Genomic DNA, 57,671 nt, shown 5'->3' with positions numbered 1-57,671 from the left:
CAAAGGTTGCAATCACAAAGACACAGAGTAAATTGAGCCAAATACCTGCTTTCACCATTTCGCTCTGTTTCACTTGCCCTGTACCAAACACAATGGCATTTGGTGGGGTGGCAACTGGCAACATAAAGGCACAAGAAGCCCCTAAGCCGACGATTAACGCTAATCCAACAGGTGGGGCATTCAAGGCTTGGGCGATTGAGATGAAAATCGGCACAAGTAATGCGGCACTTGCGGTATTTGAGGTAAATTCCGTGAGGAAAATAATAAATGCGGCAACAATTAAGCCGATGAGATAGAAATGTCCGCCTTGGATCATAAAGACGATACCATCAGCCATCACTTTGCTTGCTCCTGTTTTACCAAGTACTGCACTTAGGGTTAAGCCGCCACCGAAGAGCATTAACACGCCCCATTCGGTATTTTTTTGGATTTGATCCCAGCTCACCACGCGAGTAGCACAAAGCAAGACGGCCGCAGTTAATGCCACGATACTGTCGAAGCTAGCGATATTTTTAATGCCAAGTAAGCCTGATAATGCCGGGTTGATGTATTTGCTGAAAATCCAGCACAGAGCAATCACCACAAAGATCACTAGTGTGGTAATACGGCTTTTGGTCATCTCAATTTTTTCAAAATCAAAATCGAAATGGCGATTTAAATTCGGTTTAAACACCACATAAAGCACACCAACCATCAATGGTAATAATAAAATCATCACTGGCAAGCCGTAGCCTAACCAATCCGCAAAGGTTAAGTTAAGGTTTGATGCCACGATGTTATTAGGTGGACTACCAACAAGAGTCCCCATTCCCCCGATACTTGCACTGTAGGCAATCCCCAACAAAACGAAAACATAAGTATTGTGTTCACGTTCTTTGTCAAGTTTGCTAAGTACGCCCATGGCAAGCGGTAACATCATCGCTGCCGTTGCGGTATTACTAATCCACATTGAAAGAAATGCAGTAACACCAAACAAATAAAGTACCGCAAGGGAAAGTTTGCCACGAGCAAGGGTCATGATGTTGTTGGCGATCATTCGGTCAAGCTGCTGAATATGTAATGCTGCGGCTAATGCAAAGCCTCCGAAGAAGAGGAAAATGGTTGGATCAGCAAAAGTGGCTAAGGCCTCTTTAGAAGTGACTAAGCCTAACCCAATCGCCAAAATCGGGACAAGCAATGCGGTAATTGTCACATGTAGGGCTTCGGTTAGCCAAAGCACCGCAACAAAAGCCAATAACGCCAAGCCTTTATTTGCTTGAGGCTCATAAGGTAGATATGCCAATAAGGCGAAGAATAAAATAGCATCTAGCAATAAAATAATGCCATTTCTCATCGTTTTGTTATCAGTTTGGTTTTCCATAGTGCCTCCCAACCTTTGTGTCATCCATTGCAATATAACAAAAACCCGTTTAGCAAAAACGGGAAAACGATAGAAGTGTGAGAAAGCTCACAAATTTTCCGTAAAAACTTCAGTAAAGTTTGATCTAGATCTTATCTACTATTGAGATTGCGATTTTTTAACCTGAGACTCTCGGGCAAGTTCTTTGCTAGCCAAGTTCAACGTTTGGCGGATTTCTCGCTTACTTTGCCAGATCAAAATGCCACAGACTAAAAAAGTGATACCGTAAGAAAGCCAAACGAAAAAACCGTAGCCGCCCATTGCGAAAAAATCGCTGATTGATTCAAATTGAAAGGTCATTTTGCTCTCCTACTTTGCTTGTTTCGCCAACTCACGCACCCAAGGTCGTTTACGTTCGTCGTGTAATAATGCCGCACGATAGCGTAGTACGCTGAGCCAAATCATGAATAACATCGTGCCAAAGATCGACAACAACAACGGAATGAGCATTTCCACCGCCATTGATGGTTTGTCGAATTTGGTAATCGTCGCCCCTTGGTGCAAGGTGTTCCACCACTCAACCGAAAAGTGAATAATCGGTAAGTTGATTACGCCCACGATAGATAAAATGCCTGCGGCTTTTGCCCCAACATTACGATCTTGGAACGCAGAATAGAGTGCCATCACACCGAGATATAAGAAAAAAAGTACAAGAGCGGAAGTTAAGCGGGCATCCCACACCCACCACGTTCCCCACATTGGCTTGCCCCAAATGGCTCCCGTTACCAGCGAAAGAAAGGCAAGCACCGCCCCGATGGGTGCCATTGAGATCATCGCAAGGCTGGCCTGACGAATTTGCCACACCAATGCGACCAATGCTGCCACCGCCATTGAGCCATACACGCCCATCGACCAAATTGCCGCAGGAACGTGGATAAAAATAATCCGGTAGCTATCGCCCTGTTGATAATCCTTTGGGGCAAACGCTAGGCCCCATACAAATGCGACTGACAATGTTAAAAAGGTCAGCACCGCCAACCATGGTTGAATTTTCCCCAACAAACGGTATTGGGTTTCCGATTTTGCATAAGGATGTAACCATTTCCACATAAAATGCTCCAAATGAATAAGTTATAAAAAATTGAATTTGCAAAAAATTTTGCTGATCTGACCGCTTGTTCGGGCTGACATATAGATCAGCCCCTGCCACAACTCCGATTACTGCAAACTTACTCTTAATGCTCCTGCAATGGCATAAGGGGCGAAGGTTAGGCATAGCACAAGCATGGCACCTAAAATCGCCAATTGTCCTGTGTAGCCGAGGTTTAAAGTGGCCGCCTCTAATACTGAAGCCGCAAAAATCAGCACGGGCAAAAAGAGCGGTAAAATCAATAGGCTCAATAGCGTGCCACCTTTACGTAGCCCAACGGTTAATGCCACGCCAATTGCCCCTAAACAACTCAAAATCGGCGTGCCAAGTAACAGCGTTAGCACTAACGCCCACCATACGTTGATTTCAAGGGAAAGCAATACCGCCGTAATCGGCGAAAGCAAAATCAGTGGCAAGCCCGTTAGCAGCCAGTGAGCGATCACTTTTGCGAGTGCTACTTGAGCTAAGCCCGTTGGCAGTAGCACTAATTGCTCAAGTGAGCCATCTAAATAATCGTCCCGAAATAGTCGTTCAAACGAAAGCAAAGCCGACAACACCGCCGCCACCCATGCGGTTCCCGAGGCGATTTTACCAAGCAATTCGGGGTTTGGGCCCATTAGCAGGGGAAACATCGTGATAATAATCAGAAAAAACCACAGCGGATTTAAAATTTCTGCTGGCTTGCGTAACGCAATGGTCAGTTCTCGTTGAATAATCGTCAATAAAATCATTAAGTTACCTTAAAAGGATCGAGCGAAAATAGTTGTACTTTATCGCTTTCTGCCGTTTGGTGGCTAGTGAAAATCGCCATGCCACCCTGCTCGCAATGTTGTTCAATATGAGCAATCAATTCTGCCACGCCTTTTTTATCAATTGCCGTGAAAGGTTCGTCTAAAATCCATAACGTTGCTTGGGTTAACCACAATTTTGCTAACGCCACTCGCCGCTGCTGCCCTGCAGATAAATGCGAGCAAGGCAAATCTTCCCGCCCAATCAGCGACACCTTATCCAAGGCATTCCACAGGTCTTCATCGTTTAATGGCAAATGATGGATTTTTTGGAAAAATCGCAAGTTTTCCCATGCGGTCAGCTCAGGTTTGATCCCCGCATAATGCCCTAAATAAAATAGATCTGCATAATACTCGTCTCGCTGTTTTTGGATCGGTATGCCATTCCATAGCACTTGTCCTTCCGCAGCGACTGCCAACCCCGCCAAAATGCGTAGTAAACTGGTTTTGCCTATGCCATTATGCCCTTCAATCTGCCACCATTGGCCGCTTTTAATGATCAAAGTGCAGCCTTCAAACAGCCGAGTTTCGCCCCGCTCGCACGCAACATTCTCTAGCACTAACTGGTTGTTTTCATTCATTTTACAGTCCTAAAATCTCTTTCACGAACGGAATGGTTAATTTACGTTGCGCTTGCAATGATGCCCGATCTAATAATTCCAATTTTGCCAAGAGTAAATGTAAATCCCGATCGACTCGCTTGAGCAGGAAATTAACCACGTCATCGGATAATTCCAAACCTTTACGATGAGCATTTTGCTGCAAAATATCGCGTTTTTGATCGTCATTCAGATCGTCTAATTTATACACCTCACCCCAAGTTAGCCGAGATCGCAGGTCAGCCAAGTCGATCGCTAATTGGTTTGGCGGACGATCGGCAGTGACCAACAATAATGTCTTTTTGCCTTGGCTGAACAAACCTTGCTGTTCACGAATTTGGTTAAACAAATCAAAAATCGCCAATTCCCACTCTTCGTTCCCAACAATAGTTTGTATATCATCCAAGCAAATCACATCAAGCTGATCGGCATTATCCAACACATTGGGGGAGAAATAATTTGATTTGGTTAAAGGAATGTAGCTTGCAGAACGCTCATTGAGCAAATAGTGATTATTTACCGCTTTGAGCAAGTGGCTTTTGCCACAACTTTTCCCGCCCCAGATGTAAAAAAATGGCTGGCGGACATCGGAAAAATTTTGGGTAAGCGAATTTAACAGCAGTTGGCTGTTTTCGGTGTAGAAATTCTCAAAGGTTTCATCATCAATTTGATGAATGGGTAAAGGTAGTTGCAAGGCTGATTGGTCACTGAAAAAAATTGCAGTAAGAATAACGGAAAAAGGAAGAGTTGAGAAGATCCAGCACAAACTCTCAACCGAACAAGCGGTCAGATCCACGTAATTTTTTGCAACTTTTCCAATGAATCTAACCGCTTGTAATCCAAAGTAAAATTAAGCTGCGGCTTTCTGCAATTTCGTCCAGTTATAGTAGCCATAAATGGAGTTGAGCAAATAGGCGGTATACATAATATACATTGACGGGTTGTCTGCCCAAAGAATGATAGAAAGAATGTTCAGCACAATCCATAGCAACCACTGCTCACGATAACGTAATAGCATTAAGGCTTGTGCAGTGACCACGATGATCGTGGTTAAACCGTCCAACCCCGTTGAGCTACCACCCGCCGCATTTAACGCTTGCACGAACAACAAAGTTCCCACACTCATTAACGCCAGCACAATTGCCCAACCTTTAACGCTCAACGCTTTAGCAATCACCGCATCAGAACCTTCTGCATGTTGCATATTCTGTTTCCACAAGAAATAGCCGATAAATTGAGCAGGAATGTAAACGTAAAGGGTGGTATTCATCTCGCCTAAATAGTTTGCCCCCCATGCCACATAAAAGTAGCTATAGGCAAAAATCAAGCCGAAGAAATAGTTACTGATTTTTCCTTTACTGACGAAAACGTTACAAATCACCCCCGAAATACCCGCTATCATTGCTAATGCAGAATCGGGATAATAGATGTAAGTCACCACTTGGGCTGTGATAAACAGAAAAAGCCAAGCGACTTCAAACGGCTTCCAGCCACTCAAAAATTCGTGTTTAAGTTGTTCCGCAAGTTGATTGAAATTCATAAATGCTCCAAAAGTATTTATTACAAAATGGCGTATTTTATCGCACCTCACACTAAAAATGTCAAATATAAATACCATTTATGTGAGTTAGTTCACAAAAGTCATCCTTTTTGCTTTACTCTTCAATTGTATTTTATGCTTTAAAAGACAAATTTGTCATTCACCCACTCTGTAATGTATCAAAAATCACTTCGGCTAAAGCTTTGGAAATACCCGGGACGGATTGGATTTCTTCGAGAGTAGCTGATTTGAGGCCTTGCATACCACCCAGGTATTTGAGTAACGCTTGGCGGCGTTTGGCTCCGACGCCTGCGATTGATTCTAACCCACTTTCAGTGAAGGCTTTTTGGCGTTTCTTACGATGCCCACGGATGGCGTGATTGTGAGATTCATCTCGGATATGTTGGATTAAGTGCAATGCCAAGCTGTCGGGCGGAAGATGAATGTCGTTATCCGCTCTGCTGATGAGCAATGTTTCCAAGCCCGCTTTGCGTTCCGTTCCTTTTGCCACACCGATCAACAGTGGTTTGGATTTGTCCCACTCCACTTTTAAATTAGCGAAAGTCTCTAACGCTCGGTTGAGCTGTCCTTTTCCGCCATCAATGAAAATAATGTCGGGAATTTTTTCAGAGGGAAGTGGTTTATCATAGCGTTTCAACAAGGCTTGTTCCATTGCCGCATAATCATCGCCGCCCGTAATGCCTTCTATGTTGAAGCGGCGATAGTCCGATTTCAATGGTCCGTTTTCATCAAACACCACACAAGAAGCGACCGTTTGCTCGCCCATCGTATGGCTGATGTCGAAACATTCCATTCGTTTTATCTCCGCCAACCCCAGCAACTCTTGCAAAGCTTGATAGCGAGCGTGAATGCGGGAATCTTGCTGTAATTGTAATGCTAACGCCGCCTGAGCATTGGTTTTCGCTAAGGCAAGATAACGCCCTTTTTCGCCCCGAACTTTGTCTTGAATCATGACTTTATGCCCTGCTTGTTCACTGAGCACCGCTTCCAACGCCGCCGATTCGCTAACAGGGTGGTCGATCACAATTTGGTGGGGAATGGTGCGATGTTGGTTCATCTGCAAGTAAAATTGCCCAATAAACGTATCGCTGAGCTCCGCCAGCTCCGTATGGTTCGGTACTTTCGGGAAATAGCTACGGTTGCCCAAAATTTTGCCTTGCCGTACAAACAGAATATGCACACAGGCAATGCCATGCTGATAGGCGATAGAGATAATGTCGAGATCGTCCAAACGTTCGTTCGACACAAACTGCTTTTCCGTCACAGCTCGTACCTGTTGAATTTGATCACGAAAGCGAGCGGCTGCTTCAAAATCGAGCTTTTCCGCTGCGTTTTCCATTTTGGCTATTAAATGCTCAATCACCTGCTGATCTTTTCCTTGCAAAAAGAGCCGCACATATTGCACTTGTTGATCGTACTCTTGTTGCGAATACAATCCTTCTACACAAGGTGCAAGACAACGCCCAATTTGATATTGCAAGCAAGGACGAGAACGATTTTTGTAGTAAGAATCTTCACACTGGCGAATTGGGAACAGCTTTTGCAGTAAATTCAAGGTTTCCCTTACCGCCCCCGCGTTTGGGTAAGGCCCAAAATATTCGCCTGCCATTTTTTTGCTACCACGAAAACTCGCAAGGCGGGGATGTTGGTGCTTGGTCAGTAAAATATAGGGGTAAGATTTATCGTCCCGCAACAACACGTTATAACGAGGCTGGTTTTCCTTGATGTAGTTATGTTCCAACAACAAGGCTTCGGTTTCGGAATGGGTGATGGTAGTTTCGATGTGAGCAATTTGCGACACCAATGCCTCGGTTTTGCGGCTAGATAAATTGGCTCGAAAATAGCTCGACAGCCGTTTTTTCAAATCTTTGGCTTTGCCGACATAGATAATCGTACCTTTATCGTCATACATTCGATAAACGCCCGATTGGTGAGAAACTTGTGCAAGGAATTGTTTAGAATCGAATTTAGGCATCGGATTGGTAAAATTTTGGCAGAAACTGACCGCTTGCAAGCGGTCAGTTTATTGACATTTTTTGCAATTAAGATTTCATAAAGCTCTGTTTAGAGGCTTTGAGATATTGCAGCATCGACCAAATAGTCAGCCCCACGGCGATGTAAAGCAAAATAAAGGCTAAAATTTCCATTGTTGGACTTTGCCGCCACAATAGGCCACCAAGGGCAAGCATCTGTGCCGTGGTTTTCACTTTCCCCCAAATCGATACTGCCACATTCGCTCGCTCACCAATTTCCGCCATCCATTCACGCAACGCTGAAATAATAATTTCACGGGCAATCATAATGCCGGCGGGAATACTGATCCACCAAACGTGGTAATGTTCCACAACGGAAACCAAGGCAATCGCCACCAGGACTTTGTCTGCAACGGGATCTAAAAATGCCCCGAAACGAGTGATTTGATTCCAACGGCGAGCTAAATAGCCATCTAATAGATCTGTCATACTGGCGATAAAGAAAATCAGTGTGGTAATTTCAGGGGAATATGGAATCGGCAAATAAAATGCAAGGATAAATAACGGAATTAAAACAACGCGAAAGATGGTTAAATAGGTTGGGATGTTGAGTTTCATTATTATTGTGTCCGCCTGTTGAGAATTTGCAATATTTTAGTGGAAGCGTTCTAAATATAAAAGAACAAGCGGTGAAGTATTGCAAAAAATTCGTACAATCTTACCGCTTGTTATTCATTCAATTACTTTTTCTTTTTGGCTTTTTCCGCTTTTTGATCCGCTTCGACTTGCTCTACACATAAATGCAAGACGTCTTCTGCGCCTTTTTTGATATAAGCATCATCACGTACCGTGTTCTTTTGCAAGTCTAACATCGCATCGTGAATGCCCTGTGAAAGGCTTGGTGGCTGAACAATGTCCCAACATTTTGGACTTAAACGAATCGCATTTTGTTGTAGCTCGGCAGCGTACAGCACCCCACTATAATAAGCGTACACATCATGATCGAGCATTCGGTTCAGTAAACTTGCTCGAATTTGTTCAATTGGTAAGGCGACTTTTTTCGTGTACCAATCGTCAACACCATGCATAAAGGAGTCAATGTCATAACTTTCATTGACACGATCTAAATAGGTCTGAGCAGTTGCACTGTAAGCGATCGCATACGATTTTTGATCAACTTCGTTCGCTGCAAGACGTTTCCAACCACTCGTTTTTCCAGAACCACAAGCCGTTAAGACTGCGAATACCGTAATAAGGGTCAAAGACTTTAATACTGATTTCATATATACTCCTTAAATCAACGAAAGGTAGAATCATTCTACCCAATTACGAATGGAAAGACTATATGAAACAGTATTTAGATTTATGCCAACGCATTGTTGATGAAGGCAAATGGGTAGACAACGAACGCACTGGCAAACGTTGTCTCACCGTAATCAACGTCGATTTAACCTACAATGTCGCCAAGGGAGAATTTCCGTTAGTGACAACTCGTCGGAGCTTTTGGAAAGCGGCAATTGCCGAATTACTTGGATACATTCGAGGCTACGATAATGCTGCTGATTTCCGTGCATTAGGCACAAAATCATGGGATGCGAATGCGAACGAAAATGCTGCGTGGCTTGCTAATCCACATCGCAAAGGCGAAGACGATATGGGCTGGGTGTATGGTGCAGTAGGTCGAAATTTCCCGAAAGGCGATGGCTCAGGCAATATTGATTTACTCCGCCAAATCGTTGATGATTTGAAAAACGGTATCGACAATCGTGGCGAAATTTATACTTTCTACCACCCTGGCGTATTCCATATGGGCTGCTTGCGTCCGTGCTTACATAGCCACCATTTTTCCTTGCTCGATGGCACGCTCTATCTCAACAGCACCCAACGTTCCGCCGATGTACCACTTGGATTGAACTGGAATATGATCCAGTGCTACACTTTTTTAGCGTTGATGGCTCAAATCACTGGGCATAAAGCTGGACAAGCGTTCCATAAAATCGTCAATGCTCATATTTATGAAGATCAGCTGGAACTGATGCGAGATGTGCAACTAAAACGTAAACCGCTTGCGGCACCAAAACTGATCATCAACCCAGATATCCAAAGTTTAGAAGATCTTGAAACATGGGTTACCCTTGACGATTTCAACGTTGAAGGCTACGAATATCACCCAAGTATTCAGTATCCGTTTTCTGTCTAAAAACGGTTGGGAAAGGCTACGCTTTTCCAACCGACTTTTTATAAATATGCTGTGCATACATCACAGCACCAATTTTTTCAGCATTTTCTTTGGTTTCGACAAATTCAAAGCCGCATCGTTTGGCGACATTATTACTGGCTTCATTATGCACAGCACAACGTAAAATATAATCAGAAAACAGTTCGTTAGTCGCTTCAATCACCGCATTCACACTTTGAGTCATAATGCCAACACCTTGTGCCTCAGGCGAAAGCCAGTAACCGAGATAAACCGTGCTATTTTGCCAATCAATTGGTTTATTAAAACTGATTGTCCCCATGGCATAATCATTGACACAAATTGCCCAAACAACGCTTTCGCCTTTATCTGCGTCCTCTTCACATTGTTTGACAAAATGTTGAGAATCTTCCAACTTGGTATTAAAGCGAGTCCAATCAACATAATTCGCCAAATAATCCCGATGACGATCAATCTGTTCAAACATGGATGCACAATGACGCAACGCTATCTTTTCTAAACAGACTTCAGGGCTTACTTCAATAAATTCAGGTAATTGATTCATTTTTCGCTCTCTTGTTGTTTGGGGAATTCAAGGAATTTACGCTCAAAATTCCAGCGTTGCAAGCAACAAGCGGTCAGATCCGAGAAAAACTTTGCAAATTTTTCCACGTTGCCCTTGAAATCACAAATCTAGCCACTAGATAACTCGCCGTTGTGTCGCTTTCAGGCACAAATCCTTTCAATCAATTTAGGAGTAATCTCAATGAACATTCGTCCTTTACACGATAAAGTGATTTTAAAACGTGAAGAAGTTGAAACCAAATCGGCGGGAGGCATTGTGCTAACTGGTTCGGCAGCACAAAAATCGACCCGTGGTAAAGTATTGGCAGTAGGCCATGGCCGCATTTTAGAGAACGGCACCCTTCACCCAATGCACGTTAGCGTTGGCGATGTGGTAATTTTCAACGAATTTGGGGCAAAAGTAGAAAAAATCGACGGCGAAGAGGTGTTGATTTTGTCGGAAGATAATATTTTAGCGATCGTAGAATAATTCATAAGGAAGAGAGAAAATGGCAGCAAAAGACGTAAAATTTGGTAACGAAGCACGCGTAAAAATGTTAAACGGCGTGAATGTATTAGCGGACGCCGTAAAAGTGACTTTAGGTCCGAAAGGTCGTAACGTGGTATTAGACAAAGCCTTTGGTGCACCAACAATCACAAAAGATGGTGTATCTGTGGCTCGTGAAATCGAATTAGAAGATAAATTCGAAAATATGGGTGCCCAAATGGTGAAAGAAGTGGCATCAAAAGCAAACGATGCGGCTGGTGATGGCACCACAACCGCAACCGTGCTTGCTCAAGCAATCGTTAATGAAGGCTTAAAAGCGGTTGCGGCGGGTATGAACCCAATGGATTTAAAACGTGGTATTGATAAAGCGGTGACTGCGGTCGTTGAAGAGTTAAAAACCTTATCTAAACCGTGTGAAACAGCGAAAGAAATTGAACAAGTTGGTACAATTTCTGCAAACTCGGATGAAACTGTCGGTAAATTAATTGCACAAGCGATGGAAAAAGTCGGCAAAGAAGGCGTGATTACCGTCGAAGACGGCACAGGTTTAGACGATGCCTTAGATGTAGTTGAAGGTATGCAGTTTGATCGTGGCTACTTATCGCCATATTTCATCAACAAACCAGAAGCAGGCACTGTTGAATTAGATAATCCATATATCTTATTAGTCGATAAAAAAATCTCTAACATTCGTGAAATTTTACCTGTGTTAGAAGCAGTAGCAAAAGCAGGCAAACCGCTATTAATTATTGCTGAAGATATTGAAGGTGAAGCCTTAGCAACTTTAGTCGTGAACACTATGCGTGGTATCGTGAAAGTGGCTGCGGTAAAAGCCCCTGGCTTTGGTGACCGTCGTAAAGCGATGTTACAAGATATTGCAATTTTAACCGCAGGTACCGTGATTTCAGAAGAAATCGGTATGGAATTAGAAAAAGCGACTTTAGAAGAGCTTGGTCAAGCAAAACGTGTCGTGATTTCTAAAGATAATACCACCATCATTGACGGTATCGGTGATGAAGCACAAATTAAAGGTCGTGTCGCACAAATTCGTCAGCAAATTGAAGATTCAACGTCTGATTACGATAAAGAAAAACTTCAAGAGCGTGTTGCAAAACTTGCTGGCGGTGTCGCAGTAATCAAAGTGGGGGCAGCGACTGAAGTTGCAATGAAAGAGAAAAAAGATCGTGTTGATGATGCTTTACACGCAACTCGTGCAGCGGTGGAAGAAGGTATCGTTGCAGGCGGCGGCGTGGCATTAGTGCGTGCCGCAAGCAAAGTCGCTGGTATATTAAAAGGCGATAATGAAGAACAAAACGTGGGTATCCGCTTGGCACTTCGTGCGATGGAAGCACCACTTCGTCAAATCGTCACCAACGCAGGTGAAGAAGCCTCCGTCGTGGCTCGCAACGTGAAAGATGGCAACGGTAACTATGGTTACAATGCTTCAACAGAACAATACGGCGATATGCTCGAAATGGGTATTTTAGATCCAACTAAAGTCACTCGTTCAGCATTACAATTCGCAGCATCTATCGCAGGGTTAATGATCACCACCGAATGTATGATCACAGACCTTCCAAAAGATGAAAAAGCCGACCTAGGCGCTGGCATGGGCGGTATGGGTGGAATGGGCGGTATGATGTAACCCCCTTCATCCAAACAAAAGGCTCTGTTTTTACAGAGCCTTTTTGCTATATTTTTAGTTGAAATTTCCAACTTATTCAGCACGAATAACAATGCGACGATTTGGTTTCAAACATTCAGTTAATTCTTTCTCTGCGACATTATCACACGCTTTGATCTGGTTGGCTTTGCCTCGCCCCAACGCAGTGATATTTGCCTCAATCCCTTTTTCTTGCAGATATAATTTCACTGCATCGGCTCTACTCTGAGAAAACTTGAGATTATTTTTAACCGTCCCTAAACGATCTGTATAACCCGCAATAACAATAAACTTCGCACCCGCTGTTTTGATCTCTGTAGCAACATTTTCTAGCGTTGCTTGTCCTTCTTTGCTCAGACTTGATTTATCGGCTTCAAATAGTAGATCGTTACTTAACACATACTCTTTTACTGAAGGCTCAACAGCTTCTTTTATTGACGGTTCAACGGGGTCTGCGGCCACAGGTGTTGCTGTTTTTTCTGGTTCTGGTACAACGTTCTCCACAGCTACATTTTTTTCTGGCTCAGCTACTTTTTCAGGTGATACTGGTGTTTCAGGTACTACTGGCGTTTCAGGGGATGCGGAGGGAGAAGGTGAATTGACGGAGAAATTAGGGCTAATCGCAGAATAACAACCGGTTAAAACCGTAAAAGACAACAGTGCAGTTAATTTAATACACGTTTTCATATTCACATCCTTAAAAATAAAATCACTATCCATTAATAGCGTGAATTAATAGTAAATTTTTATTTCTTAAAAGGCAATATCGCCACTCGATAAACCATCTGGAATCCTAAAATTTCTAACTGATTTGCAAAATTTCTGAGAAATCTAACCGCTTGTACGCTATAATGCCCGCCATTTACTGTATAAAATCACAGAAAGGCAGCATGATGGATTTTTCTTTATTACTGGATGGATTGAACGATAAACAGCGAGAAGCGGTAGCAGCACCACTTGGCAACTATTTGGTATTGGCGGGAGCGGGGAGCGGCAAAACACGGGTACTGACCCACCGTATTGCGTGGTTGATTGGCGTAGAAAATGTGCCAGAAGGCAATATTTTAGCGGTTACCTTTACCAACAAAGCTGCCGCCGAAATGCGGCATCGAATTGAGTTTACGCTATCGCAAGCCACCACACAACGCCTATTTGGTATGTGGGTTGGTACTTTCCATAGCATTGCTAACCGCTTGTTGCGTTCGCACTATCTTGACGCCAACCTGCCGCAAGATTTTCAGATTATGGACAGCGAAGATCAAATTCGCCTGCTCAAACGCTTACTCAAACTGCATAATATTGATGAGAAATACTATCCGCCAAAGCAAGTTGCGTGGTTTATTAATGCCCAAAAAGATAAAGGATTACGGGCGGAAAAAGTGCAAGTGGACGATGAAAATGGTCAAAAATTGGTGCAGATTTACCAAATCTATCAAGATGCGTGTGATCGTGCAGGTTTGGTTGATTTCGCCGAATTGCTGATTCGTACCTATGAATTATTGAAATTTAACCCATTGATTTTGCAACGTTATCAGCAGCGTTTCCGCCAAATCCTGATTGATGAATTCCAAGACACCAACAATATTCAATACGATTTAATCCGCTTGCTTGCTGGCGAAACGGGTAATGTGATGATTGTTGGCGATGATGACCAATCGATCTACGGTTGGCGTGGTGCTCAAGTCGAAAATATCCAACGCTTTTTGAACGACTACCCGAAAGCCGAAACGATTCGTCTTGAACAAAACTACCGCTCGACAGGGCATATTTTAGGTTCGGCAAATGCGTTAATTGCCAACAATGAAAATCGCTTAGGTAAAAATCTCTGGAGCGACAATGGTAATGGAGAACCTGTCGATATTTATTGTGCTTTCAATGAGTTAGACGAAGCCCGTTTCGTTGCTGCCCAAATCAAACAGTGGAAAGAAGACGAAGGTGAGCTGAGTGATTGTGCGGTGCTGTATCGCAGTAATAGCCAATCCCGTGTGATTGAAGAAGCTTTAATCCAAGCCAGTATTCCTTATCGCATTTACGGCGGCATGCGATTCTTTGAACGGCAAGAGATTAAAGATGCCTTGGCGTACCTGCGTTTAATCGCCAATCGCCAAGACGATGCCGCTTTTGAACGGGTGGTCAATACGCCACCACGTAGCATCGGCGAACGCACGCTCGACACCTTACGCCAGCTCACTCGAACCCGCCAAATCACCCTGTGGCAAGCAATTCAAATAGCAGTGAATGAGCAGCATCTTTCTGGACGATCCGCTTCCGCTTTGCTACGTTTTGTTGAACTCATCAACGCTTTAGAGCAGGAAACGGAACAGATGCCATTGTTTGAACAGACCGACTTTGTGATCAAAAAATCGGGGCTGTATGACATGTATAAGCAAGAAAAAGGCGAAAAAGGTGAAGTACGGATTGAGAACTTAGAAGAGCTCGTCTCCGCTGCCCGTGAATTTAACAAACCTGATGAAGCGGAAGAGATGAGTGATCTCACTGCTTTCTTAACCCATGCCTCGCTCGAAGCGGGTGAAGCTCAAGCCTCTCCGCATCAAGATTACGTGGAGTTGATGACCCTTCATTCCGCCAAAGGTTTGGAATTTCCACGGGTATTTATGGTTGGGGTGGAAGAAGGGATTTTCCCAAGCGGAATGAGCCATGATCCAGACCGCTTGCAAGAAGAACGCCGCTTGGCGTACGTTGGTATTACTCGTGCAAAACGTAAACTGACGATAAGCTATGCCGAAAGCCGACGTTTGTATGGCAAAGAAGAGCGACATATTCCATCCCGTTTCATCGCCGAATTGCCTGAAGAGCACATTCGAGAAGTTCGATTAAGGGGCAATATCAACCGTCCAGCCAGTTTCGGATTTGCAAAAAATTCGCCGAAACCGACCGCTTGTTTAAACGATAGCGACTGGAAAATGGGGCAAAAAGTGCTGCATAGTAAATTTGGCCAAGGCACCATTATCAACGTGGAAGGCAGTGGCGAGCAAACTCGCTTGCAAATCGCCTTTGTGCAGCAAGGTATTAAGTGGCTTATCGCTAAAGTGGCTAAACTGGAGCGAGTGTAATGCGGAGCGTTTACGACAATCCAATTTTCTTTGAACGCTATTTGAAATTGCGAGAAAACCCAAATAGTGTCAATGAGTTAATTGAAAAGCCAACAATGTTTTCACTACTTCCCGATCTCAATGGCAAAACGGTGCTCGATCTCGGCTGTGGTGTAGGCGATCATCTGCAAACCTATTTGCAACTCGGGGCAAAAAAAGTGGTTGGTTTGGATCTTTCAGAAGCCATGCTCAGCGAGGCTGCCTGCAAATTTGCAAAAAATGGCTGGGATCTGACCGCTTACCGCTTCTACAATCTGCCAATGCAACAGCTGGATCAGATTGAAGAGAGAGAGTTTGGTCTGATCACCAGCTCGTTTGCGTTTCACTATATCGAAAATTTCCCCGAACTCCTTACTAAGATCCACCAAAAGCTGAAACCGAACGGCTGCTTGATCTTTTCCCAAGAACACCCGATCACCACCTGTTTTCGTGGCGGCGAACGTTGGGAAAAAGATGCACAAAACCAGCAAGTTGCCTATCGGCTGAATTTTTATCGGGACGAAGGCGAGCGGGATCGCAATTGGTTCAAACAACCGTTTAAAACCTATCACCGCACCTCCGCCACCATTTTCAACCAGTTGATCCAAGCCGATTTTGAGATTGTACAAGTGGAAGAGCCAATGCTTGCAAATCAGCCGGAATGGCACAATGAATTTAAAGACTTACAGCACCGCCCGATCCTACTGTTTGTAAAATCAGTACGAAAAAGCTGATTTTTCTATCCACATCGCCTGTGGATAACTTTGTGGATTAGTTTTTTAAAAGTGGGCTAATCCATTGTCTTATCTAGGATCTTTCAAGGCTCTTTACAATTGGTTGTAAAATAACATTTATTTTAAAATCAATACGTTATGTTTTGACTAGAGCTTTTAAACAAATTTTTTGCACTTTTTTTCGCTTTTGGATCTTGACATCTTTAGCCTGTGCAAAACTTCATAAGTAAGGGATTTATTTTCGAGTGTGAAGTAAAGCGATAACTGTTTGTTGCATATCACGAAAATAAAAAATACGGTTAAAAATCGTGCATTTTTGGAGCAACGACGTCATGCTTCACTTCTTTCTACGCACAAATTTTTGATATTACTCAATCGCCGAGAGATCTGTCATTGCCCAACGTGGTTTTACGCTAACGGCAAGATCCGTCTGCTCACCATTTTTTAGGCGTAAAAAACCCGCATAGGCGATCATCGCGCCGTTATCAGTACAAAATTGTGGACGTGGGTAAAAGACGTCCCCGCCGATCTGTTTCATTAGTTCGGCAAGATCCTCTCGTAACTGTTTATTAGCGCTTACTCCCCCCGCAATCACTAAGCGTTTATACCCCGTTTGTTGCAAAGCTCGGCGGCATTTGATCAACAACGTGTCAATCACAGCTTGTTGAAAAGCGTGGGCGATGTCGCAGCGAGTTTGTTCATCTAATTCACCACTTTCGTTTAGATTAGCGTTGATTGTATTTGCCGCAAACGTTTTTAGCCCCGAAAAACTAAAATCTAACCCTGGGCGATCGGTCATTGGACGAGGAAAATGAAAGCGTTCCGGTGTACCTTTTTCAGCCAATTTCGCCAAGGCTGCACCACCCGGGTAGTCTAACCCGAGCAATTTGGCGGTTTTATCAAAGGCTTCGCCTGCGGCATCATCAATAGATTCACCTAATAATTCGTATTCCCCCACATTATCGACCTTCACCAATTGGGTATGCCCGCCTGACACTAACAATGCGACGAATGGAAATTCAGGCGGAGTCTCTTCCAACATAGGGGCGAGCAAATGCCCTTCCATATGATGTACCCCCAACGCTGGCACTTGCCACGCATACGCCAGTGATCGAGCAATGGTTGAGCCAACTAGCAAAGCGCCAACTAGCCCTGGCCCCGCAGTGTATGCCACACCGTCGATATCACTCGCGGTCAAATTTGCTTCTTTTAATGCGGCATCAATCAATGGCAACATTTTGCGAATATGATCGCGAGAGGCTAATTCAGGTACTACGCCACCGTAATCCGCATGCATCTCAATTTGGCTATAAAGTTGGTTGGCAATCAGCCCTTGTTGTTCATCATAAATCGCGACTCCTGTTTCATCACAGGACGTTTCAATTCCAAGAATTCTCATTAATGTCAATCTCTTATAAAAATTAGGGACGCCATTGGCGTCCGCTAAATTGCAAAACTTTTCGATGATCTAACCGCTTGTTAGAACTGCTCTGAATATTCTGGCTTAGTGAATGTTGGATATTCTTTGCCTTTATTCGCTTCAATCATTGCCGCTACTTTTTGTGCAGAATCGTTAATTCCCATGGCTTCAAATGACTTTTGTAATAGTGGTAACGCTTCTGCGGTCGCTTTCGCTTCTGGATGAGCTCGCATCATTTCTTCCACTCGGTTCGCAACCGCCACATAAGCATCACGCTTCATATAGAATTTTGCGATAGTCAGCTCATGCTCTGCAAGACGGTTTTTCATATAGCCAATCCAATTTTGTGCATCTTGCGCATATTGGCTATGTGGGTAACGTTGCACCACGGTTTGGAAGTTGCCGTAAGCATTACGCACATTCTCAACCGCACGACCAGCATCACTTACACTAAACACATTTTGAATCCAGTTATCCGCTAAACGGGCATTGCTCAACCCCGCAAGATAAAATACATAGTCCATTGAACCACTATTTGGATAGGCACGAGCAAAGCGTTCCGCCGCATCTAATGCCTTATAGTATTCACCCAATTTGTACTGTGCATAAATAACACTTAGCTGAATTTGTTCACCATAAGCCCCTTGCTGACCACGCACATCAACGGCTTCTAAATAACGCACTGCATTATTGTAATCGCCATCTTGCAAATAGGTTTGCCCTTTATTGTAAAGTTCTTGAGCTGGAATACCTTCAAATTCATTTTTATCGGAACCAGAACAACCAGCAAGTACGATGCTAGCAAATAAAATCGATACCAAAGATGTGAGTTTACGCATAATGTTTTACCTATAAAAAGTGTCTGCGATGAAAAGTTAATGTACAATGCGATTCGACTCGCCATTGTTCGCAAAGTTCAGACGAATAACGGCATATTTTATCGGACATCGGTTAATAAAGAAAACAAAATATTTGGAATTTATCAATGACCCAACAAATTACCTTACAAACGGAAGTCACTTCCGATTTACTCGGAGCAAGGCTCGATCAAGCCTTGGCACAACTTTTCCCCGATTACTCTCGCTCTCGCATTAAAGTATGGATTGAAAATAACCAAGTAACCGTAAATGGCACTATCGTAAACAAAGCCCGTGAAAAAGTATTCGGTGGTGAACAGATTGAAATTCAAGCAGAAATGGAAGATGAAGTGCGATTTGAGCCTGAAAATATCCCGCTTAACATCGTGTATGAAGATGATGATATTTTGGTGATCAACAAACCCAAAGATTTGGTCGTTCACCCAGGGGCAGGTAATCCAAATGGCACCGTGCTTAATGCATTGCTCTATCACTATCCACAAATTGCCGAAGTACCACGGGCAGGTATCGTACATCGTTTGGATAAAGACACGACGGGACTAATGGTGGTTGCTAAAACGATTCCCGCACAAACCCATTTAGTCACCGCATTGCAAAAACGGGAAATTACGCGTGAATACGAAGCAGTCGCCAGTGGCATTATGACCCAAGGCGGTAAAGTTGATGAACCCATGGCTCGCCACCCAACCAAACGCACTGCGATGGCGGTTCACCCAATGGGCAAACCTGCGGTAACGCACTATCGTATTATGGAACGTTTCCGCAACTACACCCGCTTACGTTTGCGTTTGGAAACAGGGAGAACCCACCAAATTCGTGTGCATATGGCTCACATCGCTCACCCATTACTGGGTGATCAACTTTACGGCGGTCGCCCACGTCCACCGAAAGGGGCAAGTGAGGCATTCTTAAGTGTATTACGTCACTTTAAACGCCAAGCCCTGCATGCGGCAATGTTACGTTTACATCACCCAATCACCCATGAGTTAATGGAATGGCATGCCCCATTGCCAGATGATTTTGTTGAGTTGATTGATGCTTTAAAAGCCGACTATCTGCTTTACAAAGACGAATTAGATTACTAGAAAATCAATACAAGCGGTCAGATTCCCCCAAAATGTTGCAAATATTCGTGATTTGCAAAATATCGGACGGATCTGACCGCTTGTGTACTTTACTCCCTTGCCAATGCAGTAATCGGGTTAAGCCGTGCAGCATTGCGGGCAGGCATATAGCCAAAAATAATGCCGATGAGTGTGGAGCAAATCACGGCTGCGATAATCGAAAACGTCGAAAAAATCATCACGAAATTGCTGGCGAAGGTGTTGAAAACCAAACCGAAAATCAGCGAAAGCAAAATGCCCGTTACTCCGCCAATCAAACAGATTAAAATCGCTTCAATGAGAAACTGCTGTAAAATATTTGCCTGCCTTGCCCCGATTGCCATTCGCACACCGATCTCTTTAGTCCGTTCTGTGACTGAAACTAACATAATATTCATCACGCCAATACCGCCAACGACTAATGAAATCAAGGCGATAGATGAAATCAGCAACCGCATGGTATTAGTTGTGCTTTCCACCGTCTGTTTGATGGTGTCCGTGTTCATCACAAAGAAATCTTTTTTGCCATGGCGAGCAAGCAAAAACTGGGTCAGATCTTTCTCTGCCACCTGCGTGTTGATCTCACCACGAATTTTGACGGTAATCGAATCAATTTTATTATTGCCCGAAATTTTATACATCGCCGTAGTATAAGGGATCCAAATCTGCAGGCTATTGCTGTTCATCCCCATTCCGCTGGTGGTAGCAACACCAATAATTTTTAGTGGCTTTTTGTTAATCATAATGATCTGCCCAAGCGGTGCTATTTCGCTAAAAATTTGCTTGGCGGTATTGCCATCAATCACCGCTACCTGTTCGCTGTGTTTCACATCATTGGGGGTAAAAAACGAACCTTGCTGTAAGTTGATACCTTTCACATCAAAAAACTGCTCGCCCACACCTTTAACTTGAGCGGTGTAATCTTGATTGCCGAAGGTTAGCACGCCGCTAACCGCACTATTTGGTGTGGCACTCTCGATATAACTCTGTTTCGCCAATGCATTGGAATCGGCAACGGTGAGATTTTGCATTTTCTCCGCACGCCGATCGCCAAAGCCTGTGCCATTGTAAATGTCCATGGTGTTTGTGCCTAAGGCATTGATATTCGAAAGAATTTGCTGCTGTGAGCCGTTACCTAATGCAACCACAGAAATCACCGAAGTAATACCAATAATGATACCAAGCATCGTCAAAAGCGAGCGGAGTTTATGTGCCACAATCGCTTTCACCGACATTTTAAACGATTCCATCAGTTGATCTTGATAGAAGCTAAACCACTTTTTCGAGGGCAGATTTGCAATATTTTTAGCGGAACTGACCGCTTGCTTTTGTTCTTCTTTTTGTTGATCAGCAATAATCTCGCCGTCTTTGATCTCAATAATTCGATTCGCAAATGCCGCCACTTGCTTATCGTGAGTGACCAAAATAATGGTATGCCCTTCTTGATGCAACTGCTGCAGAATCGCCATTACCGTTTCGCCACTTTTCGAATCTAATGCTCCCGTTGGTTCATCCGCTAAGATGATTTCACCGCCATTCATCAACGCTCGAGCAATACTTACTCGTTGCTGTTGACCGCCAGACAGTTGGTTCGGTTTGTTATGTAAGCGGTCGCCTAAGCCCAATTTTTGCAGCAATTGCGTTGCTCGCTGTAAACGGCGTTGTTGATCAAGTCCTGCATAAATAGCAGGTAGGGCGACGTTTTCCACCGCAGAGAGCGTTGAAAGTAAGTTATAACGTTGAAAAATAAAGCCAAATTTCTGCTGACGAAGATCAGAGAGCGCGTTACTCTCTAACGTACTGACTTCTTGCCCAGCAATTTGGTATGAGCCTGAACTGGCGGTATCCAGGCAACCGATGATGTTCATTAAGGTCGATTTTCCTGAACCAGACGCCCCAATAATCGCAATAAAATCGCCTTGTTTAATATCAAGGTTGATATTTTTGAGAACATGCGTGCGGTTTTCACCGTCACCAAAAAATTTATTCAAGTCACGAATTTGCAAAATATTCATAGCAACTGACCGCTTGTTAGAACATACGTGGGCGGCGGCTCGAGCTACCAATCTGCTCGCCTTGGTTGATTTGAGAGGAAATCACTTTCTCGCCTTCTGATAACCCCGATAAAATTTGGGTGCGGTGGTCGTCATTTAAGCCGATTTTCACTTCCCGTTTTTCCACTTTGCCATCGACGAGCACCTCCACAAAGGTGTTTCGACCTTCCCGTTTTAGTGTCATCGTTGGCACCAGCAAGGCATTCTCAATTTTCGCTACTTGAATCTGAGCTTGTGCCGTCATTCCAATTCGCAATTTATTGTCGGGGTTATCCACCACGCTGTTGGCGTAAAAATAGACCGCTTTAGTATTGGCGACAGATTCTGTGTATTCATTGTCGGTCAAGGTAGTGAGAGCAGGATCGATCGAACTAATCGTACTGTGATAAGGTTTGTCGGGATCGGAAAGGGTGGTAAAACGTACCTTCATCCCAGTGGTGACTTTAGTAATATCACCTTCGGAAATTTCCAACTTAATCAACATCTTAGATAAATCAGCCACTTGCACAATGGTTGGCGTAGTTTGATTGGCATTGACCGTTTGCCCTTCCGAAACAGGGATCGAAATGACGGTAGCATCAATGGGGGAATGGATTTTGGTATAGCCCAAATTGGTTTGAGCGGTATTCACTTCAATTTCCGCTTGTTTAATGGCCGCAGCCACTTCTTTGATCGCCGCTTCAGCACTAGCAAGGGTATTTTTTGCCGAATCCAGCTCCGCAAGGCTCGTCGACTTTTGGCGATAGAGTGTTTGATTACGCTCAAAATTTACCTTGGCGATCTCATAAGTCACGGTTTTGGCTTTGAACTGGGCTTGATAAGATGCCAATTTTGCCTGAGCGGTTTCTAACGCATTACGTTGGGTTTGTGAATCGATCTCAGCGATCAAATCTCCTGCCTTCAGCTGCTGCCCGAGTTTAACGTGAATTTTTTCTATTTTCCCTGATGCTTGAGCGCCGACTTCCACCCGTTGCAACGCCCGCACCGATCCCGTGGCAATCACGGATTTTTCCAAATTGCCCTTTTGAATTGTTTCGGTGAGATAGGTGATCGCCTTACCTTGCTGCTGCGTGAAAAAATAAGCCCCGCCCGCAGCAAGAACCATCAGCAATAAAATTAATCCTTTTTTCATTTTGCTTTCCTTGATAAACCAATTTGTTGAATACGATAAACCTCAGAACTTAAGAAAAAATTAAGCCTATAAAGAAAATGGTTATGATCACAAACTCCAACATTCCCACCTGTTTAATCGACCACTTTTGTTTTGGCACAAAAAATGCACGTATAAAACCCACTAAATAAGTTATGGCGATAGCAAACTGACTACATAGGGCGTAAATGGTTCCAAGAACGAGATGAGATGCCAAACTGAGTTTTAAATAGCGCGGATTTTTGCGTTCTCGAGCCACACTTTTAATGTAAAACGTGGTAGCGATAAAAAAGAGCGTTGGATGTAGCAAAATTACAAAATTATATTCATCAGTGGCTAAATAAAAACTTGCCATTCCCACTACACCAAAGGTGAGAATGCCTGCGATGTCATTGAGCAAATGACGTTCATCATGCTGCTTGGCATAATGAATTTGTACCAAGACAAGCGGTAAGATCGGCAGCAAAAATTGCAAAATGGAAAACTTAAACAGCAGCAATGGAATGGCAAAAATTGCCGCTATCACCGCATAAATTACTGCCCATTTTTGATATTTGGCTGTCTGTTTTTTGCTGAAAATCGACAAAAATGGATAGGAAAAGAAATACAAAAACAGCCACGCAAGCCCCAGCCACAAATGAGGAAAAATCCATTCACTTGCCACAATGCCATAAAAATACGGCACAAACGCCATCACTAACGCACCATGTTGATTTGATAGAATTGGTTTTTCGTTAAACATATTTTCTCCCAACATCTTTTCACTGCACTATTAAAACAAAAAACCGAGCAAATCGCTCGGTTTATTTTGTTAAGATTTATGTGGGTTGCGAGTATTGCTATCAACTAAATTTCGCATCAATAAAGCGTAATCCAATTCAATATCCGCTGGAACGTCTAAGAACACAAAATGCCCGTCACCAAGCCCTGCTTCAACCGCTTCATTTTTACGGTTGAGCATTCGTTCGATTTTGAACACAATATTGCCTTTCGGCGTCATCATTTCCACTTCATCGCCCAATAGGAATTTGTTTTTCACTGCAACTTCTGCCATCCCCTGCTCGTTACGTTTGCCCGTAAATTCTCCCACGAACTGCTGGCGTTCAGAAATCGAATAACCATAGTCGTAGTTTTGGTATTCATCGTGCGTGTGGCGGCGGAGAAAACCTTCGGTATAACCACGGTGAGCAAGGCTTTCGAGCGTGTCCATTAAGCTTTCATCAAACGGCTTGCCTGCCACCGCATCATCAATCGCTTTGCGGTAGACTTGAGCCGTTCTGGCACAGTAGTAGAACGATTTAGTACGCCCTTCAATTTTGAGTGAATGCACACCAATTTGGGCTAATTTTTCAACGTGTTGCACTGCTCGCAGATCTTTCGAGTTCATAATATAGGTGCCGTGTTCGTCTTCATAAGCGGTCATTTGCTCATCTGGTTTTTGCGTTTCAGCAAGGAGGAACACTTTGCTGGTCGTGTCGCCTTCGCCTAAAGTTGGGGCAACATTTTTGATCTGAATTTGTTGGCTTGGATCGACTTTCGCTGACACGATATTACCGACATCATCAACTTTACCTTCTTCTACTTGGTATTCCCAACGACAAGCGTTGGTGCAAGTACCTTGGTTTGGATCACGTTTGTTGATATAGCCTGAGAGCAAACAACGCCCCGAATACGCCATACATAACGCTCCGTGGACGAAAATTTCAATTTCCATATCTGGCACTTGTTGGCGAATTTCCGCGATCTCATCAATCGACAACTCACGTGACAAAATCACACGGGTCAAGCCCATTTGTCGCCAGAATTTTACCGTCGCCCAGTTCACTGCATTCGCTTGCACCGACAAGTGAATATCCATCTGTGGAAAATGTTCACGTACTAACATAATCAAACCAGGGTCCGACATAATGAGAGCATCTGGACCCATTGCCACCACAGGTTCTAAGTCTTTGATAAAGGTTTTGAGTTTGGAGTTATGGGGGGCAATATTTACCACCACATAGAATTTTTTACCGAGAGCGTGAGCTTCATCAATTCCGATTTTTAGGTTAGCATGATTAAATTCATTGTTGCGAACCCGCAAACTATAACGTGGCTGCCCTGCGTAAACGGCATCGGCACCGTAGGCGAAGGCATAACGCATATTTTTCAATGAACCTGCTGGTGAAAGCAGTTCTGGTTTGTTTTGTAACATTGGATTTCTCTTTTCTGATAACAAGTCAGTATTTCCACATAGGGAAACGTCAATAAAGTAAAAGGCGTGCATTTTGGCGAAAATTTACTTTTCTCGCAAGTAATAAATCCGCTAGAATGCAAAGGATTTAGGCTCTGTGACCGTTTACATCTGTTTGTTTCTCTTTTATTTAATGTGAGCATTTTATGAAAAGGTTTAATCACTGTGAGTGATTCAGTGTTTTCTAATTCAATTAAAAAGGCGTTATTCTTTTGGAATAACGCCTTTTATTCATATATTCCTACATCCACACACGTTTACCCAAGGAGTTCAAATGAAATTTAAACACTTATTTTTAGGCTTAGGTATCGCAATGGCAGCATCTACCTTTGCGAGTGACGATTTAATTCGTTTAGGATCGGTTTCCACGAAGTGGAATGCCTTAGGCAAAAATGATCGTATTGAGGTTGTTGGCTTTCAAGATAAAGATTTGAACGTGACTTGCTATCTTTCTTATGCGGAAAAAGGTGGTCTGAAAGAGTTTGTCGGTTTGGAAGAAGATACGTCTGATGGCTCCATTCATTGTGTTCAAACGGGTAATATCAGCGAAGAAGAGCTACAAAAAGCAGCTAAGAAAGGACAAAAAGAAGAAGTGTTCAAACGCAAAACGTCACTTTTGTTTAAATCTATGCAAGTCGTTCGTTTCATTGATTTCGACAACGGCTCAATCGTCTATTTAGTGTATTCTGACCGAGTGATTGAAGGTTCACCGAAGAACTCTATTTCCGTAGTGAAAATCCATAATAGCACCGAGTAATGGCAAAAAATTCTTGCGATCTTACCGCTTGCAAACTACAAAAAAGGGGCTTACGCCCCTTTCTTTCACTTATTTAATTACACATCATAAGTCGTCGATGCGGTATTTCCACCACGTCCTGTCCAGTTGGTATGGAAGAACTCGCCACGAGGTTTGTCGGTACGCTCATAGGTGTGAGCACCAAAGTAATCACGTTGTGCTTGTAGTAAGTTGGCTGGTACTCGCTCTGAAGTGTAGCCATCTAAGAAGGTAATTGCAGATGCCATACAAGGCATTGGGATACCCACTTCGATAGATTTCGCTACCACTTTACGCCAGTCGCTCAACGCATTTTCTAAAATATTTTTGAAGTATGGATCTGAACCTAAGAAAATCAGATCTGGATTTGCTTCATAAGCATCGCGAATGTTGCCTAAGAAACGGCTACGGATAATACAGCCTTCACGCCATAAAAGTGCGGTCGCGCCGTAGTTGATGTTCCAGCCAAAGTTTTCAGACGCTTCACGAATAAGCATAAAGCCTTGGGCATAAGAGATAATTTTTGACGCTAATAACGCTTTACGCACTGCTTCAATCCATACTTGTTTGTCGCCTTCCACTTTGCCGATGGTTTTATTAAACAATTTAGCGGTTGCCACACGTTGATCTTTGAAAGAAGAAACACAACGAGCGAATACGGATTCAGTGATTAAGGTTAATGGAATACCGAAATCTAACGCATTGATCCCCGTCCATTTACCTGTACCTTTTTGTCCTGCAGTATCAAGGATTTTTTCCACTAACGGTTCGCCGTCTGCATCTTTGTAACCAAGAATATCCGTTGTAATATCAATTAGATAGCTATCAAGCTCGGTTTTTTTCCATTCTTGGAAAATCGCCTGCATTTCATCATAGCTTAATCCCAAGCCATCTTTTAAGAACTGGTAGGCTTCACAAATCAACTGCATATCGCCATATTCGATACCGTTATGCACCATTTTTACGAAATGGCCTGAGCCTTCTTTACCCACCCAGTCACAGCAAGGCTCGCCTTTATCTGTTTTGGCTGAAATCGCTTGTAAAATTGGCTTCACATATTGCCAAGCTTCTTCGTTACCACCAGGCATAATTGAAGGTCCATGACGAGCACCTTCTTCACCGCCCGATACGCCCGAACCAATAAAGCGAATGCCTTTTTCCGCCAAGGCTTTTACTCGACGATTAGTATCTGGATAGTTTGAGTTACCACCATCAATAATGATGTCACCTTCTTCCAAGTGCGGTAGTAATGCGTCAATAAATTGATCCACCACCTCACCCGCACGCACCATTAACATCACTTTGCGTGGTTTTTCAAGCTTGCTTGCTAAATCTTCCAACGAATAAGCACCGATAATATTCGTGCCTTTCGCTGCCCCTGCTAAGAACTCATCAACTTTAGAAGTAGTGCGGTTATACGCCACTACTTTAAAGCCGTTGTCGTTCATATTCAGAATTAAATTCTGCCCCATTACCGCCAATCCGATAACGCCGATATCGCCTTTTACTGACATTTTTTGCTCCTGTTTTAATTTTTATCTGAAAATAATTTGCTTTAAGTTAATATTGTATTTTTTTATGGCTTTTTTATAAAGCCAAATACTAGGAATCATATCAACAATCATTCCTCCTCCAAAAATATATGCAATGTTATCTAAATTCATCTCTATATAATTCTGTTTGTATAATGCATAAACAATACTGTAATACCCTATATTTACAATAATGGATTGTAATAAAATATATTTAGTTAAACCTAACCCAATCAAGGTTGCGTCTAATATACTATTGTTAAACATAAATATAATGTAAAATGTTGTTTGAATGATCATTAGATGTATAACAAGATGATTGTTTATTTTTAGAACTTTGAATAAGAAAGGCTCCCATATAGGAATTGATATTAACCATAAACTAGAAAATATAATTATGGCTAATAAGTAATATCGAGTGTTGTGAATTATGTTCTTATAATCTTTTGCAATATCTCTTTTTACTACTTCGGCTAACGCCATAGATGGAGCTAATAGGATTCCCCAAATTATGCTATTTGTTATCCAAAATGTACCTTGTTCACCTATTTTATTCATCATACTAAGTATCATTATGAAAAATACAGCATTTCTAATTAATGATTCTAATCCAGAGAACGCCCCAAGCTTAAACCAAGAAGTAAGCCATTGGATATCTAGTAATTTATTATATTTATCAATGTTTCTTAATAATTCTGATTTGAATATTATATAAATAGATAATATAAGATTAATAATAATATTAGATATAGCAATACCATTAACGCCAAGATTCATAGAGTAGATATTATTAGATATAAGCAAGGTATCGGTTAAAATAAGTAAAAAAGATTTAATAATGCTAAACCACAGCATTTCCTTAATTTTACCTAAGGTAGCAAGATAGATAATGAGATATTCAGATGAAATAGAGAAAAGTATTGCTATAGATTCAAGTTTGATATAAATGTTTGTTTCTTCTTTTAATTGATTATTAAGACTCACTTGATCTAATAAATCATTAGTAAAAATAAAAATCAATGTTGATATCATTATATGTATAATGAATACAATAAATAGTCCACTAAGTGTATTATTTTCTAGTTTTTTATTATCTTGTTTATAAGATAAGAACAACATATAGAATAAAGGAATAAGTAGTCCTTCTTTAATAACTTCATAAATAATGCTTAGCCATTGGATTTGACTAGCAATATTAAATCCCCAATCATTTGGCATTTCACCAATAAAATGTAATCTAACTATATTTTGAATTGCAGGAATGAGAGCAATTAATAAAAAAGCAAACCAAAGTCTTATATTCAATGTTTTCATATGTCATATCCTACTTATAAATTAATTTAGTAAAAATAGAATAGCTATCTCTTAATAATTAACCATATAAAATGGTGTTCATCTTTGAGTAGTATCTTAAAGTGCAGTACGCTTTGTAAAATTTTCAAAAAATCTTACCGCTTGCTTTGTAGGGCGTATGTAATACGCCCCTACGGATCATAGCAATTCCGCAGCATCTCTATCCAAATACCACTCAGTCACACCATTCTTAGCTTTAATTTTAACTGCGGGATAAGGTAATTCATCAGCCGAAGTTGTTTGAATTTCTTTTAGAATTTTGGCTTTTGAGCCACCTGTGACGAGATAAGTGATACGTTTGGCTTTTTCGATGAGTTGAGCTGTTTTAGAAATACGGATTTGTCTTGTTTCAGGGTGTTTGGCAATCACTGCCACATTCGGATCGTTGAAATCGGTTTGATTTGGGAAAAGGGAAGCTGTGTGCCCGTCTGTGCCCATGCCTAAAATAATCCAATCAAATTCAAGGTTCGGTACACAAGCGGTCAGTTCTTGAGAAAATCTTGCAAGTTCTTGTTCTACAGGTTGTTCTCCACGAATACGGTGAATATTTTCTGCTGGAATTTGAATATGATCGAACAGTAATTTTTGCACTTCGCCATAGTTACTTTCAGGATCATTCGGCTCAACCATACGATCATCCCCCCACCAAAAATGTAAATTTTCCCACCGCACTTCTGTGTTGAAAGGTACTTGGGCAAGGGTTTTAAACAGTAATTTAGGGGTTGAACCGCCCGAAAGAGAAATATGTACAGGGCGATTTTGTTGGCTATATTGCACAAATTCGTGGGCGATTTGCTCAACGGCATCTTGAGCGGTGTCGAAAATTTTTCTGTTCATTGGTAATCATCCTTTAATCTTAAATTTGCTCGATCTTCCCCCCTCTTTGAAAAAGAGAGGCTGAGGGAGATTTTAATTTCGATATAAAATTCCCCCTCTTCACTAAATAGAGAAATATATTTATTAAACCTTCTTCTTCATCAACCCACTTGGTTTACGCCATACTTTGCCATGTTTAGCAATGAGTTTATCGGCTTCGCTTGGGCCCCAAGTGCCTGATTCATACTCATAAACTCTGCCATTTTGAGCCTTGTAGTCTAGGATTGGTTGCACAAATTTCCAACAAGCGTGAACAGCGTCAGTACGAGCGAATAAGGTGGCATCGCCTTTCATGGCATCTAACAGCAAGCGTTCGTAAGCGGTTAAGAGACTTGGAGAAGCAAGATCTGCATAGCGGAAATCCATTGACACTTCTTTCGATTCAAAACCTGCCCCTGGTTTTTTCAAACCGAAACGCATTGAGATGCCTTCATCTGGCTGAATGCGGATAATCAATTTGTTATCGGGCGCATTTTGGCTAAAGACTGGGTGTGGTGTCGTTTTGAAGTGAATGACCACTTCCGTTACGCGCGTTGGTAAACGCTTACCCGTACGCACATAGAACGGCACGCCCGCCCAACGCCAGTTATCAATTTCACAACGCAATGCCATAAAGGTTTCGGTGTTAGATTCTGCGGGCACACCTTTTTCTTGCAGATAGCCTTGAACTTCTTCACCATCTACCACACCAGCGGCATATTGCCCTAGCACAAGGTTATTTTTGATGTCTTCTTCGCTTAATGGATGTAAGCAATACAACACTTTCGCCACTTCATCACGCATTGAATCGGCATTGATAATCGCAGGTGGCTCCATTGCGACCATCGCAAGCACTTGTAACAAGTGATTTTGGAACATATCACGCATTGCACCAGAGCCATCGTAGTAACCGCCACGATCTTCCACGCCAATGGATTCTGCCCCCGTAATTTCCACATAATCAATAAAATTACGGTTCCAAAGGGGTTCAAATAAGCCATTCGAGAAACGTAAAACGAGCAAGTTTTGAACGGTTTCTTTGCCTAGATAGTGGTCGATACGGTAGATTTGATGCTCTTCAAAATATCTATGAATTTTTACATCAAGCTCTTTCGCCGTTTTCATATCATAGCCAAACGGTTTTTCCACGATGATACGTTTCCAGCCAAACTCTTCCGTATTCAAACCGTGAGCTGCGAGGCATTCTGGGATAATGGGATAAAGGCTTGGTGGGGTTGAAAGATAATAAAGCGTATTGCCACCAGTGTGATATTTATCGTGCAGTTCGTCTAAACGTGGCACTAACTTGCCGTAATCTAACGCATCAGAGGTGTTTACCGCTTGGTAATAAAGGTGTTCGCAAAATTTATCTAAATTCTCACCGCTTGCTTTTTCGTGTTTGATTAAGGCTTCACGCATTTTTTGGCGGAAACTGTCGTCATCCATTTCCGTACGGGCCACGCCAAGCACAGAGAAATCCTCCGATAAACGTCCGATTTTATAAAGATTGTATAATGCGGGGATCAATTTACGGTGAGTTAAATCGCCTGATGCCCCAAAAATGACGATACAGTTGTTGTCTGCTTTCATTCTAAAAAATTATCCTACTACTAAATTGTTAAAAAGTTGTGTATTTTGCATTATTTTTATTGGATTGGCTAATAAATATATTTAATCCTAATGAAGCCCGAAGAGTCTCCCTATTTCTACTATTTTATGAAAATTGAAAAATAGCTCGCCAGTCGATTTGTTTGTTACCGACCATCACAAAATGCGGATTCACCAAGGTTTCTCGCTGATTGTAAGTCAGCGGTTGGAATTGGCGGTCGAAAATTTGCCCGCCAACCTCACGCAATAGCACCTCTGCCGCAGCGGTATCCCATTCACCTGTATCGCCAAATCGGACATAACAATCCGCCTTACCCTCTGCCACAAGCCCTGCTTTTAAACTGCTTGAGCCGTATTTGATAAAGTCGATGTCATACCTATGACTCACAACTTGGCGAATACGTTGGCTACTTGAAGTACCAATAGTGATTTGCAAGCGGTCACTTTCCGCTAATTTTTTGCAAATTGGTGAAAGCGGAATTACCTCACCATTTTCAACCACAAATGCCCCTTCTCCATCCATGGCATAGTAGGTTTTCGCTAAAATTGGGGCATGGATCACTCCCAAAATTGGACGATGTTCGCTAACGAGAGCAATCATCACAGAAAATTGGTCTGTGCGATCAATAAATTGCTGCGTGCCATCAAGGGGATCGATAATCCAATATTGCTGCCATTTTGCACGTTCTGCGAGTGGAATTTTACAGCATTCTTCTGACAGCACTGGAATATCAGGGGCGAGTTGTTGCAATTGTTCAATGAGAAATTGGCTAACAAATAAATCCGCTTCTGTAACAGGGGTTTTATCGGCTTTAATCTGAATTTCAACGGATTTGGCATAAAAGTGTTTGAGATGCTCGCCCGCTTGCTGGGCGATATTCAACACATTTTTGAGAAGTTGAGGGGTTAGTTGTTGCATAGGAACTCCGTTTGATAAAATTCTGCCCCTACTTGCGGGGAAAGTGGTAAGCAAAGCGAAACCGAAGGGGAAATTGCAAAAAGTTTCTCAACACTCACCGCTTGTTCCCCTTCTCCTTGCTACGCAAGGTACTTTCCCCGCTAAAACGGGGGCAGAATGCATCACTTATTTAAGATAATATCGCAAGCAATAAATCACGCAACCGTTTTCTTCGGCAAGAATCGCCCAAGAACGACCATGGCATACGCCATACTTGGCAAAGCAAACATCAATGCGTAAAAGATAACCGCAAGTGTATGTTCCCAAATGGAAAGTGGCTCTGTTAACGGCTCAATTGCAGTTAAAAGAGAAAATAAAACAAGTGAACTCACAAAACTTATCGAGCCAGACCAAAATGCCAATTGCACGAGATTACGTTGATGAAATTGGTAGCGAACACACACGATTGCAAATAAAAAGGCAGGTAACGTGGTGAAAAGAAAAATATAGCCCATTCCCAACCAATTAAACCCGCCAAAGAAAGGCAAAAATAGCGAGAAAATAAGCTGAGTTAAGATGGGAAAAATCCATAGAGTCTGTTTATTTTCCATTCAAATATTCCTTCAGTAAAAACAAGGCAGAAAGATTGCGAGCTTCGGCGAAAGTTGGATCCGCCAATAACTCATCCATTTTATCTAACGGATAATAGACGATTTCCAACGGTTCTGGCTCATCGCCCTCCAAATGAGATGGATACAAATCTTGTGCGACAAAAACGTGCATCAAGCCGTACATATGGCTCGGGCCACTATACAACGAACGTAGCGGCTCAATACGGCGAGCTGCAAAGCCAATTTCTTCTTGCAATTCTCGATTGGCACTTTCAATCGGCTGCTCACCTGCATCCACGATTCCTTTTGGAAAAGTCAGCTCATAACGCTCAGGCCCAACCGCATATTCTTTGACAAAAATGAGCTGATTATTATGAATAGGAAGCACCATTACAGACGAACGGCGTTGCGGCGTAAGGCGTTCGTACGTCCGTAGCTCGCCGTTAGAAAAGCGTAAATCAACGCCCTGCACTTCAAAAACGTGTGTTCTCGCAAGAGTGGTAATGGATAGTATTTCTGGAAGTTGTTTCGACATTTGCAAAATTTCTCTCTAAAGTGACCGCTTGTATTATAGCGATTTAGCCTAAAAAAGTCGCCACGCTCCACCATAAAACCGCATAACGAGCAGCTTTGCCAAGCGTAATAAACAAGGCACTTTGCCAAATATTCAGTCTTAACCAACCGGCTACGCCACAAAGCACATCACCAACAACGGGCAACCAACTAAGCAGTAGTGTCCACACACCATATTTCCGACTAAATGCAATCGCCCATTGCGATGTTTTAGAGGGCGTCTTAAATGTGGGTTCAGGCAAAAAGCGAGCCATGGCGTATGTCGTTAAACTGCCTAAGCTATTGCCTATTGAAGCCGATAGAAAAAGTGCAAAGGGTTGGCTTAGACTGTCATTTAATGATTGTTTCGCAATCAGTGTGCTAAAAATGACTTCAGAGTTCCCTGGTAGAATCGTGCTACTGACAAAAGCACTGATAAACATCAACAGCAACTGATTTTGTTCCGAAAAGAAAAGTCCACTTAGAGAAGTAAAATAGTCAATCATTGCGTTTTTCTGTTGAGTTTGTAACCATTATGTAAAAAATCTGTATTGTTTTAGGGTGATTAAAAATGAACCATTTGTTAAATCTTGATGTGGATCAAATAAGCATTCTACTTTATTTATTTTATTAGTAAAATTTATTTAAGTCACCGCGCAACAGGGCTATAATTCTCAACAATTTTGATAAGTTTTCAAACATTTTTAGATAAGGATAGCAATGTTTTCCCCTGCTGAAATGGCGAAAATCGCCGAAGACAGTGCCGTATATAAAGCCACCAAAAATCAATTTTACTCCTTCATTTCTGCGATTACTGCAGGTGCTTATATTTCAATTGCTTTCGTTTTTTACGCAACCACGCAAGTCGGAGCAGGTGAATTACCTTGGGGTGTGGCGAAGTTGATCGGCGGGGTCGTTTTCTCATTAGGGATCATTATGTGCGTGGTATTTGGAGCGGAGCTTTTTACCTCTAGCACAATGACCGCTATCGCTAAAGCCAGCAAACGAATTACCCTACAACAAATGCTTAAAAACTGGGGAGTGGTCTATGTCGGCAACTTTTTCGGGGCGATTTTTATTGTGTTGCTCGTTTGGTTTAGCGGTGAAATTATGGCAGCTAACGGGCAATGGGGTTTAACCATTCTGAAAACCGCACAGCATAAAATTCATCACACTTGGCTCGAAGCCTTTTCCCTTGGGATTTTTTGTAACTTAATGGTGTGCATTGCAGTCTGGATGGCATACGCAGGCAAAAGCCTAACCGACAAAGCCTTTATTATGATTTTACCGATTGCGATGTTCGTCGCATCAGGCTTTGAACACTGCGTGGCGAATATGTTTATGATCCCAATGGGGGTAATGATCAACAATTTTGCAAGCCCTGAGTTTTGGACAGCGATTGGCATTGATGCAGCAAAGTACACTGATCTGACCATGGCAAATTTTGTGGTGAAAAATTTAATTCCTGCCACACTGGGTAATATCGTTGGTGGTGCGTTTTTCATCGGCTTAGTACAATGGTTTTTGCATTTACGGAAGCATTAAAAAATATCAACAAGCGGTCACTTTTTGCAAGAAATTAGCAAAATCTCACCGCTTGTTACTCATAATTTACTAACTTAAAGAGGACTTAAAATGACTCAATTAACAGAAGCACAATTAAAGGCTTGGGAAGGTTTTGCTCCAGGCGAATGGCAAACTGAAGTCAATGTGCGTGATTTTATCCAAAAAAACTACACCCCGTATGAAGGCGATGAATCTTTCTTAGCGGATGCCACCGAAGCAACTAAAGTGCTTTGGGCAGATGTGATGGAAAAAATCAAAGTGGAAAACAAAACCCACGAACCGTATGATATCGACTGCGATACACCATCAACCATCACCTCACACGCACCTGGCTACATCAATAAAGATTTAGAAAAAATCGTTGGCTTACAAACTGATGCCCCATTAAAACGTGCCATCATGCCATTTGGTGGAATCAATATGGTAAAAGGCTCATGCAAAGTATATCGCCGTGAATTGAAGCCAGAAGTTGAAAAAATCTTTACAGAATATCGTAAAACCCACAACCAAGGTGTATTTGATGTTTACACCCCTGATATTCTGCGTTGTCGTAAGTCTGGCGTCATTACTGGTCTTCCAGATGCTTACGGCCGTGGTCGTATCATCGGTGACTATCGCCGTATGGCACTTTACGGTGCAGATTTCTTAATGAAAGACAAAGTAAAACAGTTCAACTCTCTTCAAGAAAAATTAGAACGTGGCGAAGATATTCAAGCGACTATTCAACTACGTGAAGAAATTGCAGAACAACACCGTGCCTTAGGCAAAATGAAAGAAATGGCAGCGAGTTACGGCTTTGACATTTCAAACCCAGCGACCAACGCACAAGAAGCGGTGCAATGGACTTATTTCGCTTATCTTGCTGCGGTGAAATCACAAAACGGTGCAGCGATGTCGTTCGGCCGTGTTTCAACCTTCTTAGACGTGTTCATCGAGCGTGACTTAAAACTCGGCAAAATCACTGAGCAAGAAGCTCAAGAGTTAATGGATCACCTTGTAATGAAATTGCGTATGGTGCGTTTCTTGCGTACCCCTGAGTATGATCAATTATTCTCAGGTGACCCAATGTGGGCGACAGAAACCTTCGCAGGCATGGGTTTAGACGGACGTACTCTTGTGACTAAAAACAGCTTCCGTTTACTCCACACCCTTTACACAATGGGTCCATCACCAGAGCCAAACTTAACAATCCTTTGGTCTGAAAGTCTACCAGACGGCTTCAAACGCTATGCGGCGAAAGTGTCAATCGAAACGTCATCGGTGCAATACGAAAACGACGATTTAATGCGTCCAGATTTCCAAAACGATGACTATGCCATTGCGTGCTGCGTATCACCAATGATCGTCGGTAAAATGATGCAGTTCTTCGGTGCTCGTGCAAACTTAGCCAAAACCTTGTTATACGCAATCAATGGCGGTGTAGACGAGAAATCAGGTGACCAAGTTGGACCGAAAACGGACAAAATCACTAGCGAATACTTGGATTACGATGATGTCATGGCTCGCTTAGACAGCTTTATGGATTGGTTAGCAAAACAGTACGTCACTGCGTTAAACATCATTCACTTTATGCACGATAAATACGCTTACGAATCTGCGTTAATGGCACTTCACGATCGTGATGTAATCAGAACCATGGCGTGTGGTATCGCGGGTCTTTCTGTAGCTGCGGACTCACTTTCTGCAATCAAATATGCGAAAGTAAAACCAATTCGTGGCGACATTGAAATCAAAAATAAAGCGGGCGAAGTGGTTGGCGTAGCGAAAGATATTGCTGTTGACTTCGAAATTGAAGGTGAATATCCACAATTCGGTAACAATGATGACAGAGTGGATGATATTGCAGTTGATCTTGTTGAACGCTTTATGAAGAAAATTCAAAAACTTGGCACATACCGCAATGCAACCCCTACCCAATCGGTATTAACCATCACTTCAAACGTGGTTTACGGTAAGAAAACTGGTAACACCCCAGACGGTCGTCGTTCAGGTGCCCCATTTGGACCAGGTGCAAACCCAATGCACGGTCGTGACCAAAAAGGTGCGGTAGCATCATTAACCTCCGTTGCGAAATTACCATTTGCGTTCGCAAAAGATGGTATTTCTTACACCTTCTCAATCGTACCGAATGCATTAGGTAAAGATTTAGAAGCACAAAAACGCAACCTTGCAGGTTTAATGGACGGTTACTTCCACCACGAAGCTGAAATCGAAGGCGGTCAGCACTTAAACGTGAACGTAATGAACCGTGAAATGTTGTTAGATGCGATGGAAAATCCTGAAAAATACCCACAATTAACGATTCGTGTTTCAGGCTACGCTGTGCGTTTCAACTCTTTAACCAAAGAGCAACAACAAGACGTGATTACTCGTACTTTCACTCAGTCGATCTAATCGCTGAATGATTTGCAAAAAATCATAAAAAACATACCGCTTGTCGCAAGGCAAGCGGTATAATTTTGCCTGAATTTTACCAATTTAAGGATTTTTATGTACGACAATTTCTCAGCAGAACTCGCTTGGGCAACGCTTAATATGCCACGCACTAAAGCAGCAGTCGAAGCATTGCCTGATCTTTCTCACGTTCGTTTAGCTTGCAATATGCACCTTGATTTAAAAATGGCACCGCTTGTTAAGGGCTTGTTAGACAAAGGGGCGAAGGTGTTTTTGACCACTTGCAACCCAACTACGGTACAAGATGATGTGGTGGCGTATTTGATGAATTGTGGAGCGGAGGCGAAAGCCTGGCGGAACATGAGCCAAACGGAATGGTTCGAGAGTTTCCAAGCAGCGATTGAGTGGAACCCAACTCATCTATGCGAAATGGGCTCAGATCTGACTTCGCTTATTCACTATCAAAACTTACAAACTAATGTCAAAGCGGGGCTTGAGGCAACGGGCTCGGGCATCAATCGCTTAAACGGCTTAACACCGAATTACCCAATTTTCAACTGGGACGATTTACCCGTAAAAGAAGGCTTGCACAATCGCCATATGGTCGGTTTAACGGCTTGGCACACCTTTTTTGACACGACCCATTTGACTTTGCACGAAAAGACGGTGGTGGTAATCGGCTATGGTTTAGTCGGTCAAGGCGTAGCACATTCGGCGAAAGCCTATGGTGGCAAAGTGATTGTAGCTGAAATTGACAAAGCCCGTGCGTTGCAAGCGGAATACGACGGCTGGCAGGTAATGCCGCTAGCGCAAGCAATCAAAATTGCGGATGTCATTGCAACCGCGACAGGAGCGAAAAATGTTGTATCTGCATCGTTATTGCAACAAGCTAAATCAGGCGTGTTTATTTTGAATGTCGGACACGTCGCCGAAGAAATTGATGTACTATTCTTAAAACAGCATACCATGCACGAACCGATGCCGTATATCAATGCTTACCAACTGGGCGAGAAAACCATTTATCTGCTTGCCGACGGCTCAATGTTCAACCTGACCGCAGGATACGGCGATAGCCTTAACGCTTTTGATGTTACCCTTGCAGTCATGGCAAGTGGCATCGGACATATTGTCAGCGAAGGCGAAAAAGCAGAGAACGGCGTTTATCTATTACCGCAAGCTGTGTGGGAAAAGGTGTTATAAAATAGAAACGGATTAAATCATACCTTGTTGTTTGTAGGAGCAGATCTCTGTGTCCACCTAGAAACAAGCGGTAAGATTTAGCAAAAATATTGCAAATTCATACAAGCGGACACGCAGCTCCGCCTGACCAATCTAAAAAAATTAGGAAATAACTATGTCAATTGCACGTTATCACTCTTACGAATCTTGCGGCACGGTCGATGGACCAGGAATTCGCTTTATTCTGTTTTTACAAGGCTGCTTGATGCGATGTAAATATTGCCACAATCGAGATACTTGGGATTTAGATGGAGGTAAGGAAATCAGCGTTGAAGACTTAATGAAAGAAGTGGTGACTTACAAACACTTTATGCGAGCAACAGGTGGCGGTGTCACCGCATCGGGCGGCGAGGCGGTCTTGCAAATGGAATTTGTGCGGGACTGGTTCCGTGCTTGCAAAGCGGAGGGGATCAACACTTGCTTAGATACCAACGGTTTTGTACGAAATTATGGCCCCCTTGTGGATGAAATGTTGGATGTAACCGATTTGGTATTACTCGATTTAAAACAGCTCAATGACGACATTCACCAAAATCTCATTGGTGTGCCGAATAAACGTACCTTAGAATTTGCTCTTTACTTGCAAAAACGTAACCAACCGACTTGGATTCGCTATGTGGTCGTGCCTGGTTGGACGGATGATGATGATTCTATTCATCGCTTGGGCAAATTTATTGAAGGTATGACCAATATCGAAAAAGTGGAACTCCTGCCTTATCACCGCTTGGGTGCACACAAATGGGAAACGTTGGGACATAAATATGAGTTGGAGGATGTGCAGCCACCAACAAAAGAGTCGTTAGAACATATCAAAACGATTTTGGAAAGCTACGGGCATACCGTAAAATATTAGCAACATCCCCAATAAAAAAGCAGATCACACATTGATCTGCTTTTTGCGTTTATTAACTTAAGATTTTGTCCAATTCTGCACTCACTGCTTCAACTGGTTTTGTACCATCTAAACGGTGATATTGCGTGTTACCTGCCTCGGCTTCTGCGGTATAGTAAGCGATTAATGGCTTGGTTTGTTTGTGGTAGATTGCCAAACGCTCTAATACGGTTTCAGGTTTATCGTCTTGACGAATAATCAAATCTTCGCCCGTTACATCATCTTTGCCTTCCACTTTTGGCGGGTTGTAAACCACGTGGTAAGTACGGCCAGACGGCTGATGTACACGGCGACCGCTCATACGCTCAACAATCACGTCATCTGCGACATCAAATTCCAACACGAAATCAATTTTCACCCCCGCATCTTTCAACGCATCGGCTTGTGGAATGGTTCGTGGGAAGCCATCTAATAAGAAACCGCCCGCACAGTCTGGCTGTGAAATACGATCTTTTACTAATGCAACGGTAAGCTCATCTGGTACCAGTTTACCTTCGTCCATTAAGGCTTTCGCTTGTTTGCCAAGTTCAGTACCTTCTTTAATTGCCGCACGGAACATATCGCCTGTTGAAATTTGCGGAATACCGAATTTGTTCATCATAAACTGTGCTTGCGTGCCTTTACCCGCACCCGGTGCACCTAATAAAATAATTTTCATTTAAGACTCCAAATAGAAAATAAAAAGAAAATGTGAGGTGGGCCTTAACCCACCTTTTTTGACCAGTACAAGCGGTCAGATTGATTAAAAATTTTGCAAATAGTAAGGACACCCTACTTATTTGCTTACGAAATGGTTTTACGCCTTCTTCTCATTCCAAGGGGCAACCTTGAAAAGCATCAGCATACCTGGAATGCCAACAAAGAAGCAAATCCAGAAGAAATTGTAATAGCCATAATCCGCCACTAATACACCTGAGAATGCCCCAAAGATTTTACTTGGAATGGCTGCAAGGCTAGTAAAAATCGCTAATTGAGTCGCCGTGTAAAGTGGATTGGTTTCACGAGCCATAAATGCCACAAATGCGGCTGTACCTAACCCAACCCCAACATATTCACCGATAATCACAGTAGTGAGTACAAATAACTCATAGCCACCAATTGTCTCAAACTTGCCGTAACTTGCCATCCATGCAAAGCCAAGAATAGTAACAAGCTGAACGATACCAAACAACCATAGTGAGCGATTAATACCCAAACGGATCATCATCACCCCGCCGATCATACCTGAAATAATCGATGCCCACAGAGAATTGAGCTTCACCACAGTACCCACATCCGTTTTGCTAAAGCCCATATCTAAGATGAACTTAGTTTGTAATGAAGTCGCAAGAGAATCACCAAACTTGTATAGGAAGATGAATAAAATCAAACCTACACCTGCGTACACACCTTTGCGGTTGAAGAACTCTTTAAATGGCAATGCAAAGGCTTTGTAAAATGGCGTACTGCGGTCGATCTGCGGTACATTCGGTTCCTTGCTTAAAAATAGCGATAAAATTAAGCCAGGAATCATAAATAACGCCGTAAAAATAAACACGGTGTCCCAAGGTAAACTATCGGCTAAAACTAACGACACGCCCCCTGGAATCAAGCCAGCAATACGATAAGCATTAACGTGAACAGAGTTACCTAATCCCAATTCTTCATCCGTTAAAATTTCACGGCGATAGGCATCAATAACAATATCTTGTACCGCAGAGAAAACCGCCACCGCTGCTGAAATCATCGCAACGGTTTGAATCTCTTTACTTGGGTCAAATTGACCAAGCAAGGCGAGTAATGCCAGTAAACCAATTTGAGTAATAAACATCCAACTGCGACGACGACCTAAGAAGTTTGGATAATAGCGGTCAAGCAGTGGCGAAATGATGAACTTCCATGTATAAGGGAAACCGATAATCGTGAAAAAGCCGATCGTTTTAACATCTACACCAGTCGATGTCAGCCACGCGGGCACAAGTTGAAACAATACATATAGCGGTAAACCCGAGCTAAACCCCGTGAATACACAAAGTAACATTTTATAACTAAAAATCTGCTTCCAAATAGACGGTTTTGCAACTTCAGTCATTTACGCCCCCTTATAGCCATTTGGATTATTTTTTTGCCAATTCCACGTATCTTGCATCATTTGTGTGAGATCGTGTTCAGTTTTCCAGCCCAACTGGTCAAAGGCTTTTTGAGGATTAGAATAGCATACCGCAATATCACCTGGGCGACGATCAACTAATTTGTATGGCACTTGAATACCGTTTGCTGACTCAAAAGCTTTGACCATATCCAACACCGAGTAGCCTGTTCCCGTACCTAAGTTATAAACGTGGAAGCCCGCATCATTTTGATGTTTTTGTAATGCTTTTAAATGCCCAACGGCTAAATCAACCACGTGAATATAATCCCGCACTCCCGTGCCGTCATGGGTGTCGTAATCGCTACCGAATACAGAAAGCTGTTGTAATTTTCCAACCGCGACTTGGCTGATATATGGTAACAAATTATTTGGAATGCCATTCGGATCTTCGCCAATCAGACCGCTTGAATGGGCACCGACTGGGTTGAAATAACGCAATACCACTGCACTAAATTGCGGATTAGCATTGACCGTGTCTTCCAAAATTCGCTCAACCATATATTTTGATGTGCCGTAAGGATTAGTCGTGCCGCCTACTTTGCACGCTTCAGTGATTGGTACAATTTCTGGGTCACCATACACCGTTGCCGATGAGCTGAATACGATGGTATTCACATTCGCTTTCAGCATTTCTTCAACGAGTACAATCGATCCAGTGACATTATTTTGATAGTAACGTAGCGGCTGTTGCACACTTTCACCCACTGCTTTGAGCCCTGCGAAATGGATCACTGCATCAATTTGATGTGCCGTAAAAATTTGACGAAGGATTTGGCGATCTAAAATATCACCTTGATAAAAATGAACGGTTTTGCCCGTAATTTGCTTGATTCGCTCAAGTGATACAGGTGATGAATTAGACAAATTATCCAGCACCACAATCTCTGAGCCTTGATTAAGTAATTCAACAACGGTATGCGAGCCGATATATCCTGCTCCACCTGTGACTAAAATTGCCATAACAATTTCCTTCTTACACAAAAAGTGCCCTTAGTTTACTCTCTTTACACAAAAAATGCTCTGTGAATTTGTGGGAAAATTTGCAAAAAAGGCGAAAAATCTTACCGCTTGTCTAAGCCTAATTGCTTAAAAAGCTGTGATTTTTCACCCTCGGACAAAATGCGATACTCCCCCGCTGCCAAATTACCTAGCTCAAAAGTGCCAATCGCTACTCGAATTAGCCGCAAGGTTGGAAAACCGATATGAGCTGTCATACGGCGAACTTGGCGGTTTTTGCCCTCGCTGATTTTCAACTCAATCCACGATGTTGGAATACTTTTCCGTTCCCGAATTTTCGGAGCGGTTGCCCAATTCAAATTGGGCTCTACCATTTTTCGCACCTGTGCTGGCTTAGTTAGTCCATCTTTCAGCTCCACACCTTTGGCTAGTTTCACCAGATCTTCCGTTTGCGGCTCGCCTTCTACCTGAACCCAATAGGTTTTCTGCTTTTCAAATTTTGGGTTAGCAAGGCGATGTTGGATTTCACCGTGATTGGTTAGCAACAACAGCCCTTCGCTATCACGATCTAACCGCCCAACAGGATAAACTTGTGGAATCGGCAAAAAATCCTTTAAGGTTTGGCGGTTTTGCTCGTCAGTAAATTGAGTGAGTACATCATAGGGCTTATTTAACAGCACTAAAATCGTTTGCTCAAATGTCGGATTGGCTTTTCTTGGCTTTTTTGTCTGAGATGGTCGAAATGATTTTGGCTTCATGAGCTACAAGCGGTTAGATTCTATGATTTTTTTGCAAATCCATTAGTAATAAGGACACAACGTTTTATTCAACAACGGTTAACTTAGTCTGTAATTTAAGATCGGTATGGTGAAAAATAGGAATCAGCTCTCCGCCTGTTCTTGGCTCATACCCACTTGCATTGATATAAAATGTGCCTGTTTTAGTTGGTACCCCCCGAACAATAAATCCCTTATGACAAATATCGTGAGAGAATTCTGGCGCTTCCATACCGTACTTTTTATTCCCGTCTAAGCTTTCAATAGTTAATCCCAACTCAGTGATTTCCTGTGTATTGAAGTCATAAAAATCAACAGTACAAAAAGTATATCCCTTATCTAAAAGGTGTATTTCCGCATAATACGGTTGCCCCAATTTTGCCTGAGATAACACTTTAGGCTCATAATCCATATAAGAGGTCCAGCTACAACCAGATAAAAGTAGAGTAAATATGAACTGTAATCGAACTTTTTTCATGTGTTTTTATTTCATTGAATAGGTATTCTATCTGATCAATTAGAATTTCACTGGCTCAACAATTTCACTTGGATAACATCCAAGAACTTTAACAAAACTGGTTACTTTCTCAAGCTCAACCAGTGCATTCTGCGTATTTTCCGCATGAATATTTGCTTGCAATTCTACATAGAACATCTCTTCCCAAGGCTTACCATAAATTGGGCGAGACTCCAGTTTGGTCATCTGAATATCGTGCTGTTTAAAGACCATCAACGCATCAACCAATGCCCCCGCTTGTTGGCCCGTCGTCATCAACAGCAAAGTTTTAGTTTGTATTTGTGGCGAGACTTGCACTGCATTTTTGGCTACGACGATAAAGCGAGTGATGTTATTTTCTTGGTTGGCGATACTGCTTGCGATCACGGCTAAACCGTACAATTTGCCACCGTCTTCATTGCCAAGAGCAACGACATTCGGCTTATTCAAACGAGCCACCATTTGCATGGCGTGGGAACTGCTTTCACAGTATTTAACGTGAACTTTATTCAATGATTGAATAAATTGGCTACATTGTTGAGCGGGTTGAGAATGGGTGTAGATCGTATCAATTTCGGTCAACGCGATCGGCTGATTACCTAGCACGCAATGTTTGATCGGGTAAGCCAGTTCGCCCACCAAAGTTAGATCCGTATGCTGCAATAGATCGTACACTTCATTGATCGAACCTGATGTGGTATTTTCCAATGGCAGAACACCATAATCCGCTTCGCCTTGCTGCACTTTAGCAAAGACTTCATCAAAGGAACCGCAACTCAGTTCAAAAAAGCCCTCAGGCTGATGTTTCGCGAATTGACGTGCTGCCAAATGCGAATACGATCCCCGCTTGCCAAGAAAGGCGATCGAAATTTGTGGTTTAATTTGATTAAGCTTATTTTGCAGATAGGTTTGTTGAGTTAGTACCGAATCTTCAATAATCCGCTGGAAAATTTGAGTGACATACTGCGGATCGAGCTGATAATTCTCCGCCTCGGCAAAACGCACCAGCTCTTGTAGCAACTGCTTTTCCCGTTCAACATCTCGCAAGGGTTTTTGGGTCTGTTCCTTGGAACGCACCACATCAAACGCAAGACGATGGCGTTCAGACAACAGTTTCAATAAATGGCGGTCAATTTGCGTAATCTGCTGACGGATTTCTGAAAGATCTAAAGACATAAACGTACCTAAAAAGTAGAATGGGTCTTGCCGTACCACACTGCATACAAGCGGTTAGATTAGATGACAATTTTGCAAATGGTCGGTCAAGAACCCCTACTGCTAATTTATCGCATACTGAATAGTTACAACCAATCGCACTTTTTTGTCGATGGAGGAAGTATCGTAACCACCGCCGTAGTCACTGTTGTCTTCGCTACTTGGCGTGGTAGATTGAATATCAAAGGAACCTTGAGAAGCGGATTTCAATAAACCAACTTTAACGTTACTGGTTTTAGCAAACTCTTCCGCACGCACATAAGCATCTTGAGTCGCTTTTGCAATTAAATCACGCTTAATATTTTCGAGATTTTCTAAATAATAATTTGGACGATAAAAATCAATATCTTGATTTTCCGCACGTAGCATCTGAATCGCTGCTAACGCTTTTTGTAACTTAGCCAAATCTTTAGTGGAAAGGTTGATCGAGCGGCTGGCAGTGAAACCATTTTGGCGAGAGCGATCTTTGCCATGCTCATCAACATAATATTCACGATATTCACTCACTGACAAATCCGTAATTGAACGCTCTTCGGCAGTGAAACCTTGTTCCGTTAAAAAACGTACCGCCGTGTTTAAATTCGCCTGATTGTTTTTCATCGCCTGTTCGTAATGTTGTCCCCAAGCAGAAATGGAAATCTGCCAAGTGCCAAGGGTTGCTTTGTGTTCAGCTTCCGCCAAGCCTTTAACGGTGATCACACCCGTTTGCTGAAAGTTTTTGAATTGATGCCCTAAAATAAATGCAGACACCATTAACCCCACCGCCAACATAGCACCTAAAAAGCTAAAATGGCGGTATTTGTTTTCGTTTGACATAAAAGTCTCCTTGCATTAAAAAATTGGCTTGATTCTATCTATTTCAATTTGAATAGACAATTGGTAATCGCAAAATTTTATTGTGATCTTACCGCTTGCATAGGTACTGTCCAACTCGTCTATAACTAGAAAACAAAAAACCCAGCCATTAGGCTGGGTTCTTTTTCAGTTCTCAATTACTCTGAAACAACATTGATTGTTACAACTGCATTCACTTCTGCATGAAGGTGTAATTTAACTTCGTGTTCACCAGTAGTACGTAATGCACCAGTAGGAAGACGAACCTCACCTTTAGCAACTTGAACGCCTGCTGCAGAAACTGCATCAGCGATATCACGTGCACCAACAGAACCGAATAAACGACCATCATCACCCGCTTTTGAAGTGATAACGATAGCTGCTAAGTTAGCTAATGCTGCTGCACGAGCTTGTGCTACTGCTAATGCTTCTGCTGCTTTTGCTTCTAATTCTGCACGACGTGCTTCAAAATGAGCAATGTTTGCTGCTGTTGCCATTACTGCTTTACCTTGTGGGATCAAGTAGTTACGAGCAAAACCAGCTTTAACTGTTACTTGGTCGCCAACTGTACCTAGTTGAGCAACTTTATCTAATAAAATAACTTGCATTGTACTCGCTCCTCTTATTACTGATGGTTGTCAGTGTATGGAAGTAACGCAAGGTAACGCGCGCGTTTGATTGCACGAGCTAATTGACGTTGATACTTCGCACGAGTACCAGTGATACGGCTTGGAACAATTTTGCCGCTTTCAGAAATGTAGTTCTTTAATGTAGCGATATCTTTGTAATCGATTTCAACAACATTTTCCGCTGTGAAACGGCAGAACTTACGACGACGGAAATAACGTGCCATTTGGCTTCTCCTAATCTATAAATTCAATTTTTTCGGTGTGCAGCACTAACTGATCTAATCCGTTATAGCTTTTGTGCATGTGGAGAAATCCACTAATTCGCACTTTAACACCGACTTTAATTTGTTGGGTTATTAAACTAAATTGATTGCCTGCCAAAACCACTTTGATTTTGCACCAAACTTGACGTTGAAAATTAGCTTCTACGCGTGTTGAACGATGTTCAAGGTAAAAACTACAATTTGCAATGCCCGCTGGACTCAGGCTCTGTTTAACCACACTTGCAACATTGCCAGTTAAGGTTAAACCATTATCAATAGACGAATTACTCGTCTGCATCCTCAGCTTCTACTTCAACAGCCGCTTCAGGTGCTTTACGCTCATCTTTTGCTTTTGCCATTGGTGATGCTTCTGTTACCGCTGCTTTTGTGTGAACGATTAAGTTACGAAGAACGGCATCATTGTAACGGAAGTTAGTTTCTAACTCATCGATTACGCTTTGTGGTGCTTCTACATTCATTAACACATAGTGTGCTTTGTGAAGTTTGTTGATTGGGTATGCTAATTGACGACGACCCCAATCTTCTAAGCGATGTACTTGACCGCCTGCTTCTTTAACAGAAGCGGTATAACGTTCGATCATACCAGGTACTTGTTCGCTTTGGTCCGGGTGAACCATAAACACGATTTCGTAGTGACGCATTGTCGATCCTTACGGGTTAACAGCCTCCAAGATTGCCAGTCACCAGCGTTGGAAGCAAGGATTAAAAACTAATGTGACTGAAGGCGTGCATTATACGCACAGCTGGCTTTTTTGCAAGATGAAAATAACAACAAGCGGTCAGTTCCTTGCAAAACTTTGCAAAAAATGACCGCTTGTATTAGCCCAACATTAACTTAACCACCCAAGCTGATGCACTATAAATAATAGGGCAAAGCCCGTGAGATAAATTAAGCCGATAATCGACAGCCATAATAAGCCACCTTTAACACGGTGTTCGCCTTTTAAAACAAGCGATAGGTTCAACCACGCAAAAATTGGTGTAGAAACAAACGAACAGATCATCGCAAAGCGGAGCATCTTCGCCACATCGCTCATAAACATAGTAATAATAATGATCCCCGATACCGCCGCAATCGTCATCCAAATGTTCAACTGAACTTGAGAACTTTCCGTTTTGTTCCATAAAATACGAAATGCTTCGGAGTTGGCACGGGAGTAGCCGTCAATTACGGTGATCGTTGTGCCTAGCATACACATAAACGCAATGAAAGCGATGAGCATTGCTGACCATTCACCGATAGCAAAAGAGTACATTTTAATAAGTTGAGCAATATATTTTACGCCTGCCTGTTCGACTTGTTCGCCCGTACCGTATTGCACCAACGCCCCTAATGCTAAGAATACCAAGGCTAAAATTGCCGTGCCGATATAACCGACATTAAAATCAAACAAACCATCACGGTAGGAAATTTTGGTGAAACGTTTTTTCGCCACAACCCACATTGAGTTAATCGCTGAAATTTCGATCGGAGCTGGCATCCAACCCATTAATGCCACAATAAACGCCAGTGATCCTAAATTCCAAGGAGATGCTTCCACAAAATCAGGGGCAACGATCTTGGTTTTAAATGCCGCAATGATCACCGCTGCTACCGTTGCAAGGGTGAGAGCAATCATAATTAATTTGGACACTTTATCAAGTAAACGGTATTTACCGAGTAATAAAAAGCCCCAAGTACTCGCAATCACAATGATGCTTAATTGCGAAATGGTTAGTCCCCACGATTTTGGCAAGATAAAGCTCAGAATCGCTGCAGTCACAATGCCGACACCCGCGGTATTAATCACCGTTGCGAATACATTGAGTAGGAAGAAAACCCAGAGATAAAAACCACCTTTTTCTTTATAGCCTTCAATCAACGTTTTGTTATTAGCCAACGTATATTGTGTGCCAAAACGGAAAAAAGGATATTTAAAAAGGTTTGCTAAAATAATGATAATGGCAAGTTGCCAGCCATAAATAGCACCAGATTGTGTAGAAGCAATAATATGCGAGCCGCCTACTGCAGCAGAGGCCATCAAAATTCCCGGTCCCATTGCTGCAAATTTTGATTTCCAACTTGATACGTCTTGTTGTGTCATAATGTTCCAAATGTATGAGTAAAAATAGGTTTGCGATTTAGCCATAAAACGAACTTAAACACAACGAAAAATTCAATATTTTAAAAATAAAATCCTGTTTATTTTACTTTCCTAGCAAAAAATTTTATGAAAAAGAGAAAAAATCGGTTTTATTTATTCTTCTTTAGCTTTTTATACTTTATTAACTTAGATTTAGCGGCAAATATGCGGGAAATCTCGTGTAAAGTAGTTAAAATCAAGGATGGTGATACACTCACTTGCTTGAACAACCGCACGCAATTCAACGTGCGATTGCATTATATTGACGCCCCCGAAGCCACACAGCCGTTTGGTAATCGAGCCAAACAAACCCTTGCCAGCCTTGCATTTAAGAAGCAAGTCACGTTGTTGGCATCAGGCTATGATAAGTATGGGCGAGTACTCGCCGTGGTGAAAAATGAACGGGGTGAAGATCTCAACTTGCAATTAGTACAAATGGGAATGGCATGGGCGTATCGCCAAACTCAGCCGATTTATCAACAAGCTCAACGCCAAGCTCAAGGGGCTAAAATCGGCTTGTGGCAGGATAAAAACCCAATCAACCCAGCGGAATGGCGAGCTAACAAGCGGTCAGATTCTTCAAAAAATTTGCAAAATTTTCCGCCAAACCGACCGCTTGCAGCGCTGAACTGCTCATTAAAACTGAGCTGCCGTCAGATGGAACGGCAAGGCTTCAGCTATGCCCAAGCAGAACACTATTTTCACCAATGTGGTTGGAAAGAATTGGACGGCAATGGCGATGGTATTCCGTGCAATCGGCTTTATCGCCAATCGCAGCGGCAGTAACTATGATCACCGTCATATCGTTGGCATTCTTTTTTGACTATGCTTAAACGCTCATGATGGCACACAGGAGCAAGGCAATGCACCCATTTCAACTGATGTCAAAACCGACTGGTTCTATTTGCAATTTAGATTGCAGTTACTGTTTTTATTTGGAAAAACCGCATAGCAATCAAATCCGAATGAGCGATGAGGTACTTGAACACTATGTGAGGGACTATTTACAGCACTCCCCACAGCAACATGTCACGTTCTTGTGGCAAGGGGGCGAACCAACCTTGGCAGGCTTGGAGTTTTATCAACAAGCGGTCAACTTTCAGCAAAAATATGCAAATGGCAAAACGGTCGAAAATGCCTTACAAACCAACGGCGTGCTACTTGACGAGAAATGGTGTGCCTTTTTGAAAGAAAATCGGTTTTTGGTCGGCTTGTCGATTGACGGTCCTGAAGAGCTGCACGATGCCTATCGCCTCACTAAAAGCCAAAAAGGCACCTTTCATAAAGTGATGGAAGGGCTGGATAACTTATTGAAATATGAAGTGGAATTTAACACGCTCACCGTAGTGCATCAAAAAAATGTGCAGCATGCCAAACGCATTTACCGCTTTTTGAAGGAGATCGGATCCACCCATTTTCAGTTTATCCCGCTGATGAACGATGGTGAACAGCAAGCCAGTGCCAAAGATTATGGACAATTTCTGATTGAGATTTTCCAACAGTGGTACGCCAACGACATCGGCAAAATCAGCGTGCAATTTATCGAGCAATGGATGATGGCGTTTCTCGGCATGCAACCTAGTTTGTGCATTTTCCGCCAACGTTGTGGTGACCAGATCGTGATCGAACAAAACGGTGATATTTACAGCTGCGACCACTATGTTTACCCGCAATATAAAATTGGCAACCTGATCGAAACCCCGTTACGCGAAATCGTTACCTCACCCAAACAGCAACACTTTGGCTTGCTGAAACAGCAAATCTCCACTAAATGCCAACAATGTCAATTCCGCTTCGCTTGCCATGGTGGCTGCCCCAAACACCGCAAAATCGAAGGCTTCGGTGAACCGCACAACGTGCTATGTGAAGCCTATTATTCGGCACTTTCATATATGCAGCCGTATTTACAACGCCTTGCTTTGAGGATCAAAATGCAAAGAAATTTGTAAATTTGTGACCTAGCTCACACCTTCTATATGACCAATGTCATATTTCTCCAATCGGATTGATTTATATACTAGCCAAGAATTCATCAACTGTTGATCTTGAGGAGGACGACAAAATGAAAACTTGGAAATCCGCATTAAAACTTGGGTTAGCTGGGCTATTGGGCTTATTTTCGGTTCACACTTCAGCCTCTGAAACCACTTGGCCGACTGGCCCTGTTACCATTATCACCCCTTGGGCTGTGGGCGGTTTAGCCGACCAAATCAACCGTGCAATGTCTGAATATGGCAAAGAGCAGTATGGTCAGCCACTGTTGGCGGACAATATTCTTGGCTCTGGCGGTGCCGTCGCATTAACAGAATACCTCAAAGAAAAACCAAACACTCACAAATTGATTTTAGGTGGTGAAGGCAGCTTTGCAATTGCTCCGCTAACCATGAAAGTCTCTTACAAATTTGAAGATTTCGTGCCAGTAATTAACATCTACTCATCAACTTTTGTGTTCTTAAGCAATCCAAAAACCAACGTTGACAGTATGCAAACCTTAAAAGATTACATTGCCAAAGGCAAAACCGTAAAAGTGGGTGTAAACGGTACAAACTCTTCCGAAGCCTTGCAAACTGCCGCGTTGCTTACCGAACTCGGTGCAAAATTCAAACTCATTCCTTATGAAGGAGCGAATGAAGCCTTAACAGCAGTAGTGTCTGGCGAAGTGACTTTTGCGACGACGCACGCCTCTTTGGCAAGAGAATTTGTGAAAGCGGGCAATGTGAAGCCGATTGTAGCGTTTGATGAGAAAAAATTGGTCGATGAAGTTTATAACCTCGAAAGTGTTGCAGATTATGGTTACGACACTTGGATGACCAACACTTGTGCGGTCTTTATTCGTGCGGGAACCGATCAAGCCATCATCGATAAAAACTACAATGCACTCAAAACCATTTTGGAAAATCCAAAATTGCAGCAAACTGCGAAAAACATCGGGCTACATTTAGATATTAAAGATGGCAAAGCCGTGAAAGCTTACATTGACTCAACAATGGCGAAAGCAGAAAAATATTCTAAATTAGTGAAGTAACCCTAAACAAGCGGTGAGATTTGGCAAAAATTTTGCAAATTTCACCGCAATCTAATGGGAGAGAATTATGAAAATTACATTCAGACAAGATCTCGTGGGAGCGGTAGTTTTTCTCACCGTTTCTGCCATTCTATGGTTTCTCATTCCCTATCAAATCGTTACCGATGAAGATGATGTCATCACGGCTCAAACCTTTCCCCGTTTAATCATCGGGCTAATGGCATTATGCAGTGCAGTGTTACTGATCAAAGAATTGATAAAACTCATTCGCAAGCAGCCAAGCAAAATGGTGGAAATTCATTTTCAACAAGAGCTGCGTTCGCTGTTTATTGTTGGCTTATTGGCGCTTTATTGGGGTTTATTACATTGGCTGCCATTTATGTTCGCCTCAATTCTTTTTGCCTACGGCTGCTTACTCTTTTTCCGTTGTCACAAATGGCACTATTACGCCATTGTTGCTGCGGTAATTGTGAGCGTGTCACTCTTTTTCCAACATTTTTTAAATGTGTCGCTTCCTTAGTATTTAGTTTATTTTCATCAGGACGGGCAATATGTTCGATCAAATTTTAGCGGGTTTTCACGAATTTTTTAGCTGGGGGAGCTTGCTCTATATCAATTTAGGACTGTTTTTAGGCATCGTTTTCGGCTCTGTTCCAGGGCTAACGGTGATGCTCTGCTTGGTGCTATTTTTGCCTATCACTTACTCTCTCAACGCCATTCACTCTTTTATGTTTTTGCTCGGCATCTATTGTGCGGGCAGCTACGGTGGCTCCATTTCAGCTATTTTAATTAAAACCCCTGGTACACCACACGCTGCAGCGACAATGTTGGATGGACATCCACTCGCCTTGCACGGTCAAGCACAAAAAGCATTAAATGTGGCGTTATATGCCTCTTTTGTTGGCGGTATTGTCAGTGCGTTAGTGCTGCTATTCCTAGCCCCCGAAGTTGCAAAAGTCGCCTTGAAAATGGGTTCACCCGAATACTTTCTAATTTGTGCTTTTGGTTTGACCATTATTGCAGGCGTTAGCGGTGAAAGTCTGCTTAAAGGCGTAATTTCAGGTTGTGTCGGCTTATTTTTATCCTTTATTGGTATGGATTTAATGAGTGGCGACACGATGCGTTTTACCTTTGAAAACATTAACTTATATAGTGGTTTTGATTTGGTGGTCGTGCTAATTGGCTTATTCGCATTGATTGAAATTATCCACAAAGCCGTAGCTCTCAAACAGAAGCAAAATAGCAACGCCCCAAGTAACTTGCCACTGGATAAAGGTACGTTGTCTAAATCTGAATGGAAAAGATTGCCAAAACCGCTTGCTATTGGCTCCTTATCAGGCATTTTAGTAGGTATTATCCCTGGCACGGGAGCATCAATCGCTTCTTTTTTAAGCTACGATTTCTCACGCAAAGTCTCGAAAAAACCAGAAGAATTTGGACACGGCTCAGTCGAGGGAATTGCTGCCGCGGAATGTGCAAATAATGCGATTACTGGCACCGCTTTAGTACCGTTACTCACGCTTGGGATCCCTGGTGATGCGGCGGTAGCATTAATGCTCGGAGCCTTGATGATCAACGGGCTCACACCAGGCCCCAACCTATTCCAAACCCACGGCACCGAAGTCTATGCCATCATGATCGGCTTGATTTTCGTGAACATTTTTATGCTGATTCAAGGCAAATATCTGCTCAAACTGTTTGCGAAAGTCGTCAAAATTCCTCAAGAAATTTTAATCCCTCTGATTGCTGTTTTCTGCTTTGCTGGGGCTTATTCGTTGAAAGAATCAATGTTTGATGTTGGCACAGCAATCAGTTTTGGCGTGATCGCCTATATTATGGACAAACTGGGGTTCTCTGCAGTGCCAACCCTGCTCGGCTTGGTGCTAGGGGCTTTAACCGAGAAAAACCTCCGCCGTTCGTTAATGATTTCCGATGGTGACTGGCACATTTTCGTTGAACGCCCATTCTCTCTCGTATTCTGCATTTTTATTTTGCTCGTAATCGTGAGCATTGTGTTTAACAACTATAAAAAAGTGAAAAAAGGATAAGTTATGAACAGACCGAATATCATTTTCTACTTCACCGACCAACAGCGTTGGGACACCGTTGGGGCTTATGGTCAGCCGTTAAATATTACTCCAACTCTAGATAAATTAGCAGAAGAAGGTGTGCTTTTTGAAGAAGCCTACTCATCGCAGCCCGTATGCGGACCTTGCCGCTCCATCTTCCAAAGCGGTTTATACCCAACAGAAACGGGCTGTTTCCGCAATAATGTGGCGTTACCGCAAGATATTAAAACTTTGGCTGACTACTTTACCGAAAATGATTATGACACCGCTTACATCGGCAAATGGCACTTAGCCAGTGATGGCGAATTGGAAGAAGCTCCAACTATCGACTACACAATCACAGCCATTCCACCTGAACGGCGTGGCGGTTATAAAGGCTTCTGGCGGGCGGCTGACGTGTTGGAATTTACTTCCCATGGCTATGATGGCTTTGTTTTTGATGAAAACATGAACAAATGTGAATTTACAGGCTATAGAGTAGATTGCATTACAGATTATGCTTTGGAATATCTCGATCAATACAATGGCGAAAAACCGTTCTTTATGACCATTTCCCATATTGAACCGCACCACCAAAACGACCATCACTGTTACGAAGGCCCTGACGGCTCAAAAACTCGCTTTGCCAATTACCAACTACCGCACGACTTAGCTGTATTGAAAGGCAATGCCGATGAGATGTACCCTGATTATCTCGGCTGCTGTCGCAGTTTAGACGACAATCTAGCCCGCTTGATCGACAAACTCAAAGCCAAAGGCTTATACGACAATACCATTATCGTTTTCGCCTCCGACCACGGATCTCACTTTATGACCCGTAACCGAGATGAAAATCTCAACGGCTATGACGATTACAAGCGGTCGTGCCACTCCTCTGCGTTGCACGTTCCGTTAGTGATTGCAGGTGGTGACTATCGGGGTGGTAAACGGATCAAACAACTAGTCAGTACCGCCAGCCTTCCAAAAACGTTCTTAGCGATGGCTGGCATTGATGTTGGCGATAAGATGATCGGCGAGAATCTCTATGATGTGGTAGCCCAAAAAGATCCAAATCGTTTAAATGAAGTCTTTGCTCAAATCAGCGAAAGCCGCGTTGGACGATGCATCCGCACCGAAAAATATCTCTATGCCGTGACTGCTCCAGGCAAGAACGGCGGCGAATATGCCGGCAGCGATCTCTATCAAGAAGATTTTCTCTACGATTTAGAAAAAGATCCTTACGAGCTGACCAATTTAGTGCGAGATCCACACTATGAACAAGCCCGAATGGAATTGCGAGAAAAACTATGCAAACAGATGGAAATCGCCAAAGAGCCACGCCCAACTATTATTCCCGCAAGTTAAGAATCGAAATTAACGGTAACTTTGGGGCGAACTCCGCCCCTTTTTTATAGGATGCCTATGCTATAATTTCTCCTTTCTCAATTAAACCAAAGCCGACAATGCTCAATCAACAATTCCGCCAACAGTTTCCTTTTTTTGCCAATCAACAATTGACCTATTTAGACTCTGCCGCCACGACACTGAAGCCACAAGTGTTGATCGATGAAACGATAGATTTTTATTGTTCAGCGGGATCGGTGCATCGTAGTCAGTACGATCTAGCCCAGAGCGAAGCCTATGAACAGGCACGAGATTTGTTAGCTCGCCGCTTCAATGTGGAGAATCGCAATGGGGTGATTTGGACCAGTGGCACAACCCATTCGATCAATTTGGTCGCGTACGGTTTAGAACATCAGCTACAAACAGGTGATGAAATTGTGATTTCCGTTGCTGAACATCACGCCAATTTTATCCCTTGGCAACAGCTTGCTGAGCGTTCAAGAGCAAAGTTGATTGTGTTGCCGTTAAATGAAGATTTTCAGATCGATAGCAAAACACTACTTGCTCATCTCAATCAACGGACGAAAATTGTTGCCTTCAATTTGGTCTCGAACGTGACGGGCGTGCGGCAGCCTGCTGAGCAGCTAATTTCCCTGATCCGCCACCATTCTAATGCCAAAATTTTGCTCGATGTGGCACAAGCGGTCTGTTCTGAGCAGATAGATACAAATCAGCTTGACGCCGATTTTTACGCTTTCTCTGCCCATAAAATGTATGGACCAACAGGCGTAGGCGTGCTGATGGGGAAATTGCAAAGTTTGGCAGAAATCCGACCGCTTGTCTTTGGCGGCAAAATGCTAGAAAACATCACCGAGCAGACTCTCACCTTAGCGGAACTGCCCCATCGTTTAGAAGCTGGCACACCAAATATTGCGGGAATTATCGCTTTTGGCAAGGTGTTGGAATGGCTCGAAAGTTGGGATTTTGCTACGCTCAATCAAGGCTTGTATCAACTCGCCGAACAAGCTCGCAAGCGGTTAGATGCTTACCCCAATTTGCAAATTTTTGGTGGCTCACTAAGTAGCCCAACCATTAGCTTTGCCTTTAGAAATATTCATCATTCCGACATTGCCGCAATGTTAACCGAGCAGAAAATCGCCTTGCGAGTGGGCGAGCATTGTGCCAAGCCGTACTTACGCTACCTACAACAAATGGGCACGCTGCGGCTGTCGTTGGCACATTACAACACACAGATAGATCTTGACCGCTTCTTTGCAGGGCTAGACTTTGCCATGGAAATACTGACAGATGAATAGCCGCAAGCGGTGACTTCCCACAAAAGTTTTGCAAATGGGACAAGAGATCTAATTTGCCACTTTTGCCCTGTATCAAAAAAGAGTAAAATTTGCGAGTTTTTGCTAGAACGGGAAAGCGTTATCGGGTAATCTGCACACCATTTCCGATTTATTTCAAAAATTTTAATTATTATTTCTTATAGGTATTTTTATGGTTAAAAAAATTGCTGTTTTAACAAGTGGTGGCGATGCCCCTGGCATGAATGCTGCGATTCGTGGTGTTGTACGTGCGGCATTGAGCGAAGGCTTAGAAGTTTATGGTATCCAAGATGGATACTATGGCTTATATCACGATAAAGTGACTCGACTCGAACGCCGCTCAGTATCTGAAGTGATCAACCGTGGCGGAACTTTCTTAGGCTCGGCTCGCTTTCCGCAGTTTAAAGATCCTGAAGTGCGTAAAAAATGTGTGGAAACGCTCAAAAAGTACGACATTGATAGCTTAGTGGTCATCGGCGGTGACGGCTCTTATATGGGGGCAAAATTGCTCACGGAAGAATTTGGCATTAACTGCATCGGCTTGCCAGGCACCATCGATAACGATGTAGCAGGTACTGACTATACCATCGGTTTCCAAACGGCATTAGAAACAGCATTAGAAGCCATCGACCGTTTGCGTGATACTTCAACGTCTCACCAACGTATCTCAATCGTGGAAATTATGGGTCGTCATTGTGGCGATTTAACCATTAATGCGGCACTTGCGGGCGGCTGTGAATACATCATTGTGCCAGAAAAAGGTTTAGATAAAGAGTCATTGATGCGTAACATCGGCGAAGGTTTTGCTAAAGGTAAACGTCACGCGATCATCGCCATTACGGAAATGATGACAAATGTCCACGAACTTGCAAAAGAAATCGAAGAACGTTTCGGCCACGAAACCCGTGCGACCGTATTAGGCCATACCCAACGCGGTGGTGCACCTTGTGCTTTTGACCGTATTTTAGCTTCTCGTATGGGGGTGTATGCTGTAGAACTTCTTCTTGAAGGTCATGGCGGACGCTGTGTCGGTATCCAAAATGAAAAATTAGTTCACCACGATATTATTGATGCGATCAACAATATGCGCCGCCCATTCAAAGAAGAATTGTTTGAGACTTCAAGAAAATTGTTTTAAACAAGACGGAATTAAAAAACGCAGGAAAGCCCTGCGTTTTTTTATCTCTATTCACT

At 42.7% G+C, this 57,671-nt stretch carries 58 protein-coding genes (2 of these 58 running past the window's edge); 19 read left to right on the top strand and 39 right to left on the bottom strand.

Annotated elements, in window-relative coordinates:
* The 10 genes from A4G17_RS05390 to A4G17_RS05345 form a co-directional block, all read right to left on the bottom strand.
* On the bottom strand, positions 1-1,360 hold the 5' portion of the coding sequence (locus A4G17_RS05390; protein WP_236940988.1) for a DASS family sodium-coupled anion symporter. It extends 20 nt beyond the left edge of the window; 1,360 of the gene's 1,380 nt are visible here — the first part of the coding sequence; the start codon lies at positions 1,358-1,360; its stop codon lies off the left edge, out of view.
* Between the two features lie 138 nt (positions 1,361-1,498).
* Positions 1,499-1,699: a heme exporter protein CcmD gene (gene ccmD, locus A4G17_RS05385; protein ID WP_123957099.1), complete on the bottom strand. Its 201-nt coding sequence runs from the start codon at positions 1,697-1,699 to the stop codon at positions 1,499-1,501.
* 9 nt (positions 1,700-1,708) lie between these two features.
* A complete protein-coding gene (locus tag A4G17_RS05380) occupies positions 1,709-2,449 on the bottom strand; it encodes a heme ABC transporter permease (RefSeq protein ID WP_123957100.1) in 741 nt (246 codons plus the stop codon).
* 108 nt (positions 2,450-2,557) lie between these two features.
* On the bottom strand, positions 2,558-3,220 hold the full coding sequence (gene ccmB, locus A4G17_RS05375; protein WP_123957101.1) for a heme exporter protein CcmB: 663 nt from the start codon (positions 3,218-3,220) through the stop codon (positions 2,558-2,560).
* Positions 3,220-3,858 (bottom strand): cytochrome c biogenesis heme-transporting ATPase CcmA, encoded by a 639-nt coding sequence (gene ccmA, locus A4G17_RS05370; RefSeq protein WP_123957102.1) that lies wholly within the window; start codon positions 3,856-3,858, stop codon positions 3,220-3,222. The genes ccmB and ccmA overlap by 1 nt, the downstream gene beginning before the upstream one ends.
* A gap of 1 nt (position 3,859) precedes the next feature.
* On the bottom strand, positions 3,860-4,570 hold the full coding sequence (gene hda, locus A4G17_RS05365) for a DnaA regulatory inactivator Hda (protein WP_123957103.1): 711 nt from the start codon (positions 4,568-4,570) through the stop codon (positions 3,860-3,862).
* A gap of 156 nt (positions 4,571-4,726) precedes the next feature.
* Entirely contained in the window at positions 4,727-5,416 is a 690-nt protein-coding gene (pnuC, locus tag A4G17_RS05360) for a nicotinamide riboside transporter PnuC (RefSeq protein WP_123957104.1), read from the bottom strand.
* Positions 5,417-5,576: 160 nt separating this feature from the next.
* A complete protein-coding gene (gene uvrC / locus A4G17_RS05355; RefSeq protein WP_123957105.1) occupies positions 5,577-7,412 on the bottom strand; it encodes an excinuclease ABC subunit UvrC in 1,836 nt (611 codons plus the stop codon).
* A 67-nt stretch (positions 7,413-7,479) separates the two neighbouring features.
* Positions 7,480-8,028, bottom strand: a complete 549-nt coding sequence (pgsA, locus tag A4G17_RS05350; RefSeq protein WP_123957106.1) for a CDP-diacylglycerol--glycerol-3-phosphate 3-phosphatidyltransferase — start codon at positions 8,026-8,028, stop codon at positions 7,480-7,482.
* 122 nt (positions 8,029-8,150) lie between these two features.
* On the bottom strand, positions 8,151-8,693 hold the full coding sequence (locus tag A4G17_RS05345) for a hypothetical protein (protein WP_123957107.1): 543 nt from the start codon (positions 8,691-8,693) through the stop codon (positions 8,151-8,153).
* Positions 8,694-8,755: 62 nt separating this feature from the next.
* On the opposite strand from A4G17_RS05345, the gene A4G17_RS05340 reads away from it, so the two are divergent.
* Complete coding sequence (locus tag A4G17_RS05340; protein WP_123957108.1) at positions 8,756-9,610, top strand: thymidylate synthase; 855 nt, start codon at positions 8,756-8,758, stop codon at positions 9,608-9,610.
* Positions 9,611-9,626: 16 nt separating this feature from the next.
* Here the strand turns inward: A4G17_RS05340 and A4G17_RS05335 are convergent, their stop codons facing one another.
* Positions 9,627-10,172 (bottom strand): GNAT family N-acetyltransferase, encoded by a 546-nt coding sequence (locus tag A4G17_RS05335; protein ID WP_123957109.1) that lies wholly within the window; start codon positions 10,170-10,172, stop codon positions 9,627-9,629.
* A gap of 201 nt (positions 10,173-10,373) precedes the next feature.
* On the opposite strand from A4G17_RS05335, the gene A4G17_RS05330 reads away from it, so the two are divergent.
* Together A4G17_RS05330 and groL are read left to right on the top strand one after the other, a co-directional pair.
* The gene (locus tag A4G17_RS05330; protein ID WP_123957110.1) at positions 10,374-10,661 is read left to right on the top strand and encodes a co-chaperone GroES; all 288 of its coding nucleotides are present in this window, start codon (positions 10,374-10,376) and stop codon (positions 10,659-10,661) included.
* Positions 10,662-10,680: 19 nt separating this feature from the next.
* Positions 10,681-12,324 (top strand): chaperonin GroEL, encoded by a 1,644-nt coding sequence (gene groL / locus A4G17_RS05325; RefSeq protein ID WP_123957111.1) that lies wholly within the window; start codon positions 10,681-10,683, stop codon positions 12,322-12,324.
* Positions 12,325-12,396: 72 nt separating this feature from the next.
* On the opposite strand, the gene A4G17_RS05320 is transcribed toward groL, so the two are convergent.
* Entirely contained in the window at positions 12,397-13,029 is a 633-nt protein-coding gene (locus tag A4G17_RS05320; RefSeq protein ID WP_165894261.1) for an OmpA family protein, read from the bottom strand.
* Between the two features lie 206 nt (positions 13,030-13,235).
* Between A4G17_RS05320 and uvrD the strand changes: the two genes are divergently transcribed.
* Both uvrD and A4G17_RS05310 read left to right on the top strand, forming a co-directional pair.
* Positions 13,236-15,416 carry a DNA helicase II gene (gene uvrD, locus A4G17_RS05315; protein WP_123957273.1) on the top strand — a complete coding sequence of 727 codons (2,181 nt, stop codon included), beginning with the start codon at positions 13,236-13,238 and terminating at the stop codon, positions 15,414-15,416.
* Positions 15,416-16,168: a class I SAM-dependent methyltransferase gene (locus A4G17_RS05310; protein ID WP_123957113.1), complete on the top strand. Its 753-nt coding sequence runs from the start codon at positions 15,416-15,418 to the stop codon at positions 16,166-16,168. Before uvrD ends, A4G17_RS05310 begins: the two co-directional genes overlap by 1 nt.
* A gap of 367 nt (positions 16,169-16,535) precedes the next feature.
* Here the strand turns inward: A4G17_RS05310 and tsaD are convergent, their stop codons facing one another.
* Together tsaD and A4G17_RS05300 are read right to left on the bottom strand one after the other, a co-directional pair.
* Positions 16,536-17,567, bottom strand: a complete 1,032-nt coding sequence (gene tsaD / locus A4G17_RS05305) for a tRNA (adenosine(37)-N6)-threonylcarbamoyltransferase complex transferase subunit TsaD (protein WP_123957114.1) — start codon at positions 17,565-17,567, stop codon at positions 16,536-16,538.
* Between the two features lie 80 nt (positions 17,568-17,647).
* Positions 17,648-18,427, bottom strand: coding sequence for an outer membrane protein assembly factor BamD (locus A4G17_RS05300; RefSeq protein WP_123957115.1), 780 nt, complete (start codon positions 18,425-18,427; stop codon positions 17,648-17,650).
* Positions 18,428-18,573: 146 nt separating this feature from the next.
* Here A4G17_RS05300 and rluD point away from each other — a divergent pair, with 146 nt between their 5' ends.
* A complete protein-coding gene (gene rluD / locus A4G17_RS05295) occupies positions 18,574-19,551 on the top strand; it encodes a 23S rRNA pseudouridine(1911/1915/1917) synthase RluD (RefSeq protein WP_123957116.1) in 978 nt (325 codons plus the stop codon).
* An 89-nt stretch (positions 19,552-19,640) separates the two neighbouring features.
* On the opposite strand, the gene A4G17_RS05290 is transcribed toward rluD, so the two are convergent.
* From A4G17_RS05290 to trhP, 4 genes are all read right to left on the bottom strand, one after another.
* Positions 19,641-21,584, bottom strand: a complete 1,944-nt coding sequence (locus A4G17_RS05290; protein WP_123957117.1) for a MacB family efflux pump subunit — start codon at positions 21,582-21,584, stop codon at positions 19,641-19,643.
* Positions 21,585-21,600: 16 nt separating this feature from the next.
* Positions 21,601-22,755 carry an efflux RND transporter periplasmic adaptor subunit gene (locus tag A4G17_RS05285; protein WP_123957118.1) on the bottom strand — a complete coding sequence of 385 codons (1,155 nt, stop codon included), beginning with the start codon at positions 22,753-22,755 and terminating at the stop codon, positions 21,601-21,603.
* Positions 22,756-22,804: 49 nt separating this feature from the next.
* Entirely contained in the window at positions 22,805-23,515 is a 711-nt protein-coding gene (locus tag A4G17_RS05280; protein ID WP_123957119.1) for a YwiC-like family protein, read from the bottom strand.
* Between the two features lie 69 nt (positions 23,516-23,584).
* Entirely contained in the window at positions 23,585-24,967 is a 1,383-nt protein-coding gene (trhP, locus tag A4G17_RS05275) for a prephenate-dependent tRNA uridine(34) hydroxylase TrhP (protein WP_123957120.1), read from the bottom strand.
* Between the two features lie 313 nt (positions 24,968-25,280).
* Here trhP and A4G17_RS05270 point away from each other — a divergent pair, with 313 nt between their 5' ends.
* Positions 25,281-25,763, top strand: coding sequence for a CreA family protein (locus A4G17_RS05270; protein WP_123957121.1), 483 nt, complete (start codon positions 25,281-25,283; stop codon positions 25,761-25,763).
* A gap of 77 nt (positions 25,764-25,840) precedes the next feature.
* Here the strand turns inward: A4G17_RS05270 and gnd are convergent, their stop codons facing one another.
* From gnd to A4G17_RS05230, 8 genes are all read right to left on the bottom strand, one after another.
* On the bottom strand, positions 25,841-27,295 hold the full coding sequence (gene gnd, locus A4G17_RS05265; RefSeq protein WP_123957122.1) for a decarboxylating NADP(+)-dependent phosphogluconate dehydrogenase: 1,455 nt from the start codon (positions 27,293-27,295) through the stop codon (positions 25,841-25,843).
* Between the two features lie 21 nt (positions 27,296-27,316).
* Positions 27,317-28,627 carry an MATE family Na+-driven efflux transporter gene (locus A4G17_RS05260; RefSeq protein ID WP_123957123.1) on the bottom strand — a complete coding sequence of 437 codons (1,311 nt, stop codon included), beginning with the start codon at positions 28,625-28,627 and terminating at the stop codon, positions 27,317-27,319.
* 177 nt (positions 28,628-28,804) lie between these two features.
* Entirely contained in the window at positions 28,805-29,503 is a 699-nt protein-coding gene (gene pgl, locus A4G17_RS05255; protein ID WP_123957124.1) for a 6-phosphogluconolactonase, read from the bottom strand.
* 123 nt (positions 29,504-29,626) lie between these two features.
* Positions 29,627-31,111, bottom strand: a complete 1,485-nt coding sequence (zwf, locus tag A4G17_RS05250; RefSeq protein WP_123957125.1) for a glucose-6-phosphate dehydrogenase — start codon at positions 31,109-31,111, stop codon at positions 29,627-29,629.
* A gap of 124 nt (positions 31,112-31,235) precedes the next feature.
* Positions 31,236-32,048, bottom strand: a complete 813-nt coding sequence (gene cysQ, locus A4G17_RS05245) for a 3'(2'),5'-bisphosphate nucleotidase CysQ (RefSeq protein WP_123957126.1) — start codon at positions 32,046-32,048, stop codon at positions 31,236-31,238.
* Positions 32,049-32,242: 194 nt separating this feature from the next.
* Positions 32,243-32,638, bottom strand: coding sequence for a hypothetical protein (locus A4G17_RS05240; RefSeq protein WP_123957127.1), 396 nt, complete (start codon positions 32,636-32,638; stop codon positions 32,243-32,245).
* On the bottom strand, positions 32,628-33,173 hold the full coding sequence (gene nudE / locus A4G17_RS05235; RefSeq protein WP_123957128.1) for an ADP compounds hydrolase NudE: 546 nt from the start codon (positions 33,171-33,173) through the stop codon (positions 32,628-32,630). Before nudE ends, A4G17_RS05240 begins: the two co-directional genes overlap by 11 nt.
* A gap of 43 nt (positions 33,174-33,216) precedes the next feature.
* Entirely contained in the window at positions 33,217-33,696 is a 480-nt protein-coding gene (locus tag A4G17_RS05230) for a YqaA family protein (protein ID WP_123957129.1), read from the bottom strand.
* Positions 33,697-33,910: 214 nt separating this feature from the next.
* On the opposite strand from A4G17_RS05230, the gene focA reads away from it, so the two are divergent.
* The 4 genes from focA (at position 33,911) to pflA (ending at position 39,242) form a co-directional block, all read left to right on the top strand.
* Complete coding sequence (gene focA / locus A4G17_RS05225; protein WP_123957130.1) at positions 33,911-34,735, top strand: formate transporter FocA; 825 nt, start codon at positions 33,911-33,913, stop codon at positions 34,733-34,735.
* Between the two features lie 90 nt (positions 34,736-34,825).
* Positions 34,826-37,150, top strand: a complete 2,325-nt coding sequence (gene pflB, locus A4G17_RS05220; RefSeq protein ID WP_123957131.1) for a formate C-acetyltransferase — start codon at positions 34,826-34,828, stop codon at positions 37,148-37,150.
* Between the two features lie 96 nt (positions 37,151-37,246).
* On the top strand, positions 37,247-38,350 hold the full coding sequence (locus A4G17_RS05215; RefSeq protein WP_123957132.1) for an adenosylhomocysteinase: 1,104 nt from the start codon (positions 37,247-37,249) through the stop codon (positions 38,348-38,350).
* A 154-nt stretch (positions 38,351-38,504) separates the two neighbouring features.
* Positions 38,505-39,242, top strand: a complete 738-nt coding sequence (pflA, locus tag A4G17_RS05210; protein ID WP_123957133.1) for a pyruvate formate lyase 1-activating protein — start codon at positions 38,505-38,507, stop codon at positions 39,240-39,242.
* 52 nt (positions 39,243-39,294) lie between these two features.
* On the opposite strand, the gene adk is transcribed toward pflA, so the two are convergent.
* From adk to A4G17_RS05150, 12 genes are all read right to left on the bottom strand, one after another.
* Positions 39,295-39,939: an adenylate kinase gene (gene adk, locus A4G17_RS05205; protein WP_123957134.1), complete on the bottom strand. Its 645-nt coding sequence runs from the start codon at positions 39,937-39,939 to the stop codon at positions 39,295-39,297.
* Positions 39,940-40,077: 138 nt separating this feature from the next.
* Positions 40,078-41,352, bottom strand: a complete 1,275-nt coding sequence (locus A4G17_RS05200; protein WP_123957135.1) for an AmpG family muropeptide MFS transporter — start codon at positions 41,350-41,352, stop codon at positions 40,078-40,080.
* Positions 41,353-42,372, bottom strand: coding sequence for a UDP-glucose 4-epimerase GalE (galE, locus tag A4G17_RS05195; RefSeq protein ID WP_123957136.1), 1,020 nt, complete (start codon positions 42,370-42,372; stop codon positions 41,353-41,355).
* 101 nt (positions 42,373-42,473) lie between these two features.
* A complete protein-coding gene (locus A4G17_RS05190) occupies positions 42,474-43,127 on the bottom strand; it encodes a pseudouridine synthase (RefSeq protein ID WP_123957137.1) in 654 nt (217 codons plus the stop codon).
* Between the two features lie 64 nt (positions 43,128-43,191).
* On the bottom strand, positions 43,192-43,557 hold the full coding sequence (locus A4G17_RS05185; RefSeq protein ID WP_123957138.1) for a hypothetical protein: 366 nt from the start codon (positions 43,555-43,557) through the stop codon (positions 43,192-43,194).
* Between the two features lie 105 nt (positions 43,558-43,662).
* Positions 43,663-44,817: a chorismate mutase gene (locus A4G17_RS05180; protein WP_123957139.1), complete on the bottom strand. Its 1,155-nt coding sequence runs from the start codon at positions 44,815-44,817 to the stop codon at positions 43,663-43,665.
* Between the two features lie 102 nt (positions 44,818-44,919).
* Complete coding sequence (locus A4G17_RS05175; protein ID WP_123957140.1) at positions 44,920-45,672, bottom strand: SIMPL domain-containing protein; 753 nt, start codon at positions 45,670-45,672, stop codon at positions 44,920-44,922.
* A 176-nt stretch (positions 45,673-45,848) separates the two neighbouring features.
* Positions 45,849-46,298 carry a 50S ribosomal protein L9 gene (rplI, locus tag A4G17_RS05170; RefSeq protein ID WP_123957141.1) on the bottom strand — a complete coding sequence of 150 codons (450 nt, stop codon included), beginning with the start codon at positions 46,296-46,298 and terminating at the stop codon, positions 45,849-45,851.
* A gap of 17 nt (positions 46,299-46,315) precedes the next feature.
* Entirely contained in the window at positions 46,316-46,543 is a 228-nt protein-coding gene (gene rpsR, locus A4G17_RS05165; protein WP_005598105.1) for a 30S ribosomal protein S18, read from the bottom strand.
* Between the two features lie 10 nt (positions 46,544-46,553).
* A complete protein-coding gene (gene priB / locus A4G17_RS05160) occupies positions 46,554-46,880 on the bottom strand; it encodes a primosomal replication protein N (RefSeq protein WP_123957142.1) in 327 nt (108 codons plus the stop codon).
* Positions 46,867-47,244: a 30S ribosomal protein S6 gene (gene rpsF / locus A4G17_RS05155; RefSeq protein WP_123957143.1), complete on the bottom strand. Its 378-nt coding sequence runs from the start codon at positions 47,242-47,244 to the stop codon at positions 46,867-46,869. Before rpsF ends, priB begins: the two co-directional genes overlap by 14 nt.
* Positions 47,245-47,433: 189 nt before the next feature.
* Positions 47,434-48,687: an NRAMP family divalent metal transporter gene (locus A4G17_RS05150; RefSeq protein ID WP_123957144.1), complete on the bottom strand. Its 1,254-nt coding sequence runs from the start codon at positions 48,685-48,687 to the stop codon at positions 47,434-47,436.
* Positions 48,688-48,813: 126 nt separating this feature from the next.
* Between A4G17_RS05150 and A4G17_RS05145 the strand changes: the two genes are divergently transcribed.
* The 8 genes from A4G17_RS05145 (at position 48,814) to pfkA (ending at position 57,615) form a co-directional block, all read left to right on the top strand.
* On the top strand, positions 48,814-49,512 hold the full coding sequence (locus A4G17_RS05145) for a thermonuclease family protein (RefSeq protein WP_123957145.1): 699 nt from the start codon (positions 48,814-48,816) through the stop codon (positions 49,510-49,512).
* A gap of 77 nt (positions 49,513-49,589) precedes the next feature.
* The gene (locus A4G17_RS05140) at positions 49,590-50,675 is read left to right on the top strand and encodes an anaerobic sulfatase maturase (protein ID WP_123957146.1); all 1,086 of its coding nucleotides are present in this window, start codon (positions 49,590-49,592) and stop codon (positions 50,673-50,675) included.
* Between the two features lie 113 nt (positions 50,676-50,788).
* Complete coding sequence (locus A4G17_RS05135) at positions 50,789-51,751, top strand: tripartite tricarboxylate transporter substrate binding protein (RefSeq protein WP_123957147.1); 963 nt, start codon at positions 50,789-50,791, stop codon at positions 51,749-51,751.
* A gap of 67 nt (positions 51,752-51,818) precedes the next feature.
* Positions 51,819-52,271, top strand: coding sequence for a tripartite tricarboxylate transporter TctB family protein (locus A4G17_RS05130; protein ID WP_123957148.1), 453 nt, complete (start codon positions 51,819-51,821; stop codon positions 52,269-52,271).
* Between the two features lie 31 nt (positions 52,272-52,302).
* Positions 52,303-53,799 (top strand): tripartite tricarboxylate transporter permease, encoded by a 1,497-nt coding sequence (locus tag A4G17_RS05125; protein ID WP_123957149.1) that lies wholly within the window; start codon positions 52,303-52,305, stop codon positions 53,797-53,799.
* A gap of 3 nt (positions 53,800-53,802) precedes the next feature.
* Positions 53,803-55,164, top strand: a complete 1,362-nt coding sequence (locus A4G17_RS05120; protein ID WP_123957150.1) for a sulfatase family protein — start codon at positions 53,803-53,805, stop codon at positions 55,162-55,164.
* 98 nt (positions 55,165-55,262) lie between these two features.
* Positions 55,263-56,459: an aminotransferase class V-fold PLP-dependent enzyme gene (locus tag A4G17_RS05115; protein WP_123957151.1), complete on the top strand. Its 1,197-nt coding sequence runs from the start codon at positions 55,263-55,265 to the stop codon at positions 56,457-56,459.
* Positions 56,460-56,649: 190 nt separating this feature from the next.
* On the top strand, positions 56,650-57,615 hold the full coding sequence (gene pfkA, locus A4G17_RS05110; protein ID WP_123957152.1) for a 6-phosphofructokinase: 966 nt from the start codon (positions 56,650-56,652) through the stop codon (positions 57,613-57,615).
* 55 nt (positions 57,616-57,670) lie between these two features.
* Here pfkA and pgi read toward each other — a convergent pair whose 3' ends face one another.
* Position 57,671 carries a 1-nt sliver of a glucose-6-phosphate isomerase gene (gene pgi / locus A4G17_RS05105; RefSeq protein WP_123957153.1) on the bottom strand. Its footprint extends 1,640 nt past the window's final position, so just 1 of its 1,641 coding nucleotides falls inside the window; its start codon lies off the right edge, out of view; only part of the stop codon is in view: it crosses the right edge, with 1 base visible at position 57,671.

Source organism: Frederiksenia canicola, from assembly GCF_011455495.1.
GTDB classification, from domain to species: domain Bacteria; phylum Pseudomonadota; class Gammaproteobacteria; order Enterobacterales; family Pasteurellaceae; genus Frederiksenia; species Frederiksenia canicola.
Note: the sequence above shows the minus strand (reverse complement) of the source record. Positions and strands in the feature narration are given on the sequence as shown.

What these genes read in the sequence shown, in the direction of transcription:
- zwf (WP_123957125.1), bottom strand. Translation starts at nt 31,111, where the DNA reads ATGAAAGCAGACAACAACTGTATCGTCATTTTTGGGGCATCAGGCGAT.
- focA (WP_123957130.1), top strand. Translation starts at nt 33,911, where the DNA reads ATGTTTTCCCCTGCTGAAATGGCGAAAATCGCCGAAGACAGTGCCGTA.
- tsaD (WP_123957114.1), bottom strand. Translation starts at nt 17,567, where the DNA reads ATGAGAATTCTTGGAATTGAAACGTCCTGTGATGAAACAGGAGTCGCG.
- A4G17_RS05115 (WP_123957151.1), top strand. Translation starts at nt 55,263, where the DNA reads ATGCTCAATCAACAATTCCGCCAACAGTTTCCTTTTTTTGCCAATCAA.
- A4G17_RS05140 (WP_123957146.1), top strand. Translation starts at nt 49,590, where the DNA reads ATGCACCCATTTCAACTGATGTCAAAACCGACTGGTTCTATTTGCAAT.
- A4G17_RS05335 (WP_123957109.1), bottom strand. Translation starts at nt 10,172, where the DNA reads ATGAATCAATTACCTGAATTTATTGAAGTAAGCCCTGAAGTCTGTTTA.
- A4G17_RS05300 (WP_123957115.1), bottom strand. Translation starts at nt 18,427, where the DNA reads ATGCGTAAACTCACATCTTTGGTATCGATTTTATTTGCTAGCATCGTA.
- A4G17_RS05320 (WP_165894261.1), bottom strand. Translation starts at nt 13,029, where the DNA reads ATGAAAACGTGTATTAAATTAACTGCACTGTTGTCTTTTACGGTTTTA.
- A4G17_RS05340 (WP_123957108.1), top strand. Translation starts at nt 8,756, where the DNA reads ATGAAACAGTATTTAGATTTATGCCAACGCATTGTTGATGAAGGCAAA.
- pnuC (WP_123957104.1), bottom strand. Translation starts at nt 5,416, where the DNA reads ATGAATTTCAATCAACTTGCGGAACAACTTAAACACGAATTTTTGAGT.
- trhP (WP_123957120.1), bottom strand. Translation starts at nt 24,967, where the DNA reads ATGTTACAAAACAAACCAGAACTGCTTTCACCAGCAGGTTCATTGAAA.
- A4G17_RS05175 (WP_123957140.1), bottom strand. Translation starts at nt 45,672, where the DNA reads ATGTCAAACGAAAACAAATACCGCCATTTTAGCTTTTTAGGTGCTATG.
- A4G17_RS05345 (WP_123957107.1), bottom strand. Translation starts at nt 8,693, where the DNA reads ATGAAATCAGTATTAAAGTCTTTGACCCTTATTACGGTATTCGCAGTC.
- cysQ (WP_123957126.1), bottom strand. Translation starts at nt 32,048, where the DNA reads ATGCAACAACTAACCCCTCAACTTCTCAAAAATGTGTTGAATATCGCC.
- pgsA (WP_123957106.1), bottom strand. Translation starts at nt 8,028, where the DNA reads ATGAAACTCAACATCCCAACCTATTTAACCATCTTTCGCGTTGTTTTA.
- ccmA (WP_123957102.1), bottom strand. Translation starts at nt 3,858, where the DNA reads ATGAATGAAAACAACCAGTTAGTGCTAGAGAATGTTGCGTGCGAGCGG.
- A4G17_RS05290 (WP_123957117.1), bottom strand. Translation starts at nt 21,584, where the DNA reads ATGAATATTTTGCAAATTCGTGACTTGAATAAATTTTTTGGTGACGGT.
- uvrD (WP_123957273.1), top strand. Translation starts at nt 13,236, where the DNA reads ATGGATTTTTCTTTATTACTGGATGGATTGAACGATAAACAGCGAGAA.
- groL (WP_123957111.1), top strand. Translation starts at nt 10,681, where the DNA reads ATGGCAGCAAAAGACGTAAAATTTGGTAACGAAGCACGCGTAAAAATG.
- nudE (WP_123957128.1), bottom strand. Translation starts at nt 33,173, where the DNA reads ATGTCGAAACAACTTCCAGAAATACTATCCATTACCACTCTTGCGAGA.
- A4G17_RS05125 (WP_123957149.1), top strand. Translation starts at nt 52,303, where the DNA reads ATGTTCGATCAAATTTTAGCGGGTTTTCACGAATTTTTTAGCTGGGGG.
- A4G17_RS05120 (WP_123957150.1), top strand. Translation starts at nt 53,803, where the DNA reads ATGAACAGACCGAATATCATTTTCTACTTCACCGACCAACAGCGTTGG.
- A4G17_RS05285 (WP_123957118.1), bottom strand. Translation starts at nt 22,755, where the DNA reads ATGAAAAAAGGATTAATTTTATTGCTGATGGTTCTTGCTGCGGGCGGG.
- A4G17_RS05200 (WP_123957135.1), bottom strand. Translation starts at nt 41,352, where the DNA reads ATGACTGAAGTTGCAAAACCGTCTATTTGGAAGCAGATTTTTAGTTAT.
- A4G17_RS05260 (WP_123957123.1), bottom strand. Translation starts at nt 28,627, where the DNA reads ATGAAAACATTGAATATAAGACTTTGGTTTGCTTTTTTATTAATTGCT.
- uvrC (WP_123957105.1), bottom strand. Translation starts at nt 7,412, where the DNA reads ATGCCTAAATTCGATTCTAAACAATTCCTTGCACAAGTTTCTCACCAA.
- pflB (WP_123957131.1), top strand. Translation starts at nt 34,826, where the DNA reads ATGACTCAATTAACAGAAGCACAATTAAAGGCTTGGGAAGGTTTTGCT.
- pfkA (WP_123957152.1), top strand. Translation starts at nt 56,650, where the DNA reads ATGGTTAAAAAAATTGCTGTTTTAACAAGTGGTGGCGATGCCCCTGGC.
- A4G17_RS05150 (WP_123957144.1), bottom strand. Translation starts at nt 48,687, where the DNA reads ATGACACAACAAGACGTATCAAGTTGGAAATCAAAATTTGCAGCAATG.
- pflA (WP_123957133.1), top strand. Translation starts at nt 38,505, where the DNA reads ATGTCAATTGCACGTTATCACTCTTACGAATCTTGCGGCACGGTCGAT.
- A4G17_RS05380 (WP_123957100.1), bottom strand. Translation starts at nt 2,449, where the DNA reads ATGTGGAAATGGTTACATCCTTATGCAAAATCGGAAACCCAATACCGT.
- rplI (WP_123957141.1), bottom strand. Translation starts at nt 46,298, where the DNA reads ATGCAAGTTATTTTATTAGATAAAGTTGCTCAACTAGGTACAGTTGGC.
- A4G17_RS05180 (WP_123957139.1), bottom strand. Translation starts at nt 44,817, where the DNA reads ATGTCTTTAGATCTTTCAGAAATCCGTCAGCAGATTACGCAAATTGAC.
- rluD (WP_123957116.1), top strand. Translation starts at nt 18,574, where the DNA reads ATGACCCAACAAATTACCTTACAAACGGAAGTCACTTCCGATTTACTC.
- rpsF (WP_123957143.1), bottom strand. Translation starts at nt 47,244, where the DNA reads ATGCGTCACTACGAAATCGTGTTTATGGTTCACCCGGACCAAAGCGAA.
- gnd (WP_123957122.1), bottom strand. Translation starts at nt 27,295, where the DNA reads ATGTCAGTAAAAGGCGATATCGGCGTTATCGGATTGGCGGTAATGGGG.
- A4G17_RS05270 (WP_123957121.1), top strand. Translation starts at nt 25,281, where the DNA reads ATGAAATTTAAACACTTATTTTTAGGCTTAGGTATCGCAATGGCAGCA.
- A4G17_RS05130 (WP_123957148.1), top strand. Translation starts at nt 51,819, where the DNA reads ATGAAAATTACATTCAGACAAGATCTCGTGGGAGCGGTAGTTTTTCTC.
- A4G17_RS05330 (WP_123957110.1), top strand. Translation starts at nt 10,374, where the DNA reads ATGAACATTCGTCCTTTACACGATAAAGTGATTTTAAAACGTGAAGAA.
- rpsR (WP_005598105.1), bottom strand. Translation starts at nt 46,543, where the DNA reads ATGGCACGTTATTTCCGTCGTCGTAAGTTCTGCCGTTTCACAGCGGAA.
- A4G17_RS05280 (WP_123957119.1), bottom strand. Translation starts at nt 23,515, where the DNA reads ATGTTTAACGAAAAACCAATTCTATCAAATCAACATGGTGCGTTAGTG.
- A4G17_RS05215 (WP_123957132.1), top strand. Translation starts at nt 37,247, where the DNA reads ATGTACGACAATTTCTCAGCAGAACTCGCTTGGGCAACGCTTAATATG.
- A4G17_RS05230 (WP_123957129.1), bottom strand. Translation starts at nt 33,696, where the DNA reads ATGATTGACTATTTTACTTCTCTAAGTGGACTTTTCTTTTCGGAACAA.
- ccmB (WP_123957101.1), bottom strand. Translation starts at nt 3,220, where the DNA reads ATGATTTTATTGACGATTATTCAACGAGAACTGACCATTGCGTTACGC.
- pgl (WP_123957124.1), bottom strand. Translation starts at nt 29,503, where the DNA reads ATGAACAGAAAAATTTTCGACACCGCTCAAGATGCCGTTGAGCAAATC.
- A4G17_RS05190 (WP_123957137.1), bottom strand. Translation starts at nt 43,127, where the DNA reads ATGAAGCCAAAATCATTTCGACCATCTCAGACAAAAAAGCCAAGAAAA.
- A4G17_RS05145 (WP_123957145.1), top strand. Translation starts at nt 48,814, where the DNA reads ATGAAAAAGAGAAAAAATCGGTTTTATTTATTCTTCTTTAGCTTTTTA.
- A4G17_RS05310 (WP_123957113.1), top strand. Translation starts at nt 15,416, where the DNA reads ATGCGGAGCGTTTACGACAATCCAATTTTCTTTGAACGCTATTTGAAA.
- priB (WP_123957142.1), bottom strand. Translation starts at nt 46,880, where the DNA reads ATGCAGACGAGTAATTCGTCTATTGATAATGGTTTAACCTTAACTGGC.
- galE (WP_123957136.1), bottom strand. Translation starts at nt 42,372, where the DNA reads ATGGCAATTTTAGTCACAGGTGGAGCAGGATATATCGGCTCGCATACC.
- ccmD (WP_123957099.1), bottom strand. Translation starts at nt 1,699, where the DNA reads ATGACCTTTCAATTTGAATCAATCAGCGATTTTTTCGCAATGGGCGGC.
- adk (WP_123957134.1), bottom strand. Translation starts at nt 39,939, where the DNA reads ATGAAAATTATTTTATTAGGTGCACCGGGTGCGGGTAAAGGCACGCAA.
- A4G17_RS05185 (WP_123957138.1), bottom strand. Translation starts at nt 43,557, where the DNA reads ATGGATTATGAGCCTAAAGTGTTATCTCAGGCAAAATTGGGGCAACCG.
- A4G17_RS05135 (WP_123957147.1), top strand. Translation starts at nt 50,789, where the DNA reads ATGAAAACTTGGAAATCCGCATTAAAACTTGGGTTAGCTGGGCTATTG.
- A4G17_RS05240 (WP_123957127.1), bottom strand. Translation starts at nt 32,638, where the DNA reads ATGGAAAATAAACAGACTCTATGGATTTTTCCCATCTTAACTCAGCTT.